Raw genomic sequence first — 55,819 nt, 5'->3', positions numbered from 1 at the left:
TTCGTATCGATGTAGCCGGTATGCCGCAGCCGGGCGATTCAGGTCCGGGCGGACCGGCGCGGAAGTAGGTGGCGACGCGGGCGTGGAGACCGCGCAGATGCGGCAGCAGGATCATGAAGGCGTGGGCCGGCCGGTAGCCAACGGCGGCGTCGCCGTAAAGGCACGGGCCGGTAATGAAAACGAACTCCTCGTCCGGGTCCAGCCACGGCACCGACCACAGCTCCGAACCGTCGTCGTCGCGGATGTCGGTGCGCAGGCAGGACGGTTGCTTCATCACCTCGACGAGCGCCGCGCGGAAGGACTCCAGTGCAGTGGCCGAGATAGCGAGGCCACGCCCCGGCCACACCCGAGGCAGGTGGTACGCGGCGTTCGGCTCCCCATCGTCAGCCGCGTAGCCGAACGTGACCGCCCCAGCTGACACGCCGGCGTGCCAGCGATCCATCTCCCAGGTGGTGATCGTGACCATGGCAGGCAGCAACCTCGATCCACATCACACGGGTCTATGGGTTCGTGGCGCACCATCGCGCCCGCGCGCATCGTGCAAAGCATCCGGCGAACACTGCCGCCGGAGAACGCGCAGTCTGTTTTTGACGAACCACAGCGTGCCGGAATCGGCACGGCGAGATCGAGTACCAGCAGTACTTTCTTTTGTCATTTTCAAGGCTTTCGTGGTGATCCCCTGGCCTGACAGGTCGGCGGCCCTGTGGGGCGCTTCGCAGTCGTACAACGCTGAGTCGCTTGTCCTGGCTAAGAAGAACCCGGCCAACAGGCAAGACGCCGCAGGTATGTCTTGAGGCAGCTGCCCCAGGCCCGGGTCACGCTATCTGTCACGTCGGAGACTCGAAGCTTTCGTGGTCGATGGCGTGTTCGAGTTGGGCTCGGTACGGAGCGAACGCGTCGAGCAGGTCGAAGGCATGCTTGTTGCGCTCCCTGCCCTTGCCGGTCAGGAACTCGAACATCAGTCGGTGTGTCAAGTTCTCGAACCGGGTCGTCCCGCGGCCTGATCTGGACCCGGTCGTAGAAACAGCGACGTCGAGCAGTGGTCGCCATTGGTGATCACGATCCACAGCACCAGCGAGGTGACGCGGCGTTGCCGAGGCCGAAGTCCTTCGCTGGGCGAGGCAGGCGCTGGACCTCATACCTCGAAGCTCGCCTACCCCACGGGCCCGGAATCTGAATCCTCACGCTCGGCCCGTGGCCATCGGGCTACGCGCCGAACGTCGACTCCAAGGCTCTCTGGCTGAGAGCTTCTGAGAACAACCTTGTCGTCTAAGGCGCGGGCGGTGGCTGTATTGGGCGGTTCGCCTGGCTTGGGGCGTTCATGGGGAAGGTCGTGGCGTCTCAGGGGGTGGTCTCGGCCTAGTGATCTTTGGGAGCAGGCAGTGCGCCGCGGGTGTCGACGACGTGGTGGGCGATCTCGCTGAGGCGGCGGCGGTGGTGGCGGGCGTGACCGCGCATCACTTCGAAGGCATGCTCCACAGTCGTGTTGCTTCGGGCGGCGAGGATTCCTTTCGCTTGCTCGATCGAGACCCTGCTTTGCAGGGCAGCGTGCAGCTGGGTCACGAGATCGACCTGCTGCCGCATGAGTCGTTCGTGCAGGATCCCGATGGTCGCGGCGTCGGCGAGTGCCTGCGCCACCCGGGCGTCGCCCGCCGACAGTTTTCCGGAGTGAATGTTCAGCAGGAGTAGTGCGCCCACGACATCCTCACGCAGACGCATCGGGACAGCGCACATCTCCCGGTAGCCCGCCTGCGCGGCGGCCTCGGCGAAATCTGGCCATCGTGAGCGCGCCTCGTCCAGATCGACCGGCCCGATGCCGGTCACGTCGCGGTGGCTTTGCCAGGCCGGGCCGTCGTGTCGGGCCACATCCAGCACATCGGCCAGGGCATAGCCCGAATCCGATGCCGCTATCGGACGGAGTGCGGTCCCCGGGGGCGCGAGCAGCAACGCCGCGGCCGAAACACCCAGCAACTCCGTACACCGGACAGCGAGGAGGTCCAGGAGTTCGACGAGATCGAAGTCACCCACCAGGGTGTCGGCGAGTTCGACGAAGGTAGCGGCCAAGCGTTCTTCCCGGTTCGCCATCTCAAGATCCTCACCCGGCCCGTTGGCCGTGTCTGTGTCCTGGTGCAGGTCAGGAACGCTGGAAGTCTCGTGGCAGCCTGAGGCGCCTGGTGACGATGTCGCGTGCCACCTCGCCGATCGGGCGTTCCTGGCTGAGCGCGTAGGCCCGCAGCCGGGAGAGTGCCTCGACCAGCGAAACGTCCAGGAACACGCTGATGAAGCCGCTGGCCTGGTGTACCTCGGCACGGTGAAGGTCCTGCGACCATACTTCCGCCGTCGAGCCGTCCGGATCGGTCAGCAACGCCGGAGTGAGGGAATCGGCCAGCGCCAGAGCGGTGGTCACCGCGGCTGTGTCCATCGACCCGGCCTCACGCCGATTACACATCAGCGCGCCGATGCTGACCGCGCCGAGCATCACCGGGAACGCGAAAACCGCGTGCACCTCCATTTTCAGTGCGGCCGCGGCGAAACCGGGCCAGCGCGCGGTCACGTCCAGCGCCGAGCACAGCACCGGCGCGCCGGTGTCGATGGCATCGATCGCGGGGCCTTCCCCGAAGGTGAATTGTTCGTCATCGAGCCGGGCGCTGACCTTGTCGGACGACCATGCCAGCTCCGCGGCCCCGCTCGTCGTCACCGACACCGTCATCCCGTCCACGCCCAGCAACGCGACGTGATCATCAGTCAGCCTCATCCCAACCTCCGTCGGCAACGGCGATCCGTTCAGCTTTGATAAGAATAGACTCAGAGGAATAGAGGTGAAATAGTCTACATGGACGTTTTTTCAACATTGTTTTTGCAATTTTCTGACATCGTGGAAGCTTCGTGCCGGACTGCCGCGTTGCCTAAGCAGCAGCCGGCCGGTTGCCGCCGCCCCGGATCGGGTGCGCCGACCTGGCCGTGAACACGCACTACGCCGTGTCTTCGGCGTCCAGCCTCCGCGACTTGCCGTCCTGGAGCAGGTGTATCCCTCCTACGGCAAGCCCGTTCGACATCCGAAGATGGGATACCATCCCGCTTGCTGACGGCTCACGCCGCAACAGGTCGCCAGATACACTGGTCCTCTGGGGTAGCGCTACTAGCGACCGCTTTCTCCCACCGTGTTTGGAGTGCGTCCAGCAGGCGTTGTTCGACGGCTGCGGCGACGTGGGAGTAGGTTTCTTGGACTTTGTCTTGGAGTACGTGGCCGAGGCGGAGTGCTTGGGCGATCTCGGGGATGCCGTCGTCGATCATCCAGGTTTTGTGGCTGTGCCGGAGTCCGTGGAACTTCAGGCCCGGCTTGACCGCGCAGAGTGAGACCTTGCGGTTGGGCCTCTGCTGGTTGCCGTCTGCTGCCGGTCTAAAGGCGCGGCGCGCGAAGTTGCTCCTGCGATGCAGTTCGCCTTGTGGCGTGACGAAGACATGTGGATGGTCGTGGGTTTCGAGGTGATGCCGGAGAAGCACGACAAGGAAGGGCGGCAGGGTGATGTCGCGGGCTGAGGCCTCGGTTTTGGGTGGTCCGAGGTATAGGCCGCCCGCAGTGGGTTCGTGGAGTGCACCGATATCGGGATCGACGACGATTCTTCCTGTGTTGTCGTCGTAGAGGTGGAGGTTATGCCGCTGGAGACCCACGAGTTCTCCCCAGCGTGCGCCGGTCCAGCCCGCCGTGGCGACGAGTACGGCTCCGGCGGGGCCGTACCAGAGGGCGGCTTGGTCGGCGACCGCGAGCGCTTCGGCTGGCTCGGCCCAGATCTGGCGGGGTCGGCGTTCGGTGCGGCGTCGGCGGCCGCGTCGGCGGTTCTGGATGGGGTTGGCGTCGATGAGTTTTTCGTCGACGGCGTCGGACAGGAGGAGAGCGAAGCATTTCAGGATGCTGTCGACGGTGCTTTTGGCGAGTCCGTCGTTACGCAGCTTTTTCTCCCAGGCGCGCACCTTGGAGTTGGTGAGGTCGGCCAGCGTGGTGGTGCCCCATTGAGGGATTATGTGCACTTTGAGGAAGCTGCGGTAGTTCTCCTCGGTGCGTTGGTCGACGTCAAGGGAGTCGATCCAGTCGTCGTAGGCCCAGGCGCTGACAGTGGTCTGGCCGCCTAAGGGGTCGATCCACTTTCCTCGGCGCTTGTCTGTGTCCATATCCGCGATGTAGTTGTTCGCGGAGGTTTCATCGGGGAAGCCGGGGACAGAGCCGATGGTTCCGTCGTCGCGTCGGTAGCGGACGCGCCAGCTGTCGTCCCCGGATTGTTCGGGCCAGGGCATATGAACTCCTTTGCTCTGGTGTGGGGGTCACAGTGATGGGCGACATCCATGGACGCTCCGATATGGACAGAGAGCCAGCCCCCGTGACGAAGAGCCTCTGTGCCGCAACAGGTCGCGTAGCGGGTGTGTCAGCGGTGACGTCTGGGACGTCGGCGTTGCGTTGTGGTCGCGCCGTTCATGACGATCGCGCGGAGGTCGGCATCGGAGAAGCGGAGGTGTTTACCGAGGAAGGTGCAGGGAATTTGGCGAAGGCCCGCCTTGCGGCGGAGCCAGGACTCTTTGATGATCAGGCGCTGGGCGGCCTGCGCGGGCGTATACAGGAGCTGCCCGTCGACCACCGGCAGCTCGACGTGTTCGGGCGGGCCATCAGGTGCCGGACGAGGGTTTTCAGCGGTGGTCATGTCGTTTCCCGCTGTGTGACGGCATGGCCGGAGCGGCAGGAGAATGGGCTGCAGCCGTCCGGATCGTCTTCGTCGGCGGTGGCGGCGCCGCGTGTGGCGTCAAGGTCGACTTGGTCGAGCGGGCGGAGCGAACGGTGGATGAAGAACTCCCCGCGCAGCGGTTTGCCGTTGGCGTTGGCGCGGGGGCTGCCGTGACGGATCGCTTTGTCGAACTCGACCAGGTCTGCCCACGCGTGAGGATCGGTGTCCCGGATGAACCGCAGTCGCGAGTTTCCCGAGTAGGGACAACCGATACACGAGCTTTTCACGACCGAGCCCATGCCGCGTTCACGCAGGAGCGTCAGGCAGTCCGTACGTGATAGTCCGAGGTCGAGGAGCGGGAAGATGTTGCGGGTGTAGTTGACGTCGGAGTCCTTGGCGCGGTGGAACTCGTCGGTGGAGATGCCGATGGCCTGGTCGACGAACACCCCGCGGGGTACTCGCGTGGGGTGCGGGTAGCCGAGGATCTGGCGGATGGCTTTCTTGAGCGGCTCGATCTTGTACTCGCCGGTGCATTGCCGGCGGGCCATCCCCCTTGTGCCGTCGGGGTTCTTCACGAACAGCGGCATGGTAACGAACCGGGACTCTGGTTTGAGGGCGTCGTGGCGGATGTTGCCGTTCGACACGGTCAGGACGGGGATCCCTGCCTGCGCGCCGATGCGGCGCGCGGTGTCGAGTTGCTGGTAGACCTGCCGCGGTTCCCAGCCGGTATCGGCGAAGAGGGCTGCGTCGAAGGGCGGGATCTCACCGTCGCAGGCGAGCAGAAACACGCACAGGCTTTGCACTCCTGCGCCGAGGCTCAGGTAACGGCCGCGTGGTCGGCCGGGGTACCGCTCGCGATGGGACCCGGTCGTGCGTCGAGCGCTGGTGCGGGGAGGGCGAGTCGCTGGGTGGGGCCGGGTGGCGCTGCGGGCGGGTGTCGACGCGCGGGGTGTTCGGGTCTGGCCGGGGCGTTTTGCGTCAGGTCGGGTGGTGGACATGGTGAGTGCTCCCAAGGGTGGTCAGGCGGAGAGGTCGTGCGGCTGGGCGAGCAGGCGGTGCCGCAGCGCGCGCCGGGTGTCGGTGGTGGGGTTCTGCGCGGCCCAGAACAGGGCTGTGGTGATCAGGGCGCGGTGAGCCGGGTGGTCGGAGAGCACCCACTGCTCGGCGGGGCGGAGGCGGTTGCTCTCGTCGCGGGTGCGCAAAGCCTGATAGCCGGTGTATTTGAGGTTCGTCAGGATTCTGGTGACGGCTTTGTCGTGCCAGGTGCCGGTGGTGCCCGGTGGTGGGTAGCGGTCGGGATTGTTGTTCAGCCGCTGGGTGATCTGGTCGACGTCGAGGCCGGTGACCGCGCGCCAGTAGAAGATGTGCTGCACGACCGGGGCGCGCAAAGGGTCGGGGGTGAGCCGGGTCCGGGGCTTGCCGCTGCCCGAGCGGGTCCCGGCGACGTCCATGGCGCGGTAGCCGTAGGGCGCGCGGTGCACGTTCCAGCCTTGGCGGACCAGTGCGGCGGTCGCCTCGCTCGCCCGGCGCAGCACAGGATGCTCGGCAGTGACGTCCACCTTGGACGACGTTTCCGGTAGAGGTCGTTCACGCGGCACGGGTAGGGCGCGCGGGACGTTCTGGCCGTGCCGGGTGCACAGCCAGTGTCGAAGGTGCTGGAGAAGCCTGTTGGGGCGGTTGGTGGGCATGGCGGTACCTGCTTTCGCTGTGCTGGAAGGGGCGGGGCACCCCGGGCCCCGGGCCGCTGGAGGCCGGGGTGCCTCGCGTGCCTGTTCAGCGGGTCGTGGTGCGTGCTCGGGCCGGGCGCGCTCGGCCCGAGGTATGGGTGGTGGCGGGCAAGGCTTTACTCGTGCCCTGCCCGCGCCGAGCCGAATGGGTGGCGCGGCGCTCGCGCGGGTGGAGTGGCGGCGCAGCCCAGTGGCACCTGGCCGGGATGTGGGCGAGTGCGGCCAGGTCGTCCAACAGGTGGCGTAGAGCGCGTGCGGCCTGCTGAGGCATGACCCCGTTGCCTAGGGCGCGAAGTTGCGCGGTGCGGGGCAGGTCGAGGTGTGTGGCGGTGACCCAGCCTGGGGGCAGGCCCATGAGCCACTCGACGAAGGGCGGTGCGAGAACGGGGCGTCCGTGCCGCCCCGGTTGAGTCGGGTACGGGGCGGGGCGGCCGGTGATGAGTTCCCATCGGCGGACGGCGGCGGCGTATTCGCCCCAGTTCACCGGTCCGGGTTCACCGCGTGCTGTGCGGCGGGCGCGCGGTGCGCGGGCGGTCGTCACGGTCCTTCACCTCCTTCCGCGCGCGGGGCTTCGGCGCGGGTGTGGTGACGGCGATGACGACCGAGGGCAGCATCAGATCGCCCTTCGAGCCGCGCTGCGCCGGGCAGCCTTTGGTTCCGTCGGTCGCGCGCGGGGTCGGCAGAAGTCGTGGAATGTCCATGAGGGCTATGCCTCCTTGTCATGGGTGTGGCGGAGATGTCGGTGGACGAACCGTCGTGCGCGGTCGGGTGCCGGAGGCAGCGCCCCACGCACCGGAGGAAAGGCAGCTATCGATCCCTTCGCTGTGGGCCGCGGCGCACCACGGTCCGTCCGCCGGTGGCGTCGGTGTGCTCAGGGCTCGGGCGCGGTCAGGAAGAGAAGGCCCGCCGCCGTGCGTGTCGTGGGTGCAGTTCTTCGCGTCCGAGGCGGTCGGGGTCGGCAACAGCCGCACCGAGTCAGTCAGCGTCACGCACCCGGCCGGGATCGGGCGGCCCGGTTTCCGCACGGTCTGGATCGTCGGCGACCGCGAGTCCGCCGCCGTCGGTGTCGGTGTCGGCAGGAGCTGCGCCGGCTTGACGACCGAGTCGACCGCGTCGTTGAGGTTGACCTGATGCCCGCCCGCGCGGCGCCGTGCTGGACCGACGGGGCCTCGTGGTTCGCCGTCGCGGGCCTGCGGGGTCGGCATCATCCGCATCCCGTCCCGGGGCGGGGACGGCACACAGGAACACGCGTTCGCGGCGGTGGGCGGCGCCGATGTCGCTGGCTCGTACGCAACGCCAGACCGCGTCATACCCCGCTTCGGCCAGCCCCGCGAGTACTCGGTCGAGGCCGCCGTTTTTCCAGCGGAGGGCGGCGACGTTCTCCACGACGACAAGCTGGGGTCGTAGTACGCGAATGGCGTCCAGGATGGTGTGCCACAGTCCACTACGAGCGCCTTTCTCAATACCCGCGCGCCGACCGGCGGCGGAGATGTCCTGACAGGGGAAGCCCGCCGTGAGCACCTCGACCGGCGCGACGGAGGCGAAATCGACCGCGCGCAGATCGCCCAGGTTCGGCACACCGGGCAGGCGCGCGGAGAGGATCGCGGTCGCGTGCGGGTCGTTCTCGGAGTACCAGGCGATGCGCCCGCCGAGCACGGCCGCGACGCCGAGGTCGAGCCCTGCCACGCCGGTGCACAGCGACCCGATCACCGGGCCCTCGGTCGCGACGAACCGCAGCGGATCCGCGGTGTCGGTGTGGTGCTCAGGCATGCTGTGCCTCCCGCGTGACGGGTCGCCGGTCCGGGTCGTCGTCCGGCGGCGGGCAGCGGTGTCGGGTGGCGGCGCGCCGGGCGGTGGCGGGATGCCGGAACTGCTCGTCCCAGCCGCAGTCCCGGCAGTGCACCCGCGTGCTCACGCCGCCCACCGCCCACGACTCACAGCCCTGTCGCTCGTAACGGCGGGCCCCTCGCCCGACGAGGCCGAGCTCGACGTGCCGCTGGGCACGAGCGGTTTGGCCAGGACGATGACGTCCTCGTGCGCGATCAGATGCAAGGGCAGGCCCTGCTCGCGCTGTTTGCGGATGAAGTCGCGCTGGAAGAAGCTTCCTCGGGCGACCAGCTCGCGGTCGGCGACGCGGGCGAGCAGGGCGACGCAGCGTTCGACCGGGACCAGCCCGGCCGCGTGGCCGCAGGCGATGATCTGCGACGGGAGGTCGATCAGTTCGGAGTGCTCGCGCCACGGCCGGACGGTGATCGCGATGTGCCCGCCGGGACGCAGCACGGCCGCGCAGCCGGTGAGGATGCGGGTGAAGCCGGCCAGCAGCCGGTGGTGGCCGACGTTGGCGAGGTTTCCCCGGTCCAGGGCGGAGCCGTAGCGGTGGTGGTACTTGTGCACCTTCCCGTCCCGCGAACCCGTGCCGCTGGTGACGACCTGCCCGTGCGTGGACGGCCCATAGGGCGGGGAAGTGACGATCAGCGCGACCTGCCCCCGGTACTTCTCCGGCAGCAGGAACGGCAGTTGCCGCGCGTCGCCGTGCACGATCTCGGCGTCGTGGTCGTGACCGCGTTCCCGGGCGAGCTCGAGGTTCGCCTGGGCGACGCTGACCCAGTGCGGTTCGTATTCGACGCCGACCGCGCGGCGCCCTGCGTCGATCGCCTCCACGAGCGTGGTGCCGGATCCGGCCATCGGGTCGAAGACGAGGTCCCCGGGCCGGGTGTAGGCGCGGATGGCGTGCGCCGCGACGGCCGGGAGCATCTTCGCCGGGTGAGCGGTCGACTCGGGTACATAGCGGCCTTTGCGCTGGGAGGCCGGGGAGGTCTGCGCGGTCGCCCACACCGACAACGGCAGCGCGGCGGCCTCGGTCACGCCGGTCGCGATGGTCGGGCCGGATGGGTCGTGTCCGGTCGTGGTGCCGGTCTGTGCGGGGCTGGTGTCGCCGGTGGTGTCGAGGGCGTCGATGAGCGTGCGGGAGATCGGCACGGTCGGGTCGTCGCTGCCGGGGGTGGTCGATGTCGCGGGGTGCTGGTGGGACATGAGGGCGCTGCCTTTCGCAGGTACAGGGGTGGCCGGGGAAGGCCCGGTCGGGCGTAGCGGGCGCGGGGTCACTGGCCACCTCCGGCGCCGGGCGCGGCGGGCACCGGACCGGTCCCGGCGGGCGGTGCGCCGGGGTCGGCCGGTTGCGCGAACGCGAGGACATCGCCATGCGCGCGCAAGTGCGGTGCGGGCAGTCCGCGGACCGTCGCGCGATGACGAGCTCGGTCGTACTCGGCGGCCCGCAGGCGCCCCTTCTCCACGGGGGTCTGCAGCACGACGATGTGCTGCAGATAGAGCAGATCGGCGTGCTGGGCGGCGGCCACGATCGCGCCGGTCGGGTCCGTCAGCCGCCCCCGCGTCCAGTCACTGTGCGTGTACACCGCGAGGATGCCGCCCTGACGCAGACGGGTCGCCGCCAGGAGCGCGAGCCGGTCCAGCGACACCGACTCGGCGACGTGGCCAGGCAGGGACACGATCACGAGATCCGCCCGCGCGCCGCGCTCGGACACCGGCCCTCCCACGCTGCCGGAGGCACCGGTACGCGCCGGGGCCGACGGTGTTCCGGCCAGCGCCGCAGACGCGTCGCTCGCGTCGGTGACGAGGTCGGCCCAGAACGGACGCGCCGACGCGGCGGAGCCGCCGTCGCTGTGGAAGGGGACGGTGTCGGCGGTGCGGCCGAGCGCGCGCACCGCCTCCCGTGCCGCGGCCGGTGACGCCTCGCCGGTCGTCGCCGAACCACCCGCACCGGAGCGCGGGACTGCGGCCGGTGCGGGGCCGAGGTCGACCAGGACGACGTGCGCACCGGGGTCGGTGAACGCCGCCGTGATGGACTCCACGATCGGTACCGGCCACACCTCGTGCGTGTCGATCGGGTCCGGTCCGCACGCCCACACCGTCGCCGGAGTCGGCGCGGTCGACGACGGCGCCGAGCGCCGGCGCGACGAGGCCGGCGTGCCCTCGGGACGCGAGGCGCTGTCGATCTCACCGGCACCTGCCGTGGTGCTGTGAACGCGGGCTCCGGGATAGGGAGCAAGGTCGCCACCGCGCCCGGTGCGCGGCGGGCGGTCCAGATGTGTCCGGCGACCGGCGCCGTTGTCCGGCGACTGTGCGCGCTGGGTCATGAGAAGCCTCCTGAAGCGAGTGCCGCCGGTGCGAGGCCGGCGACGGGATGCCGTCACCGGCTAACTCCGGAAAAAAGGCCATTTGGAGACACCCGATCCCAAAAAAACTCAAAAAATCTTCCGCCCCCAGAACGACCAACACATCCACGCCCTGCTCAGAGCAATAAAGAGCGCCGCGCGGCGGCCCGCAATTCCCAGCTCCCGTTGCCACCCGGGGATCCGATTCGCGATGAAATATTTCTCGCAGCATTCTTCCGCGTACGCCGCAGGGCCTGGGCTCTCACGATCAGCCCTTGAGGCGCCACGATCGCTTACCGCGAGCTTCGAGGCGTGTCACCGCAGCTCAAGGCGACGATTTGAAACGCCTCAAGCGTTGCGCTCGTGCCCTCGCAGGCATGCTCGCCCGACCGCACGCAACGCACCCGTCGCCGCCCTTTGAGGCGCCCTCTGAGGCGCTTTTGAATCGGTTGCGAGGCGCTTTTGAGGCGCTTTCGAGGCGGCGCGCCTGGCTTCCTGACGACTGTACTGATCCAGCGCTTATCAGGAGTTGTAGCCATGGATTTCCCTCTATCGGAAACCGGTCCCGACCCAGACTTTTTCGCTCTTCGCCGCAACGATGAATACGCCCACGACGGCGGGGTGTTCGATGCCGCCATCGCGACCTTCGGGTGGCTGGTGACCGGCCCGCATCCCGTGTGCGTGGACGGTGCGGCGATTTCCGGGCTGCCGCCGCGCCCGGTACCGCTGGACGAGCTCGGCACGCTGCTGCTGCGCCAGGACTGCGCCCAGGCGACCCGGGACGCGGCGTGGGCCTATCTGGTCGCCCGGGCGCGCGCGGAGGGCTGCACCTGGACGATGGCGTGCGTCGGGCTGGCGATGCCGGTGCTGCTGCCGGTCGCCGCGCAGCTGACCAACCGGTTCCGCGGGGACAAGCACGACATCCATTCCGCCGTCCTGACCGGATTCCTCGCCGGGCTCGGCGAGGTCGCGCTGGACCGGCCGGCGATCCTCGTGCGGCTGCGGTGGGCGGCCTACCGCGCCGGTTACGCCGCGCTGCGCGAGGCCCTCGGCGCCCCGCGCCCAGTGGACGAGGAAGAAGGCGACGCGCCCCCCACGGCCGAGGACGCCGGCTTCCGTTCCGCACCGCCGCCCCGCGCGAGCGGACACCACGACCTCGTGCTCGTGGCCGCTGTCCGAGCGGGCGTCATCACCACCGACGAGGCCGCGCTGATCTCGGCCACACACTTCGGAGAACTGGCCTTGGCGGAGGCGGCGCAGGCACGCGGGGAGCGGTACAAGACGACCCAGAAGGCCCGCCATCGCGCCGAGCAGCGCCTGGCCCGCTTCCTCACCGAACCGGCCGACGGCACCTCCGGCGCCGCACCGACCCCCAACCGGCGCGACCGCCCCGGCACACCCCGCCACCCCGCCCTGCGCCTATCACACACCCACCGCTTGCGACTACGCAGCGTGACACGTCTGAGCCCGGATCTGGCGAGGAAATTCGTGCGCCCAGCGCTCTCACACGACCCGGAATCCGGAGTCACCGCACGCGTGACCCGATCGGCGACGCACCCGCGCCACCACCAGCCGCCCGGCCCCGACCGCCGCACGGCGCTCACTCAGGAGGCCACCTCATGCGACTGACACCATCGCACCGCCACCGCCCGCACCCGACTCCCGCGCGACGGGGACACCATCGCCGAGCCGCGCTGACCGGGTGCCTGGTCGCCGCCGCGATGCTGCTGACGTCCTCGGCCGCCCGGGCGGACACGGTCCACTACGTCGCGCTCGCGGCGACCGTCGATCAGGTCCTCAACAACATCCGCAACTGGATCATGGGGATCCTGGCCGGGGTCGCGGTCGTGTTCATCACCATCGGCGGCCTGCGCTACCTGATGGCCTCGGGTGACCCCGGAGAGATCGAGAAGGCCAAGGGCGCGTTCAAGGCCGCCGGCATCGGCTTCGGGCTCGCCGCGCTCGCCCCGCTCGTGGTCGAGATCCTCAAGGGCATCGTGGGCGGGGTGTGAGCGATGACCACACCACGCCGCACACCTGCACCTGCCTCCCGCCCGCGCGACGACAGGCTCTTGGTCGGTCCGCCGACAGGCCCCATTCGGTGCCGTCACCGACGTGGTGGCCGGGGACGCCGCCTGCCCTGGCGGCGGTGGGCCCGCGCACTCGCGGTGCTGGTGCCGCTGCTGGTGGCCGTCACGGGAATCGCGCTGACCGCCTCGGCCGCGCCTGGGTCCACGCCCGCTCCGCTGGCTGCGGCGGTGCCGCTGGCGCCCGCGCAACAGCCGGTCCTGCCGCTGCCGCCCAACCCCAGCTGCACACCAGGTTCGACCGAACCCGCGTGCCTGTTGCCGACGCCGTCGTCTCCGCGGCCTGCGCCGCCGACGGGCCCGCCGAGCACACCGCTGATCCCTGGCCCGTCGGCGCCGCCGGTGTCGTGTTTCCCCGGATCGGTGCTGCCCGAGTGCGGCAATCTCCCCACCCAGCCACCCACGAGCCAGCCGTGCGAGGGACCGAACTGCATCCCACAACCGGTCCCCCGTGATCCCGGCGACGACGAGAGCGAGTGCGGCTTCACCGACCCGGTCGCGTGCGTCACCGAGGCCATCGACACCTTCTTCCGTGATCTGGTGATCGGCGCGCTGAACCCGCTGCTGGAACTGCTGGGCACGACGGTACTGTCCACACCGGACCCCGCCCTGCTGCCCGGCATCGGCAAGGCGTGGAACGAATCGTGGCAGCTGATGCTCGCCTTCTACGGCAGCATCGTCGTCATCGCGGGCCTGATCCTGATGGCCTACGAGACTCTGCAGACCCGGTACACGATCAAGGAGATCGCGCCCCGGCTCGCGGCCGGGTTCCTCGCCGGGACGCTGTCACTGTTCCTGGCGACGCAGGGCATCGAGATCTCCAACGCCGTCAGCTCGGCGCTGATGACCGGCGCGATCAACCCGGACACCGCCGCCAAAGCGATGACCGACATGATCCTCGGCTCGCTCAACGGCGGCACGGGCTGGCTGCTGTTCATCGGACTCGCACTCACCGCGCTGCTCGTCGTGCTCCTGCTGACGTTCATCGTGCGGGTCATCGTGACGGTCCTACTGATCGCGGCCGCGCCGATCGTGCTGATGTGGCACGCATTGCCGCACACCGAGGGCGTCGCCGTGTTCTGGTGGAAAACCTACGGCCTGCTTCTGATCATCCCGATCGGACAGGCCGGTGCGCTGAGTGCGTCGCTGCGAGTGTTCTTCACCCCCGGCGGGTTCACCGTGTTCGGGCCGACGCTGAACGGGGTGACCAATCTTCTGTTCTGTGTCGCGCTGATGTGGGTGCTGGTCAAGATCCCGTTCTGGTGCCTGCAACCCTTGCGCGGCAGCGGCGGCCGGTCGATGCTCGGGTCGCTGGTGCGCGGCGCGATCGCCTACAAGACGATGGGCCTGCTCGGCGGCGCCACTTCTCTCTTCGGCGGCAAGGGCCGCAAGCACGGCCGGCAACCTCGTGATCGGGTTCCGGCAGATCCGCCGTCCACACGCTCGGGCCAGTACCTGCTGCCGTTGCGGGTGCGGCGGGTGGCAAAGCCGTTCCGCACACCGCGCCGGGGTTTCGACGAAAATCCCCGGTCCAGCGTGCCCGCCGACCGCACCCCGGGACCCGGCCAGACGTCGCTGTTCACCGTGCGCCGTACCGGCGACGCCGTGGCCGCCAGCCCGAATCCGCGAGCGATGCCGCTCAAGGATCTGCCCAACGCGCTCCCGTCCGACCAGCTCGGGTTGCCGATCACCGTGCGCCACAGCTCCTCCCGGCTGCCGCGCCGCACCCTGGCCGACGACCTCGCCGCCGGCCGCTCCGCGCCACCACCGGTAGCGCAGCCCGGGCTGTTGCTCCCGGACGGACAGGTCAACCGCCGGGCCCGGCCACCTGTGCAACTCCGCGGCGCCCTGATCGCGCCGAGCACCGGGATGCTGCCGATCCACCTGCCACCGCAAACCCCGCGCCAGCCGCGTCGCACACTCGCCGACGACCTGGCCGATCCCGCCCGCACCAACCGGGCACCGCAGACCGGGCCCGCGCTGATCTCCACGTCCGGAGAGATCACCAAGACCGCCCGCGCGCACCGCCGCCCCGTCCGCGACGCCTACACCGGCAACCGGCCACTCACCTCCGGCCAGTACCCGCTCCCCCTCGGAGTCCGGCGCCAGCCCAAGCCGACACCGCCCCCTGCCAGCAGCGCAAGCAATTCCCCGCCGCCGACCCGGCGCGCCGGTACGCAGCTGCGCCTGCCCCTGGACCTACCCGCCCGGCGGGCACCGAAGACGAAGTGAGGACCGACTCGCCATGACTTCTCCCGTGCGTGTGCCCGCCGACGTCGACCGCCCCGACCGGGTGCTCGGCCCCTTGACCGCCCGGCAGCTCGCGATTCTCGGCGTCGCCGGACTCGGGCTGTATGGCCTGTACTCGGTGACGCGGGCGTTCGTGCCGCTGCCCGTGTTCCTCCTCGTCGCCGTCCCGATCGGGATCACGGTCACCGTGCTGGCTCTCGGGCAGCGCGATGGCCTGCCCATGGACAAGCTCGCGCTCGCCGCGATCCGCCAGCGCCTGTCGCCGCGGCATCGAGTCGCCGCTCCCGACGGCGTCCGCGCGGCACCGGCCTGGCTGACTGCGCAGCGCGCCGACACCCGCACGGGAGGTCGCCGGGGACGGCGCCCGGTGACCGCGGCGGCTGCCGAGGCGGTGTCCCCGGCACCGCTGGAGCTGCCCGCTCATGGCGTGGCCGAGACCGGCGCGCACGCCGGGATCGTCGACCTCGGCGCCGACGGGCTCGCGGTCATCACCGTGTGCGGCACGGTCAACTTCTCGCTGCGGACACCCGGCGAGCAGGAGGCGCTCGTCGCGTCTTTCGCCCGCTACCTGCACTCCCTGACCGCGCCGGTACAGATCCTCATCCGCGCCGAACGGCTCGACCTCGCCCCGCAGATCGCCGAACTCCGGGCACACGCCGGCGGGCTTCCGCACCCCGCCCTGGAGGCCGCCGCCCGCGATCACGCGGACTACCTCACCGAGCTCACCGAGCACGCGGACCTGCTGCGCCGCCAAGTGCTGCTCGTGTTGCGCGAACCGGTGCGCACCGGCCCGGCCCCTGCCGCCGCGTCGAGCATGGTGCCGTGGCGACACCACCGCCGCGACGACAAACGGCCGAGGGATGACGGGGCGTGGCAGGCGGCCGAGCAACGCCTGCTGCGGCGTCTTGGCGAGGCCATCGAACTGCTCACCCCGGCCGGGATCGTCGCCACCCCGCTCGACGCCGCCGCCGCGACCGGCGTGCTCGCGGCGGCCTGCAATCCCGACACCTTCCTCCCACCATCCGCTGGCCTGGCCGGCGCGGACGAGGTCATCACCGCCACCACCACCTTCACCGACCTCTACGGCTCCGCTGTCGCCGACAACGACGCCGACGTCGCAACGGCCCCTCAGTCCCCCCGGCCAGCGGGTGCATCCGCCGCTGCAGCTACATCGCCCGCGCCCACCCGTCACGAGCCGCAACGACCCCGGCCGTCGCGTTCCAGCCGCTCGCAGGCGTCGGGCCCATGGCTGTCCGAGGACGAGGACTGGGACTACGACGACGAGATCGAAAGCAGGTAGAGATCCCATGGCACGCACCAGAAACCACGGCACAGCCGCACGGTCCGGGTCAGCGGGAGCGTTCACCCCGGACGCGCTGTCGGTGTCCGCCCGGCACCTCGAGGTCGGCAACGAGTTCGTCGCGAGCTTCGGGGTCACGGGCTATCCACAGGAGGTCTACCCCGGCTGGCTCGCGCCCCTGCTGACCTACCCCGCCCGGCTGGACGTGTCGGTCCATGTTCAACCGGTCGACCCGGCGACGGCGGCCAGCGGCCTGCGCAAGCAACGAGCCAAACTGGAATCCAGCAGGCGGCACAACGCACGGCATGACCGGCTCGACGACCCGGACCTCGACGCCGCCGCTGAGGACGCCGCCGACCTCTCGCGCAGCGTCGCCCGCGGCGACGGGAAACTCTTCAAATTCGGGCTCTATCTCACCGTGCACGCCCCGGACGAAACCTCGCTCGCCGAAGAGGTGTCGGCGCTGCGGTCGCTGTGCGCGTCGTTGCTGCTGGACGCGAAACCCGCGACGTATCGGGCGTTGCAGGGCTGGGTGAGCACTCTGCCACTCGGGCTGGACCCGCTCGGTCTGACGAGGACGTTCGATACCGCTGCGGTCAGCGCCGCGTTTCCGTTCACCTCGCCGGACCTGCCCCCGACCGACCCTGCCACCTCCGTCCCGTCCGGTGTGCTCTACGGCTACAACGTCGGCTCCTCGGGGCTGGTGCACTGGGATCGGTTCGCGTGCGACAACTACAACATGGTCGTGCTGGGCCGCTCCGGCGCGGGCAAGTCCTATCTCGTCAAACTCGAGACCCTGCGCAGCCTCTACCGCACCCTCGGCGACACCGAGAACGGGTGGGCAGGGGACGGGGTACAGGCGTTCGTCGTCGACCCCGAGGACGAGTACGCCCGGCTGGCCTCCCAGGTCGGCGGCACCTACGTCCACCTCGGCGCGGGCGGGGTCCGGCTGAACCCGTTCGACCTGCCCGTGCACGTCGGCGCGAACGGACGCCGCACCGCACCACAGGACGCCCTCAAGCGGCGCAGCTTGTTCCTGCACACCGTCTTGGCGGTGCTCTTCGGTACAGAGAACACCGCCGCCGAACGAGCCGTGCTCGACACCGCGATCACCGCCACCTACGCCAGCGCGGGCATCACCGGCGACGCCCGCACCTGGACCCGCCCGGCGCCGCTGCTGCGCGACCTGCGCGACACCCTCGCCGCCACCGGTGACCGCGGCGACACGGTGGCCGCCGACCTCGCCGCCCGGCTGCACCCGTTCGTCGACGGCTCGTTCGCCGACCTCTTCGACGGGCCCACCACCGCCACCCCGGACGGGCACCTCGTCGTGTTCTCCCTGCGGGACCTGCCCGACGAGCTGCGCGCGATCGGCACCCTGCTCGTGCTCGACGCGGTCTGGCGGCGGGTCTCCAACCCCGCGCACCGGCGGCCACGGCTGGTCGTGGTCGACGAGGCGTGGCTGCTCATGCAACAGCCTGAAGGCGCACGCTTCCTGTTCCGCATGGCCAAGGCCGCCCGTAAGCACTGGTGCGGGCTCACCGTGGCCACCCAGGACACCGCCGACGTGCTCAGCAGCGACCTGGGCAAAGCCATCGTGTCCAACGCGGCCACCCAAGTGCTGTTACGCCAGGCACCCCAGGCCATCGACGAGATCGCCGACGCCTTCGACCTCTCCGCCGGAGAGCGGCAGTTCCTGCTGTCGGCCGACCGCGGCCAGGGCCTGTTGTCCTCGGGCACGCAGCGGGTGGCGTTCCAATCGCTGGCCTCACCCACGGAAAACTTCCTCGTCACCACCGACCCCGCCGAACTCGCCACGTTCGCCGACCAAGACCCCGATGCCACCGACAACGGCCTCGCCGACGCCTACATCGACCTCGGCCCCGCCGAGGCGGCCGTCGACGCCGGCGACGCGGGACCGGTCGACATCATTCCCGAGTAGTTCCGGCCTCGTGCCGCACTCGACTTTTGCCTCTTCTCACACGAGTTTCCGGAAGGAAGTTCCGTCATGCCCGTGCACACCTCTGCACTCCAGGTGCCCCAGACCTGGGTGAGTGACTATCTGCGGGACCCGGGCAGTGCCACCGGTCGCCTGCTCGCCGCCGCGGGCGACTGGGCGCTGACCTGGGGACCGGTCATCGTCCCGGGCCTGGCTTTGGCCCTGGTGAGCGCGGTCGTGGCGCGGCGCTGGTGGCGCACCCGCCACCACACCGCGCTGCTGGCCGATGCTCGGCGGATCACCGTGCTCGCCCCGCCGACCGTCGATCCCGCCGGAGGGGCCGCGGTCTGGTCCAACCTCGTCGGCCTGCTCCGCCCCGCCTGGCGGCGGCTCTGGACGGGGCAACCTCATCTGGCGATGGAGTACGTGTTCGGCGAGCACGGTGTCACCGTCCAATTCTGGGTCCCCGGCGTCATCCCCCCTTCACTGGTGGAACGGGCGATCGAGGCCGCCTGGCCCGGCTCCCACACCCGCACCCAGCCCGCCACCTCACCGTTCCCCATCGTGGAGACTGGGCGCCGGCGGATCACCGTCGGCGGCCAGCTGCGCCTCGCCCGCACCGAGGCCCTCCCGATCCGCACGGCGTTCGACGCCGACCCGATCCGAGGGCTGCTCGGCGCACCGGTCGGGCTAGGACGGGACGAGCGGGCCTGCGTGCAAATCCTGGCCCGCCCGGTCACCGGCCGCCGCGTCTCCCAGGCCCGCCGAGCCGCCCGCCGGGTCCACCACGGATCCTCGGGGCGCCTCGGGGGCCGGATCCTCGACGCGATCACCCCCGGCGTAAACGCCACCCGCACTCGCCGGACCTCGGACTCGCGCAGAATCAGCCAGGATCCACAGCTGTCGCTGGAATATTCGACGCAGAACAAAGCGATCGTCGGGAAACAGCGAGGATCCCAGTACGAGACGGTGATCCGGTACGCCGTGGCCACCGACCTCCCCACCGACGCGGCAGACGACCTGGTCCGCCAAGCCCGCGACACCGCACGCGGGCGGGCGCACGCGCTCGCGGCCGCGTTCGCCGCCTACACCGACCACAACCACTACACCCGGACCCGCCTGCGCCACCCTGCCCGCGCGCTCGCCGACCGGCGCCTCGGCCGCGGCGACCTGCTCTCCGTGCCGGAACTCGCGGCGCTGGCGCACCTGCCGACCGACGCCGAGATCCCCGGCGTGGAACGCGCGGGAGCCAAAGCCGTCGCCCCACCACCGGGCATCCCCGCCCCGGGCCCGGGTGTGATGCCGCTGGGGCAGTCCGACACCGGCCATGCCCGCCCGGTCGGGCTGCGGCTCGCCGACGCCCGCTACCACCTGCACCTCATCGGCCCGACCGGCTCCGGGAAATCCACCCTGCTCGGGCAGATCATCCTCGACGACGTCGACGCACACCGTGGTGTCGTGCTGATCGACCCGAAAGGCGACCTGGTCACCGACATCCTCAACCGGCTCCCCCGCAGTGCCGCCGACCGGGTGGTGCTGTTCGACGCCGACTCCCGCCACCGCCCACCCATCCTCAACCCCCTGGAGGGTGGGGAAACCGACCGCGAGGTCGACAACCTCGTCTCCGTCTTCCGCCGCGTGTACTCGGCGTTCTGGGGGCCGCGCACCGACGACCTCATGCGCGCCGCCTGCCTCACCCTGCGCGCCCAGGAAGCCGCACCCACCCTGGCCGACCTGCCGAAACTGCTCACCAGCGAAGCGTTCCGGTCCCGCATCACCAGCGGGCTGACCGACCCGGTGCTGCGCGGATTCTGGGAGTGGTACGACGAACTCACCGACTCCAGCCGCTCGCAGGTGATCTCGCCGCTGATGAACAAACTGCGCGCGTTCTTGCTGCGGCCCTTCGTGAAAGAAGCCATCGCCGGAGGACGGTCCACAGTGGACATGGCGCAGGTGCTCGACGAAGGCGGGATCTGCCTCGTACGCATCCCCAAAGGCTCCCTCGGGGAAGAGACCACGCGGCTGGTCGGATCGCTAGTGGTGGCGCGCACCTGGCAGGCCACCACCGCCCGTGCCCGCGTCCCGCAGCGCCTGCGCCCCGACGCGCACACCATCATCGACGAATGCCACAACTTCCTGAATCTCCCCTACCCCATGGAAGACATGCTCGCCGAATCCCGCGCGTTCCGGAACGGATTCATCCTCGCCCACCAGCACCTCGGCCAGCTATCCCGAGAACTCAAGGAAGGCCTCTCCACCAACGCCCGCAACAAAATCATCTACTCCTCCTCCCCCGAAGACGCCCGCGAACTCGCCCGCCACACCACACCCCGCCTCTCCGAACACGACCTGTCCCACCTCGGCGTCTACCACGCCGCCGCACGCCTGGTCGTGCACGGCGAGGAAACCGAGCCCTTCACCATGACCACCGCGCCCCTACCCGACCCCATCCCCGGGCGGGCCCGCGAAATCCGGGCCGCGCTCCGCGCCCAGCGCCGCACACACACGACCACGACCGGTGACAGCGGCACAACACCCCCAGCGGACACCAACGCAACACAGCCCGGACACGGGCTTCCGCCGCCCCGCCCACCCAGGACCGACCCACGCCGCACCCGACCCTAGACACCCACACCGCGAACTTCCCTCGCACGACAAGGAAACAGCCACTCGCACCCAGTCCTCGGCCGGCCTGCAGCGGTCCTGTCCACAGCACTTGTCCACAGCCTGTTCACAACCACGGGAGTGCCCGTTGATCACGACCACCACCCGCCAGCACACCTTGCGAGATCACCTGCCCGGACGTCACACCGCCCGCGCCGCCAGTTCCGTTGAGCACCAAGCCATGCTCGCCTCCCGCCTCACCGCCCGCGACAAATGGCTACTCGCTCTGCTGCACGAACACCGGGTCCTGACGAGCTTCCAGATCCAGGACACCGCCTTCCCGTCCGGCCGCTCGGCACGCCAGCGGATACGGGATCTCTACCTCTGGCGCGCGGTATCGCGGTTCCAGCCCTTCCAGCAACTCGGCTCCGCACCCATGCACTACGTCCTCGGCCCGGCCGGCGCCGCCGTGCTCGCCGCCGAACACGGACTCGAGGTTAAAGAACTCGGCTACCGGCACGACCGCGCCATGGCCATCGCCCACAACCAGCGCCTCGCCCACACCGTCGGCGTCAACGACTTCTTCACCTCCCTGATCGCCCGCCCCCGCCACAGCCGGGCAGATGAGGCGCTCGTGGCGTGGTGGTCGGAAGCCCGCTGCGCCCGCCACTTCGGCGACCTCGTCATCCCGGACGGCTACGGCCGCTGGCGCACCCGCCACCCCGGCTCCACACGCGAGGTGGAGTGGTTTCTCGAATTCGACACCGGCACCGAGTCCCTGACCAAGGTCGGACGCAAGCTGGCCGGATACGCGCGGCTGGCCGAGTCGACCGGGATCGCGACACCGGTGCTGGTGTGGCTCCCGACCACCCGGCGTGAAGCCGGAGCCCGCACCGCCTTAGCCCGGGTGCACGCCGGACTCGACGACCCTCACACGGTGCCCGTGGCCACCGCCGCGGCCGACCTGCTCGACCCCGCCGCACCGCATCCCAGCCCCGCCGAGGCGGTCTGGCTGCCACTGACCTCCGCGCGCGTCAGCCGCACCGGCCCGCGCTACAGCCTCGCCGACCTCGCCGACGCCTGGCCCGGCCTGGCGCCACCGGCCGGCCCCGGCACCGAAGACAGCGAGAGCGGCGACGCCGCGGCAGCGGCCTCGCCGTACCGGCTGCCACCACCGAGTCCGTTCCCGCCGCGGGCGACGCCGAACCGGATCGCGCGCGGCGAGCACTGACCCGGGAGCGCCAACTCGCCCGAAACAAGTCTTGTCGCTGTGAAAGGAGCGTGATCCAGCCATGGGAAGCAAACTCGGCGCCGCCGTCGCCGCAGTGGTCCTCGCCATCCCGTTGCTCATCGGCACCGGAATAGCCGGCATCGTCAGCACGTTGACCGGCGGCAACGGCACGAGTTCGCTGATCTGCACGCCCGACGGGACACCGACCGGCACCGTTGCGGGCCTGACCGCCGAGCAGATGGGCAACGCCGCCACCATCGTCGCGGTCGGCACACAGATGCGCGTGCCCGAACCGGGCTGGGTGGTCGCGATCGCCGCCGCGATGCAGGAATCCAAGCTCCGCAACCTGCGCTACGGCGACCGCGACTCCCTCGGACTTTTCCAGCAACGCCCCTCGATGGGCTGGGGCAGCCCGCAACAGATCACCACCCCGACTTACGCCGCGACCAAGTTCTTCGAACGCCTCACCGCCACACCGGACTGGCAGTCCATGACCGTCAACGACGCCGCACAAACCGTGCAGGGCTCAGGATTTCCCAACACCTACGCCCAACACGAGGACACGGCGCGCGCGATCGTCGTCGCGGTCTCCGGGGTCCGCTGTCAGCCCTCGTCCGCGATGGCCGGAACTGGTGACTGCGACAACATCCAGGCGCCGAACGCCGCCGCGATGACCGCGATCAACTACGCGTGCGGGCAACGCGGGCTGCCGTACGTGTGGGGCGGCAACGGTCCGTTGAACGGCGACAGCGGATTCGACTGCTCAGGCCTGACCAAAGCCGCCTACAACGCGGCCGGAATCTCCCTTCCCCGAACCGCGCACACCCAATACCACGCCGGACCACGAGTACCCGACAGGGCTCTGCTGCCAGGCGACCTCGTCTTCTACGGCCAACCTTCGAAAATCCGGCACGTAGGGATCTATATCGGGCAGGGAAAGATGGTGAACGCCCCAACCTTCGGCCAGCCTGTTCAAATCGACGAATATCGCCGTCCCCACGACGACTACGCCGGTGCCACACGACCCGCACCATGAAGGAAAATTCATTGTACTTTCCGGAGGAACATGACATGTTCCACACCTAAATGATATGTGTCTTATCTCTTGATCAGATGTCGTGGAAAGTTTCCCAGGCTACTTCGCTACAGTGCGCGTTCTTACACGCCGTGCAGTCGAAGGGCCGTGCCCGTTGTCTGTGTCGCAGTTGAAGTTCCCGGAGGTCAGGGAGCGACAGTGGGGTCGGTCCAGTCCAGTGACGGCAAATCTTCTCCGTGGCGTAGTTCCGTTCGCATCACGGGCGGCGTCACTACTCGGGTTTCCCTCCGCGTCTGGATGCTGTTGCTGCAGGTAGCCCAGTCGTTCCGTGGGCTGGCCACGTAACGGGTGTTTCTGACCCAACACGGCGGGCTGAGGAAGAGCACTGTGAGTGGCGCATGGATACCGTGAGTCCACATAGGAGGAGAGTCGGTTCGACTTCCCTGGGTGTGGTCGGCGAGCACGTTCGGGTCGCGTTCACCGGCGATCAACGCGTCAATGATCGACCGGCCCGAGACCGACAGGATGTGGCAGCGGCGGTGGGCAGCTTGATCCCGGCATCAGGAATTTCCGGTCGTTCTCCGGAACTGCTGGGAGTTGTTGCGGTGAAGGCCTTGTCGACCCCGGGGACGAGTAGCACGATCGGGCTACCCCCACCAGAAAGGCAAGACGAACATTCGTATTCGATTTAGAACTCAGGAACCTCCTATGTGGAACTCAGGCACCTGAGTGATCCCTTCCCTGCAACCCGAAGGAGTCCCATGTCTCCCCGAAAGTTCTTGCGCGCCCTCGCAGTAAGTGTTCCGCTCCTGTTCGGCCTGGTCGCAGTGCCGACGGCGACCGCGGCGGTGCCGACGGCGACCGCACCAGCGCCTGCCGCCGCCGCGGCCAGGACCGTGTACTACAGCGCGTCGGCCTATGGCGGCGAAGCGGACCAGGCAGCCGCGATCTGGAATCGCAGCGTGCCCAACCTGCGGCTGGTCCGCAGCGGCAACGGGTCGATCAGGATCTCGGGCACGTCCGGCGGCGGCTCGCGCGCGTACATGTGCGGCCTCGGGTGCGCCACGATCTACATCGACCGCCAGGACATCGCCCGCGGCAACTCCTCGTTGCGGATCGTGTCCCACGAGATGGGCCACGGACTCGGCCTCCGCGACAACTACAACGGCGTCTGCTCGCAGCTGATGTCCGGCGGCAGCGCGGGTACGGGCTGCCGCAACCCCTACCCTGACTCGCGGGAGGCTGGGCTGGTGAACCAGTGGTTCGGTGGATACGCCGGATCGATGGCCGCCACCCCGCAGAACTCCTCCGGAGTGTCCTCGGTCTACTCGCGGTAGGCGAGCTGACTGAAGTCCCGGCGGGATGACGCAACTCCCGCCGGGACTTCTCCACACCGATCACCGAATAGTGGGCCCCTGCGACCCGGATTACGGTTCAAGGTGACGGCAACACAGCGCGCATATCTTCTCCGGTCAGGTGTCGGTGCTGGACGGGGCGGTGACGTTCGTGCCCAGATGTTCAGGCACGGACTGCAGTTCGGCTGAACGGTGGTGGCGCGGGGAGTCCTGATCGTTTGGGAGTCCCCGACGGTCTCGGCGGCCTCGCCGACCTGGATTGCCGCTGCTGCTGATCACTGTTGAACACATGACGGCCCGGAACGGGTGCGGGGATCGCTGTGGCGGACCGGGTCCGTTGGTGTCGGCGCGCACGCCCGTCGCCAGGAACGACGGGCATCGCGGCCGGACTTATCGAACCTCGACGGCGATCTCGGGCAGCGCGGAGGCCAGGTCGGCGCGCAGGCGGATCACTGCGGCATCGGCTCGGCCGGGGTCGGTGCCGCGCCCGCACACCCGCTCCACTTCGGCCAGCGCTTCACGCGCGTGCAACTCGAACACGGGTGACCCGGCTACCTCGGTGATGCCCAGCGCCTCGTCGACCAGCGACCGCGACCGGGCGTGGGCACCCCGGTGCGCGTCCACCACGGCCGCGACGCGCAGCGCGTCCACCAGTCCGGGTACGTGCACCGCAGCCCGGGACCGCAGAACGGCGGAGGACGCGACGGCGCTGGCGCGGTTCAGGTCACCCGCGGCCAGGTGGGCTGCGGCGACGGTCGGCAGCATCTCGGTGACATACCACTCCGGGACGGGGTCGCGGTCGAGCAGCGGTCCCAGATACCGCAGAGCGTTCTGCGGGCGGCCCGCCCGGACCTCCAGCACCGCACGTGCGGTGGTCGCGCGCCGGACGATGTCGAGTTCCTGGGGGAGGGCGACGACGAGGCGCAGGTCAGCCCGCGCCTCGTCGAAGCGATGGGCGAGGATCAGCATCTCGACGCGGTTGAGCCGGGCCCATGCCTCCGCCCACCGCGACGTCGCCGAGCCCACCTCGATGGCCCGCGCGTACTGGTCCAGCGCGGGGCCCCAGTCCCCGAAGCAGTACGCACAGACCGCCAGGTTGCCCTCGGTGCGGGCGACGAGGGCGCGGTCACCAGCACGACGGGCCTCGTCGAGCACCTGCCGGAAGTACCGGTCCGCCTGCCGCAAGCGTCCCGCGTAGAAGTGTGAGATGGCCAGCCCGGTGCGAGCGTGCCCGGCCAGCGAGTCGTCGGCCTGGCGCACGGCGAGCGACTCGGCGGCGTGCAGGTCGGCGATCGCCGCGGAGCCTCGCCCGATCATGCGCCCCGCCAGCCCCCGCCACAGATAGGCAGATGCCAGCACGGAGAGGTCGTCGGAGGCCGCGGCCGGGCCGACCGCGAGATCAGCCTCGCGCGCCGACTCCGCGAACCGGCCCAAGCCGTACAGGTCGGACGCGGTGGACGTGCGCACCTGAGCCAGGCTCTTGGCGTCGCGCCGCTCGTGCACCACCGCCGGGACCAGCCCCCGGTCCACCTCACACCGGCGTCCGGTGGCCAGCCCGTCCCGCAGCACGCGGGCGACCACCTCGTCGACGAGGCGTGCCCCGTCGCCGTCGTCACGGACGAGCCCGGCGGCGATCGCCGGAGCGAGGTCGTCGTCACCGGGGAGGGTGACGGGGTCCACGGAGGTCCCGGCGGCGAGCACGTCGAGCGCGGCGACCGTCTGTGCGGGCAGGGCCATGATCCGGTCCCGCACGACGTGGACGAGCTCCCACGGCAGCTCGTCGGACCATGCGTCGGACATGCTCGCCAGCGCTCGGCCCAGGTGCTCCAGGTACAGCGGGACACCCCCGGCGACGCGCAGCGCGCGGATCCGGCCGGGCGCGAGCACCTCAGCGCCACCGGTCGCGCGGTCCAGCACAGCCTCGGCGGCCGAGGGAGTGAGCGGACCGACGCCGACGTGGGTGACCGCGTCCGCGCCCACCAGTTCGGACACGAAGCCGGACAACGGGTGACCGACCCCGACCTCGGTCCCCCGGTACGCGGCGAGCACCCGCACTCTCCGGCTCTCCCGGACGACGGACGCGAGCGTGGCCAGCCCCTCATCGGTGATCCACTGCAGGTCATCGAGGACCAGCAGCACGTGGCCGCGGCGAGCTAGCCGGTCCACCCTGACGGCCGCAGTGTCGGCGTCGGACCCCCCCTGGTCGGCAGCGGCCAGCGTGGGGAACAGCGGAGCGCCGGCGTGTCCGCCGAAGCGGTGGCATGCCCCGGAGAGGACCGGCACGTCGGACATCCGGGCCAGCCGGGTTGCCTCCTGGAGCAGCTGGGTCTTCCCGATCCCCGGTGGGCCGGTAAGCAGGAGCACTTGGCGGACCGTCTTCCCTGCCAAGTGCGCAAGGATCGACCGGAGTTCCGCGTCGCGCCCGAGCGGCATGCCTCGATCGGGATCCGGGCCTTCGTGCAAGCCTGGGCGCCGGACGCGGCCTGCAGCGCCGATCATCCGATCCCGGTCCTGGGTGGACAGTTCGAGTGCCTCGACGAGGCTGCGCAGGGTGAACGCGCGGGGTGGCCGCCCGCCGCGCTCCAGCGCGCGGATGCCTCTGGCGCTGAGGCCCGCCCGGTCGGCCAGTTCCTCCTGCGTCAGCCCGGCCTGGCGCCGGAGGCGATTGAGTATCCACCCGAACTCCTCCGGCGCGGTGTCCTCCGAACCAGTCACGACGGTTACCTCCTCACCAAATGCCGGGGTGTCATCGTGCGCGCCAGGAGCCGCGATGTCGAGCTAGTGCCGCCCGGAGTTCCGGAAGTTCCGGTTCCGGACCAAGGCGGGCCACAGCTCCCCTCACCGGCTTCCCGCCGAAGCGGCAGGAACGGTGCTGCCACGATCGAAACGAAACTCCATCCTGCTGAGATCAGCGCGGCGATCGGCCAGGTTGTGAGTAACGACCTCAGCGACCCCGGGTACCGGCTCACGATCCAAGCGTCAACCAAGCCACCCTCGTCCGGCAGCTGCAACGCCTCGAAACCAACATCGGCGCAGCGCTCTACCACCGCGCCACCACCCGCACAACCCATGCGTCCCACCCGACGCGGCACAGCACTACTACACGCACTCGAACGCCCCGACGCCCAACGGCACCTCGCCACCGTAATCACCCACGGCACCAAAGCCAGCGATCAACAACAACGGAAGCCGCAGGAAGGGCAACCAAATGATCACCTCAATCAGGAAAGGACAAAAGGTACAGCGGCATGGAAGGCGCTGCCCACGTCGCGAGTACGCGAACGTAGGCAACACCAATCTCTAGCAACGGCTAGCCGCAAGGAAGCGCCTGTCGTCCAGGCACGCACCGGACGACAGGCGCCGCCGAGATTTCTCCAGATTGCAGACTAGTTGTTGGTGACGATGTACAGCTCGTCGCCGGTCGCGCATTCCAGAACGCCTCGCCCTATCCCGGGGTTGCCGAGGCAAAACCTATACAACGCTTGACATACCGACATGCATGGAGCGTCCCTGGACATGTCATAGCGCGAATTAAGCGCAGGCGCTACCAAAGGGGATGTCTCATCCATGGGGTTAAACCACGCTGCCGTTCATAGCCACAGCAAAGCATTTCCGGGGTTGCCGGACAAAGAAGTGTGGGTCGCGATGCCCTATAAACCGGCATTCCCCGGCATCATCCCCGCCGACGAGTCGCCACCTGGCGTCATTGGCGATCGTGCCCGCTTCCCCACCCTGCACAACCTGACGTGCGACGCCGAAATCGGCTTGCGATGCCGCCCTGCCGTCGCGCGCTGGATCGGGATTTATCTGGAGTCGTACTACGGCCCCGCCCAGTACCGCTTCACCTGGTCCGGGGACGTCCTGGAAATCCACGACGCCCTGGGAGGCGGGGACGACGAATCCCCTTCGCGCGTGATCCGTCCCGGGAACGACGGCCGTTACGAGATCCGCGATCTCTGGTACCCCCTGGCACCGACGGCGATCGGCGAACTGCACCAACGGCATCCCGACGCCCTGGCCTCGCTGGCACTCGACGCCGCCCCTGCTCCGGTTCCGCACATGCTGGTGTACCTGACCGATCATCCCGGCGCCCCGTCGAGCCTGCGGCGGAACATCGAGACCGCGCTGGCGGCATCAGCCACCGAACCGGGGCGGTGACCTCCGATGGCTTCGGTGGTCACCGCGTACGACGTTCCCGAGATCCGGGCCCGGATGACCGAATGGGCCCGGGACCCCGGAACGGACGGTGCGGGCAACTGGTTCCGGTTCTTCGTCGGCCCCCGGCCCGAGGACTCGGCGGGAGAGCCCGCGTTCCCGCCGCTGGACGACGTCGGCGCCACGATCACGGACACGCTCCGCGCCCAGATTCCCGCCGCCGAGCTGTTCTACGTCTCCGCCAACCTGACCGACCTCGCGAGCCACGCCGCAAGCACCCTGGCCGACTATCGCCTCCATCCCGAAGACCTGCCCGCACCGGTGGGCTTCCTGGTCTATGAGCACCCGCCCGTCGCCCAGACCGCGAGCGCCCGGCACGACGCCGTCTCTGTTGTCTCGTGGGGCCCGGGCCGTGGCGGCTTGTGGGTCCAAGCCTGGGGCACTGTGCCCGACCCGGAGCCACCAGCGGTCGAGGTGGGACGCGGACTCGCCCGCCTGCCCCGCGACTACGCCCTGTCGCAGATGCGGAAAGCCGCCGCGATGAACCTGCCGCTACCCGCATCGGACAACAAGCCCGCCAGCCACGACGACGCCGTCGACCAGGGCGCCAAACACATCCTGGCCACGTTCCTGCGTAACGCCGAACGCGCACCGATTCCGCCGTCGTTCGCCCCACCGCACGGCTACGAGTGGTGCGGCCTGACCCCCATGCTGTTCACCGACATGAAGGGCTGGCCCAGCTCGCTGACCGAAGGAACCTCCGCCGTCGACATCGACGCGCAGATCGCCCTCCAGCGCACCATCCTCACCACCTGGCTACTGCTGGGCCAGACCCTCGTGCGATCCGAACACACCCGCGCGCCCCGCGCCGCCCGCCGCCGCATCGAACGCTACGACCCCGCCCTCGGCACAGCCGTGCGCCTCGTCGACCTCCGGCGCGCCCGCACCACGCCCGCCGACCGAGCCAAGGGCGATGTCGGCGCAGGCACCCGCGAATACCACCACAGCTGGGTCGTGCGCGGCCACTGGCGCAACCAGTACTACCCGAGCCGACAAGATCACCGCCCCGTCTGGATCGCCGACCACTTCGCCGGACCAGAAGACAAACCCCTCATCGGCGGCGAACGCGTCAACGTCCTGCGCCGCTAACCCCGGAGAGACACCGCCCGCTACCCACACACCCACGTGGCGCGAGCTGGGCCATGACTGTCCACAACAGACGACCTGCACCCGTAGGTGACCGGAAAACAAGGAAGGGAAACAGAACATGACCACCACAGAAGGCACCAGCGCCCCGGTGACCGAACCAGCACCCGCCCCCGTGGCGATCATCGGCGACCTCTACGGCGACACCGCCGAGCTGCCGCTTCGGGACATCGCCGCCCGCATCCGCGAAGACCTCGTCGCCGTCCAGGACGACGACATGATCCACGCCGACGCGGAATTCGCGATCACGGTCGACGAATCCGGCCCGCAGAACCAGATCCACATCACGATCTCGGGCCTGCCCCACAGCGATCACGGCACCGCCGACGCACCGACCATGGACATCACCCAGGACGTGTTCCGGGTGGCGTTCGCACTGGCTGGCCACTACAACCGGTTCACCAGCAGCCCCTATCAGCTGCGGTACCTCGTAGTCATCCACGCCGTCCACGACAGCGGCACCGTGTATGCCGAAGGCGTCGGCGCCATCGGGCTCTGGGGAACACTGCCCCAGCCCGAACCCGCGGAAGCACCCTCCGGCAACAGGTAAGAGGTGCCCGAGGCGACAACAAGCCCACTACGGGGCGCGGCAGTCATGAGGCCGTGCCCCGTATTGGGCTTACGGCGACGGGTCAATGACGGACTTGACTTCGCGCATTGACGGAAGCATCAATGGTGGCAACTCCGAGCCCTATCCTGCGCACCGCGAGCCTCTGGGCGAAGGCGTCACGCGGGCAGAGCGTCGCCTCAACTGAGAGGGGAAAGACAATGCCGGGTATGAGCGCCTGTCGCCGTCACCGTGGCGTTCACAAGGTGGACAACGACCATTTCGATGACGGTCACTACCGGGCCTACGGGTTCAAGCGCGGATACGGCCGCGCCCATAACGGCAAGAGCGGAGGGCGTATCAGGCGTCGTCTTGTCCGCCGCCGGGAAAACCTCGCGTGGCGTCGCGACCACAACTAGTGACAGCCTTCTTTGGCTGGTTGCCGTTGCCATGTGACACGTCACCGGTTAGCCAACAAGCAAGCGCTGTCCACAGGAGACACGTGTCTTGTTTGACGGATCGCTTGACAATAGCGCGGTAACGAAGCGTCCATAGACGTGTAGCCCGAACAACCGGATGCGCACCGGCGGGCCAAACGCCCCGGCCGGGGCATGACCATTCCCATTCCACACCTAACGCATGGAGTCCGTCATGTCCCGCAAGAACCACACCACCCCGACACCCGACGCCACCGACAGCAACCGCCACCTGCATGCCGTGTCCGATGCGCCCGGCACGCAGAACGCGCCCACCACGGAAGACAAAGTGCGGGCGGCGCTGACCGCCAATCCCGCCTCCACGACCGCCGCACTGGCGATGGCCGCCGGGGTCGGCCGTTCGACCGCCGCGAAAATCCTGGCCCGCTGGGGACGCGACGGCACCGCGATCCGGACAGCCGGAGACGGCCCGCGCAATCCCGACACCTGGGTGCTCGCCCCGTCGACCCGCGATGCCGCACCCGGCACCGAGGACACGCGATCGGACACCACAGCGAGCGACGCCACCGACGGCACCGAGGCGGCAGAGGAGACCACCGCCGACACCGACGGCGCGACCATCGCGGACACCACGGCAGCGCAGGACACCACCACCGGGTCCGACGCCGCCGACGACGACACGGAGTCCCCCGCCCCGGACACCACCAACGACACGGGCGGCTCGGCAGCCGACGTCGAGAACGACACCAGCCCGGTACCCGACACCGCGCCGGAGGATCCGGCCGACAGCACGACCGGGACCGAGCCGTCTTCGGCGGAACCGCCTGCGGTCGCCGACCCCACGGACACCGCCCACCCGGACAAGGACCGACTGCCCAAGGGCGGACTGCGAGCCATGGTGGAGGAGTACCTGACCGAACACCCGGGCGAGGACTTCGGGCCCGCCAAAATCGGCAAGGACCTCAGCCGTTCGGGCGGCGCGGTCAACAACGCCCTGGAGAAGCTCGTCGCCGACGGGTACGCGCGCAAAACCTGCGAGGCGCCGAAGCGGTTCGCCATCAACCCGGACAAGACCGATGTCCCGAACACGAATAACGACGCCGAACCCGCGCTGAAAGCCTGACGGCTCGCCCGCCTGGATCCGCGCGCAGGACCGCCGCCCCGCCCCAGGGGCAACCGGTCCTGCGCGCGGATCTTTCCTGCCTCCGGCGCGTAAGTCGAGGCCTCGATAGAACTGTGGATAACCTGCGACGCCGGGTGTTAACCGGTGGGGCTTTCCCAAGCGGATGGAACCTTCGCCGCGCCCCATTCGGCACGGGCGGTGACACCTATTCCCGCCGCCGTAGGCCGCGTCGTGCCCTGCCCCGAACGCAGGGCGATTGTTCCTTTCGTTGCTTACAACGTCTCGTCGCTATACAACGTCGATGAGCCGTATCCATGGGACGGGTGGCAGCGGCGGACCTGTCGGCTACGTATCGATCAGGTCGTGCAGCAGGGCGCGGGTGTCGGCATCGGTGGAGTAGAGCACGGTGCCCGCCCTGGCGCGGGTGAGCAGCACGCGGTAGGTGCGGCGCACCCACAGGTCGACGTCGGCCGCTGGCGCGCCGTCGAGGGTGTCGTCGCGGGTGGCGGCGGGATCGGTGACCCACCGGTTGTCGCGCCACAGGAGGTCGGGGCCGAGGATGACGCCGCCGTAGTCGTACTCGAAGCCTTGCGCGCTGTAGACGTTGCCGACCTGGCCGGCGCCCGCGGGGTCGATCGCCCATAACGGCGAGGGCGGGAGCCCGTTGACCGCGCGCTGGCCCTGCACACTCCACGGGCGGCGCCAGTCGCCGATCACGATGTCGTCGACCAGCGGATTTCCTGGCCTCGCCTCGCTCCACGGCCAGCACAACCCGGCCGTCATCCGGGTGCTCGCGCCGAGGTCGGTCCTCGCGCGCAGCAGCTGCTGCTCCATCTCGCCGGGACTGTCGGCGACCTGTAGCTCGAACCGGGGCACGGGTTCTTCATCCGCGTTCCATGAGGTCGGCAGGCAGGGTGTGTCGTCGAGGCCGAGGAACCGGCGGACCCAGCTGTCGTAGCGGACACTGCGGTGGCGGTGCTGGCTCGTCAGTTCGATGGTGTGCACGGCCGCGCCGCAAGCGCTGGCGGCGGTCGCGAGGTATTGGCGGGTACCGAGCTGGCCGGGGCGGATCGCCTGGTCCTCGTCCAGGAGGAACACCACCACACGGGCAGCCTCGAGCAACTGTGCGGCCTGAGTACGGTCGCTGCGGCGCGAGGCGGGCGTGTAGCGGGTGTTCGAGGTAGCCCGCATCCGGTGCGCGTCATCACAGACCAGCAGGTCCAGGCTGTCCGGGTCGGTGTCGGCGGCGGTGCCGAAGTACTGGAAGAGCTTCTGATTCTGGCGGGAGCCGTGTCCGGCGGTCTTGCGCAGCGCGGTGGTGAACGCCTGCGAGCCCGTCGCGTGCCGGGCGCGGTAGCCGGCGCGCACGGCCTCGCCGAGCAAAGTCAGCGCGAGGGCGCTCTTACCCGTGCCCGCGGCGCCGGCGACCACCACCGCGGCCCTCACCCCGTCCTTATCGGCGAGGCACCGCCGCACGCGGTCGAGGACGGCCTGCTGATCGTCGGCCAGGGCGAACACGCCGGCGTGGGTGAGCGAGCGGGCCGCGAGATCGAAGAGGGTGGGCGTCGCGGAGCGTGAGGGGAATCCGGCGGTCGGCATGACGAGTGCGTCCTCCTCGTTGCAGCGTTGAACGTGTGCCAGAGTCTCAGGACCCGGCCTAGCCTGTGCGGAGGTGTGCTTCCGGGACGTCACCCTCGGATTTCTCCGAGACGCCCTGCGAGGTCCGTTCCTGGCAGCCGATCCGATCGTTGCCATCCTGATCAGAGGCGAACCGCCACGGCACGTAGCCGCCGTGAGTGCGCTCGACGCTGGTGGACATGGACGAGGGTGTCGCGGTCGAAGTACAACCACCGGGTGGTCGCCCGGAGACGTGTCGTGGTTCGTCGCGCACCACACCGCCACGGCCTCGGCTGTTCGTCGGCCGGAACACCAGGAGCCCCTCTTGCCGGGGCGAGGTGTTGATCCGGGGCGGAAACCCGCTCAGGGGCAGGTTTGGGGGAATCCGTAGGTAGATCGCGGTTTCTGTCAGGGCGCGGGTGGTGCCGCTCGGCGTCGCGCAGCAGTTCGCGTCCGATGCCCTCGGACGAGTCTGGGCTGTTTGCGAGTGTGATCATTGCGACGCTCCGTCGGCAGTCGTCTCCTGCTCGGTCGAGGTCCGGTGGATGGGGCGGATCCAGCGGTGCGCGACCGGATCCCAGGTGGCGGTCGCCGTCAGGCGGTTGAGGTCGGGGAGCCCGTCGCCGTAGGTCCAGCCGAACTCGAAGCACTCGGCCGCGCCGGGCCACCGCCCAGACCAGGTGTCTCTCGGGCACGGGCACGCTTCGTGGTGGCCTGTGCGTTGCAGCCCGGTGGCCAGACAACGAGCCACGGGACACCGCTCGTGGTGGACACGGCCGATCTTGGCGTGGCAGCGCGGGCAGGACCGCTGCAACCGCCCACGACGACGCAACCAACGCGGAGTCTTCACGCGTTCCTCCCGGTCGGGTTGTGCTGGCTTTCGAAGTAGTCGTCCCAGCGCCGACTCTCGGCACCGACGTAGATGGCGTGCATGCGCACGTCGGGGTTGGCGAGCAGGTGGCGGTGGGTGAGGACCAGTCCGGCACCGGCGGTGATGGCCTCGGCGAGACGTAGGTGCATGCGCGCCCAGTCGAGGCAACGCCGGTACTCATCCTGGTCGTACGCGCGGCTGCTCAACGTCGGGTAGATCTCTCGGGCGCGGGTGAAGAGGGCCTCGGCGGCGGCGCAGTGCTCGGCGGCGCTGCGCGGCGCGGTGGCCGGGTCGGCGGGTGCGGTGTTCGGTGACATGGGATGGCATCTCCTTCACGGTTGCGGCTTGAACGTGGGTGTCAGTGGGCGGTGAGCACCGCGCGGGCGCGCGGATCACCCAGAACCGGGGTGCGTGGTGTGCCGGCCGTCGTCGGCGAGGATGACGCGTACGCCGAAGCGGGGTGGCCCGCCAAGGGGATCGGTCCATCCGTAGAGGGCGGGCAGCATCGCCAAGGCCTGTGCGGCGGTCTCGGCGGCGGGGTCGCCGTCGCGGTAGCCGAAGACCTCGAATCCCAGCTCCACCGCCGTCTCGTCGGCAGTGACGGCGTAGCGCAGGTGCGGTGGCAGCTGTGTCCGGAGCTCGGTGAGGGCGCTGGGAGCACCGGGTACCGGTGGCCCGGTGAGGTCGGCCAGGATCCGCAGCCCGAGCTGGGGCAGGTCGTGGCGGTAGGTGTCGCCCAGCAACGGGCCGTAGCGGCGGGCGGTGGTGTCGGCGGTGTCGATCCCGGTGTAGCCGCAGTACTCGCGCATGGCCGGGAACACCAGCGGTGTCTCGTCCGGTCCGGGCGGGATGTACTCGCCCGCGCGCAGCGACCACCGGTCACCCCGTCTCGCGGTCCACACCGCGCCGGTGTCGAACACGTGGACATAGTCGGTGCCGTGGCTGGTGGGCCACGGCCACGGCCACGCACGGTTGCCGAGGGTCACCTCGCCGGCCTCATGAATCTCGGCGGTGCGCAGAAAGAGCGCCACGAGCATGCTGAACCCGCCCACGGACCGGGCCCGCATGAACTCGTCGAGCCAGCGGCCGTCCCAGCCGGCCAGACGGACCGAGCCGAGCCAATCTGCTTCCTCGCCGCGCCCGACGTAGAAGTCGTGCGTCGTGCTGCTCATCGGGTCTCACCGCCGATGATCGGCATCTCGGCGGGTTTCTCCCGCATCAGCGGCATCGGCACCGACGGCGGCGCGGCCGGATCACGCAACCACGCGTACAGGTCCGGTGGGCCAAGCGGGTCGTCCCCGCTTTCGGGGAACCAGGGATCGTGCGGGTCGATGCGGTGCCAGCGGACACCGCCGCCCACCGTGGCGAACACCGCGCTGTCGCCGGGGTCGAAGGTGATGATCCAGGTGCTGTTGTGGCTGGAGTACCACGGCCACGGCCAGCCGCCCTCGCTCCGGTACGCGCGGCCGAGCCGTTCCTCCTCCCACACGTCGAGGGTGTCGGCGATGGCCGCGCGGAACGTCGCCTCGTCGGTCGTGGTCACCGCCAGCCGCAAGGGTGCGACGGCGAGGAAGTTTTCGGGATAGCACTCCCCGTGCAGGGAGCCGATCCACTCGGCGGCCTCGCCGCGGCCGAGGTAGAAGTCAGTGCTGCTCGACATCACCAGGTCCTCCTTACCGTGACGGCGCAATGCGGGTCCGGCACTCTGGCGCCGGGACACAGGCGTACGGATCGGGCGGCGGGGCCTCGTCGTGGCGCGGGGTCTCCCGGTCGCGGTCGGCTACACGGTCGAGGACATAGGCGAGCACGACCACCGGGGTCCACGGTCCCGGCAGGACCACGGCCAGCACTGTCCACAAGAGACGCTTCTTCCTGTCTTGCATCAGTTCTCCTCCGATTCGTTTAGGTGGCGCGGAAATGAGACGGTCTTCCACGGGGGTTGGCGGCTCAGGGCTGCTGCCAGCTGGACGCGGGGTCGGTCACGCCGGGAGTGCGGAAGGTCGGGAGCCGGAGCGCGGGTGGCGCGCCCGGGTCGCACAGCCATCTCGCGACGTCAGGCGGGCCGCACCGCAACGGCGGGCACGGGTCGTCGGGGTCGAGGCGGTGCCAGCGGTCGCCGCCGCCCGCCGTCATGTGCGCGGCGCCGTCGTAGTGGGTGATGATCCAGTCGTTGCGGTGGCTGGTGTCCCAGTCCCAGGGCCACCCGTTGCGGGGCTCGTGCGCCGCGCCGAGTCCTCCGACCGCCCACATCAGCAGCAGGTCCCGCACCGCCTCCCGGTAGGCAGTGGGTTGGCGCGCGGTCAGCGCGGCGCGGCCGTGGGGGTCTTTGAGGAGGTTGTCGGGGTGACAGGCGAACTGCAGGGAACCGAGCCATATCGCCGTCGGCCCGGTGCCGAGGTAGAAGTCGGTGCGCGTGACCATCACGAAGTCCTCTCCTGGGGGGTGCGCGGGGTGGGCCTGGTCAGAGGTCCTCGCGGACCGGGCAGGCGGGTGTGTGGCCGACGCCGGAGGTCAGTCCGGGCGGGCAGGGCACGGGAGTGCCTGTGGCCCGTGCGTCGAGATAGCGGCCGAGTGCCGCAGGGTCGTTGGCCGAGATCAGCGGCACGTCGCCGCCGCACTCCGGGCACGGGCCGAGGACGCGTAGCTCGTCGACCGTGCCGCCGAAACAGGTCAGCCGGTAGTCGGTTCCGTCGTCGGTGATGGTCACCCGGAACCACTGCCAGCCACCGTGTTCACGGTCGGGATCGTCGGTCACCGTCACCGCTGTCCTCGCGACACCGAACACCTCGGACACGTCGTGGACCAGGGTTCGGCGAAGGGTGGCGCGCTCGACGTACGCGGGATGGACGCCGGGATCGGGGTCCAGGTCCTGTCGTCGGGCCCGGTGGAAGGCCTCGCGGGCGCGCCCGTCCAGCGTGACGTCAGGGGCCGAGGGCTGTCCGCTAGCGAGGGTGATGCTCTGCCAGCGGTTCTCGGCGTCGTCGGTCTTGGGGCGGCCGACGGGCAGATACAGGACCCGGCCGCCGTCGAAGGTGTACGAGCTGCCCACGCGAAGGTTCGAACGCCACCACGTGTCCAGCGTCGCGAGTTCGTCAGCGTAGCCGGAATCCGCCAGTCCGAATCCGGCCAGCGTCCACGCCTCGGCCAGGTTGTCCAGCGCGGTCAGGAAGTCGGTCTCGGTGGTGGCCGTCAGGAACTCGCGCCCGACAGGGAGCGCCGCGACGGTGGCGGGGTCGGCGATCCTGTCCGGCCATGCGGATCCGAGGTAGCCGTTCAACTCGGCTTCCGGGCCCGTGCCGATGAAGACCTCGACACGGGAGGAGTCGTAGAAATTTTCGGGACACAAGCGTGCGACGGCGGTGGTCATCGCGGTCATTTCTTCTCCCGGGTTTCCGTCGGCATGGACGATGCGGTGGTGGCGTCATCGGCACGGAGTGCGTGTGCGAGCGTGGGAATGCGGGCGAGTGCGTCGTCGACATCCATGGTCAGCGTGATGCTCACGAGGTCGTCGCTCATGAAGAAGATGCGGGCGGGTCGAGGTGCCTGCGGGAACGCCTTTTCCAGTTGGTCGGCGATCGCGCGCTGAGCTTTGTGCAGGCGGGTTTGGATTTGGAGGCGTTCTCGTCGGGCGGTCTGGGCGCGATCGAGCCACTGGTGGAAGGCCGGGATCAGCCGCTTGTGGATGTCGGTCGCGACCTCGGCGGCTGGAGCACCGACGGCGAACGTGGCAACGGGAAACGGGTCGTCTCGGCGGTACCAGAGGAAAACGTCGTCAAGTTCTCGCGGCAGGTCCCCCGGAACGAGCCGGTAGCGCCACTCGCCCGGTCCTGATACCGGCTCGAAGCCGACACGGACCCCGGTGGCCAAGCACGCGACGTCGGCGACCTCGTTTAGGCCTCGGCCACGGCCGACCGTCCACTTGCCCGGTAGCGCGATCGCGACGTCGATCGCGGCGAGGGCCACTCGGTCGCCTTTGCTGATGCGTGCGGGTTTGTCAGCCGCCGCGACTGTGGTCGTTGTCATGACAGGGGCTCCTTTCGCTGTCCCGCACGGAGTTCCGACGCGTGTGCGGAGTAGACGCAGTGCGGGTGGTGGGCGGGGTCGCCGTGGAATTCGATGGGCGCGGTGTCGAAGAAGTGGTGCTCGGGCCCGGGGTCGAGGTGCGCGCCGAGGTCGGCGAGGCCGGCGACTCGCGTGACCGGGACCCGCGGCGCCTCGCAGGCTGGGCACGGGCCGAGCAACAGCCAGGACCACATCACGAACCCGGTCACGTCGGGAATGAAGTACCAGGGGCGGCCGTCGCTGGTGACCTCGATGAGGTCGCCCGGGCTGGTACTGGTCCCGATGCCGTAGCGGCGGTCGGGGTCGTCCCGCACGATCACGCACTCGACACCGACGCCGAGCGCGACCGCGAGATGGGTGGTGGTGATCGCGCGGCGGTTCCACGAGGACGGGATGGTGTCGCGGTCGGCGAAGGCGCTCGGGTCGATGGCGCGCTGACGACGGGCGACGGTGATGGCGCGGTCTGCCAGCGAGGCGGGTGCGTCGTCGTGTGTTTCGTTGGTGGCCATCACGACCACCCCAACGCGTCGGCGGCGGGCGCGGGCACATATCCGACCTGTTCGCCCGCACCGAGCCACACCACGGGCTGGCCTGTGTCGGCGGGACTGTCGCCGTCGGCGCGGCCCGGGGTGCACGCGGCCCGCGCGAGAAGGTGTTCCAGGGGGTAGTCGGGTTGGGTCGCGAGCCGTATTGGGGCGGTCGGGTCGTAGTGGTCGAGGGCGGCGATCAGCTCGCCCACGGTGGCGATGGTGGTGTCGGTCATCGGTGGTCATCTCCGAAGTCGTGGTGTGGGCCCGGGCGGTGCGGACGTGAGGGGGGAGGGTGTCCACCCCGCCCGGGGTCTGGGGGGGTGGTTAGCGTGTGGCGCGTAGTGCGGCGGTGGCGGCTTGCCCGATGGCGCGGGCGGTGGCGGCGGGGTCGGTGAGGGTGTGGTTCGTGACGCCGTCCATCGGTCGAAGCCACGGGCTACCGCCGGGAAGCAGCCACAGCACCGCGCATCCTGTGGCGCGTAAGCGATCGAGGAGAAGCTGGCCCGGGTCGCGGGTCTCGTCTTCGAAGTCGCCGTCGGAGATGACCACTAGGAGCCGGGCGGCGTCCGGGCGGGACAGGTCGAGGGCGCCGTCGAGGGCTTCGATGGCGTCATCGATGACGTGACCGGCGTAGCCTGTGCCGAATTCCGTGACCCTCGCGGGGGTGGCTCCGGGGCGGGTGATCGGGGTGACCAGGCCCGAGCCGAAGGTCACGGTCGCGGTGGTGGCGGGCACGTCGGTGTGGTGGGCGGCGTGGGCGAGAATCCACGCAGCCGAGGCGACCGGTGCCGTGTAGTCCTTCATGGAATCGGTGACGTCACAGGCGATGCCGAGCCGTAGTGGCGGTGCGGGAACGGTTTTGCGGGTGGTGCGGGTGAACGGTTCGGCGGTGGGGATGGTTCCCGCCGCGCGTTGCGCGGCGGCGGTCATGGCGCCGCGCACCCGGAGCCGTCCGGGTGGGATGGCCGAGGTGGTTTTGGTGGTGGTGCGGTCACGGACTCCGGCGGTGGTCAGTGCGCGAGCCAGGTGCCGCGCGGCGGTGCGTTCGGCCGTGGCAGGCGGGCGGGTGCCCGTGATGTGGGTGGCGTGCGGGCTGGTCTTGGTTCCGAAGGTCTTGCCCGCCGCGCGGACCGCGCGGGTGCGGGCGGTGTCCTCGGCGGCACGGGCCTCTATGGCCTCGGTGACGGGGTCGGTGGGCGCGGGGTCGGCGGCGGCCGCGCTGGTGATGGCGGCTGCGGCGGCGATGATCGCCTGCGCCAACGGTGACGGCGCGCCGTTCCCGCTACCGGGCTGCGCGCCCGGGTCGGCGGCACCGCGTTCGGGCGGCGGCTGGTCGGGGTCCTCACCGAGGACCTCGCACCAGCGGCGCCCGAGTTCGATCATGGTGGTGGCGTTGTCGTCGGCGACTCGGTGCGCCGTACGCCAGATCGCGCGCAACTGGGCGAGGGTGTCGTCGCCGAGGATGCCGCGCACGACCCGCTCGACCCGGGCGACTTCCCTACCGTTGAGGACACCGCCGTCCACGCGTGCCAGCAGCAGCGCGGCGGATTGCGCGGCATCCTGTTTCGTCATGGTCGGTGCGGCGGCGGGGTCATTCGCCCGGGTATCGGCGAGGATGAGGTTCGTGGCGCTGCCACGCAGCCAGTACCGGTCCTGCGGGCGGCGGCGTAGCTGTGCCGCTTCGATCCGGGACTCTTCCAGCAAGAGCGCGGCCGCCGCCGCACCGGGTGGCGCGCCCGGGGGTACACGCCACACCGAGTGTTTCGCGTGGGCGCTCTCGTGGGTCAGCAGCCCCCACAGGGTGCGGTAACGCTTGCGGTCCCCGACCCGGTGCGGTTCGACGGTGGCGGGGTCGACCCCACTGGGGAGATAGGTTCCGTCGACTTCGATAGCGGCGAGGTCGAGGAAGAAACACGCGGGGGCGTCGTGTCCCGCCCCGGGGGCGACGGTGACCACGAGGTCGTCGCGGTCGGCGATAGCGGGAACCTCGTCCCCGAACCGGGCCGACAGGGTCAGCCATCCCGGGGCGGCGGGGAATACGGCGGTCGGTGTGGCGGCGGGTGCGGCGATGTGCGCGGTCATCGTGTGTCCTTTCCGGACGGTCGTGGTCGGGCGGGACCGGTGGGGCGGGGGCTAGAACTGTTCGCCGACGGTGAGCGGGGTGACGTGGGCGCCGAAGGTGTTGCGGACCACGTCGGCGACGATGTCCTGGTCTTCTTCCGGGGCGGCGGCGATCAGGTTTCCGGCGGCGGTGATTGGGTCGAGTGCGGCGGCGGTGTCTTTGAACGCCAGGAGTTCGCGCATCTGGGGCGCCCACCCGATCTCGCCCTTCTTGTGCCGGGCGGCGAGGTTCTTCGCGACCCGTACCGCTTTCGGGTCGACCCCGATCCGGGTGGCGAGGTCGTAGTCCGTGGTCACCTCGATCTTGACCCGGAACCTCGACGCCAACGCGGGACTGAGTACCGCGCCGTGCACCCCGGGGTTGTGCCCGCCCACCACGTAGAACCCGGGTGCGGCGTCGACACGTTCCCAGTTGTTGGTCTTGATCGTGATGTGCCCGCGTCCGTCCATGACGGGGTACACCACCGCGAGTACGGGTGCCGGGATCAGGGTGAAGTCGTCGATGAAGAACGCGCGCCCCTCACGCATCGCGGTCACCAGCGGCCCGTGCGCGAACTCGTAGGTTCCGCCCGGGGTGGGCACGTACCCGCCCACGATGTCATCGACCGTGGTGTCACTGTCGCCCGGCAACGTCACCGCGTCACCGAACGCGGCCTCGACCAGCGACGTCTTACCCGTCCCCGGGGGCCCGTACAGAAGCGAGGGAATCTTGTTCTGCCGCAACCGCCGCAACACCGTCACGTCCGAACTTCCCGCCAGTTTGCGCGGGTGGTAGAGCTGCCCGTTCGGGCGCCGTACCGGTGCGGTCACCAGCGCGGGCGCGGGCGCTTTTTTCGGCCCGGGGCAGCGTTTCGGGGTGACGGGCGCGGGCGGCGTGGTGGCGTCGCCTGTCGCGGGGTCGGTGGTGCGCGTGCTGATCACGGCGGCAGCGGCGGCGGCGGGAGTGTTGGCGTTCGCGCGGTAGGCCCGGGACGGCTGCCCCATGTAGGCGGCTTCCCCCCTTGCCACAAGGGTTTCCAAAGCGTTGAGCACGGCGCCCGATGATCGGTTCAGGAGCCGGGCGGCGGCGCCCGAGGTCAGTCCGGCGTTGCCGGGTTGCTGGGTGAGCAGTTCGGCCACCATGCGGCGGAGTTCGCCGTTGGGCAACCGTGCCGCGCCCGGGGCGGCGGGCGCGGTGCCCGTGGCCGGAGTCGTGGCGTTCGTGGTCATCGTGCTGGTTTCCCTTCACAGCAATGGGTTTCGTCGGTCATGTGCGGCGGGACCGGGGCGGGTGGCGCGGGTTTTTACGCGCGGCGCAACGTGGTGGTGAGCGCGAGCACGGCGTGCCCTTCACTGGGGGCGGGGTATTCCGCGCCGTCGGCGGTCACCACCCGCCATTCCGACTGCCGCACGATATCGGCGGGAAAGTAGCTACCGACAAACACGCCGTCGGGCCCGGTTACGGTGCCGTACAACAGTTGTTGCTGGTCGGCGGGGTCGATCACCACACCCGTGACCGTGCACTCGTTTTCGGTGTTGGTGCGGGTCACCACTTCGGGTTGCACGTCGCGGCCCATGGTCGGATCGACCACGTACACCACGCGTTCCGGTGCGTCGTCGGTGTTGTCGTTCACGGTGTTGCCCTTCCGGTGTCGGGTGCGGCGGTTGCGTGGTCAGTGGGTGGCGGCGAATTCGGCTTCCGCCGCTTCGGCTTCCCGTGCGTGGTTTTCGGCGGCGGCGTCGGCGGTGTCGTGGTCGGGGTAGGTGTTGGACCAACCGCAATAGCAGTGCGCGGTGGCGGTGCCGTCGGGGTTGTCGGTGGTGTCGGCGTAGCACATAGGAATCCCCAATCGCGAATTTGCCGGTTTCCGCTTTCCGGGGCCATTCGCGCCCGGTGCGGTGGTTTGTTGTGATTTCCGGTTTCCCGGTGACACAACAAACGTAACTCGACCCCGGGCGCCGCGCAATAGTTTTTCCGGGTTAATTCCGGGGAATTTTGCCTATCTTTTCGCGTGAATGCACGCACTTTCACGGGAATGTTTGCGCAGGTCAGGCGATTGCGCATCGCCAGAGAAAGGGGAGGCCGGCCACGGGTGAAACCGCGGATGAATGTAGTCCTTTTCAATAAATAATACGGGAATGGGGGAAGAGGAGAAGGCGAGCGAGGTACCGGGGTGAGCACTGGTGAACAGATGACGGAGCCGCGTGACATCGCCGCCGGGCCTGATGTGTTCACCTGCTTGGTGTCAAGCGAGTCTGGGATACCGGTGGATCCCCCTGGAGGGGGTGTGACCTGCGAGAACGTCTGACACGGGGGGATCCACCTTAGGCGGATACCGGAGGACGAGGCTGATAGGCCGGGTCGGCGGCCCCACGGTTGGCAGTCACGCTCCGCGTCGCCGGAGCCGACGGGGACGGCACTGAGTGACCGCGCCGACGATACGGGCCCACCGTGCGAGGCGGTGTCCGCGCGCCGGATATGCGGATCGCCACGGCGGCGGAGTATCTTTGTGGCGCGCGAGAGTCGCCGATAACACTCGGCGAGAGCCGATGTCACATATGCCGGGGAATGCGTGTGTGCGCCCACGAAGTTCTTTTTCTCTGGCCTCGATGGTTGTGCTTCCACTGTCGACGCTAGCATCGGCGCGGACGGAATCGCGGCGGGAAATCGAGGCATTTCGCTGTTCCGCGCAAATACCTTTACCGCCCGGTAATCGCACCTCGGTTCCCGCCGCGGCGAGGTGTGTCCGAGAATCGGCGGTGTGCCATTCATGGCGCCGTGGATCGGGAGAAGTCCTCGACCGGGATCCCGGTGGAGCGTGCGCGTAACCGCTCGGCGAGGTCGGCAGTGTCCGCGGTGGGCGTGGTGTCGATTTCGGCGAGGCGGGTTCGCAGGAGGTGAAGCGTGCGGGAGATGGCGTCGTGCCGGCCGAGGGTGTGCTGCAGGCGCATGATGTCGCGGTACAGCAACTCGTTGTGCGGATCGAACGCCCGCGCGGTCTCCAGCAGGTCGAGGGTGTAGTCGGGGTCAGCCTCGACCCGGGTGCGGGCGAGCGCGGCCACGGCGTCGAGCGCGTCGCGCCGTGTCGCCTCCCGGGCGGCGGTGAGCCAGTCGGCGTCCAGGCCGTCGGCCAGGATGCCGCCGTAGTGCGCCACGATCGCCTCGTAGCCCTCGACGCGCCGCGCGGCGGTGCCGGCGGTCCGCCGGCGGGTCACCGCGTCGGCGAAGTCCCAGTAGTCCGCCTCCACCACGGCGGGGTCGAGCCGGTACTGGCCGTGCCCGGCCATAACCAGCTCGCCGACGGTGCCGCGGGTCGCGTTATCGAGAGCGCGGCGGATTCGGGACAGGACGGTGCGCAGCACGCTGGCGGGATTGCGGGGCGGGTCGTTCGGCCATAGGGCGTCGACGACCACGTCCCGCGACACTCCGCCGGGATGCACCGCGAGGAAGACCAGGAGTTCGAGCGGGCGGCTGCTCAGCTCGCCGGTCAGGTCACGCGGCTCCCCCGCGGCCTGGCCAGGGTCGGGTCGCCAGTGCAGGGCAGGGGCGCCGAAGACCGTCAGCGCCAGCGGCGCGGGTGGCCTCGGCTCCACGGTGGCCGCCAGCGGGCGGGGTGTTTCGCCAGGGGCGCCGGCCGGGGACTGTTCCGGCGCGGGCGGTCCCGCGGTGATCTCCAGTCGCCGCGGATCGCCTGCGGCGTTCCCCGGCGAGGCCAGGAAAGTCGTGTCCGGTGGTGTCGCTTCCTGCCAGGGTTCGGGGCCGTCCCGGGGCGGGTCGACGTCGGCGGTGTCGGTGCTTTCTCGGGGTGCGGTGGTGCGGAGGAAGGCCAGGAGGTCGCGGGTCGCGGTCTCGGGCAGGGTGAAAGCACGGGTCCCGCGCAGGGGTTCGCCGAGGCCGGGATCGGTCGCCGAAATGATCCCGCCGCTGGTGACGTAGGCGGTCACCCCGGCGCGCCATTGGCCCAGCAGCAGCGCGGTGAGCCCGTGCTGGCCGTGGTTGTCGAGTAGGTGCTGCAGCCGCGCCTGCCGGCCAGGATCACCGGATGAGGATGCGATCAGGACGGCCGGCCGCGGCGGCACCTGGGCCTCGATGGAGGCCAGCGCGGTGTCCAGGTCGGCCACCACGGTGATCGACGCCGGCAGGTCGGTGCTAGCACCTGGCACACCGAGCAGGCGGGCCACATCGGCGCTGGGCACATAGACGCTGCGCGTGGGCGCGTTCTCGGACGCGATGGTCAGGAGCGTGAGCAGCAGGGCGCGGGCCGCGGCGTAACCGCCCGGCCCGACCAGGCCGAGGCCATGGACACACGCAAGGTCGAGGGCGACCTGGGTCCCCTCGCCGGCTGTAGCGGCCTCACCAGCGGCGTGCGAGGGCGTGGTGTCGAACGCGATGTCGACCACGGATGGCAGCGTCGCCGGTCCGGCGGGTGCGGCGGCGCCGATCACACGGCGGCCACGAGATACGAACACCGTCGGCCAGGCCTCGCCGCCCGTTCCTTCCGCCGCGATGCCCGAGCACAGCGCCGGGTCTTCATCGCCGAGTTCACAGCGCTCGTGCCTGCCGGGGTCGCCGGTCGCGATGCCGGTCTCGGCGGCCAGTTCGAGGTCTTCGTCGTGGTGCTGGGCACGCAGATGAGCCAGGCGCAGCTGATACACGACCGGCGCGACAGGCAGGTCATCGTCACGCCGTCCGCTGCCCGGCCGGTATCGGGCGTGACGCCGCCGTCGCGTGAGCACGAGCAGGGCGCTGACCGCCGCGGCCAGGCCGAGGCTGACGAACACCTCACCGCTCCCCCAGCTCGCCGCGCCGCCGGTGGGCCGGTCTACCTCATGGTCGGCGGCAGGTGTGGCACTGGGCATCGCGGCCGGGGCAGGCCCGGAGGGAGCTGGCGTGCCTGTGCTCGGCGCCGGGGGCGGTGATTCGGGGGCGGGCGCAGAAAGCGTGTACTCCGGCGTAAGCGGGGCAGGGCTGGTGTTGGGGAGGTGGAGGGTGTCGCCGGGGTGGATCCGGTTCGGGTTGGTCAGGGTCCGTCCGCCGGGCTGGGCGCTGCCGTGGTTGAGCGCCCAGATCTCCGGCCAGCGATCACCGGTGCCCAGGCAGCGTTGGGCGATCCGCCACAGCGAGTCGTGCACCCCGTTCTCCGGCGGGCGGACCCGCTCGGTCCCGGGCGCAGCCGGAAGCCGCTCCCGTTCCTGGTTACCCGGAGCCGTGGCGCCGGGCGTGGTACCAGTCACCTGGGCGTGACCGGCGGAGGGCGCCGCGTCGACGAAGGTGAGGGGCGCGGCGGTGGCGGTACGGCCCAGCACGGCCACGAGCAGGGCGCCGACGAGCACGGCCGCGACGCGCCGCACCGGGCCCGTCTGCCGCTTCAGGTCTGATAGCCGGGCGCCGCGGGCGACGTCGGCCACGCACGCGGCGAGGTCGCGGACGAACACCAGCCACAGCAGCCAGGCCAGGCAGGCGAGTGTGTCGAGCAGGAACCGTGCGGACATCGGCGTCATCAGCCGCGAGCCGATCTCGTCCAGGCCTGGCAGGTGATCCGGCAGCGGCCAACCCACGCCGTGGATCAGCGCCCACGGCAGGCCCGCCACCAGCCCTGTCAGCACGAGGACGGCGAACAGTCCCCGCGTCACCCGGCCCAGCAGCCGCGCGGTGCGCATGAACGGCACGCGGCCAGGCATCAGGTACTCGCCGCGGCGAGGGCTACCCCGCCGTTCCCGCCGGCTTCCGGTGCGGGCCCGGTGGGCGAGGTGGCGCGCGGCGGGCTGTCCTTAGTGGGAGAGCCGCTCTTCCTCGCGATGCCGGGACGTTTGCGTTTGCCGGTGCGGGTGGTCTTGGTCGCCTGGTCGCGCCAGTGGGTGAGGTCGGCGGCGGGGACGTCGGTGACCGCGGCGAGCTCGCGCACGTCGATGACGTCGCCGGCCGCGGTGAGGACCTCGCCGAGCTCGCGTTCGAGGTCGGCGAGCTGCCCGGCCAGGTCGGTGTGCCGGCGCGCCAGCTCCCCGACGGTGGACGCCGCTCGCTGACGGCGGGCGCTGCGCGCCGAATCGGTTTCCTCCAGACGGCGGGCGATCTCTTCGTCCGTGGTGACCATCCCCGTGTTCTCCCTTCCGTTGGCAGGCCGTGGGTCAGGGCTCGATACCGGTGACCCCGCGCTGCGGATGGGCGGCACCCCGCCCGTGGGTATGGACGTCGTCGATCCCGGCCAGCGACAGCAGCTGAGTGCGATAGACGGCGGTGACCTCGACGGTCACCGTGTCCCCGGCCACCACGACGGTGCCGGTGGCGCCGACGCTGGCCAGATACCGGCGCGCGAGGTCACGCGCCCGGGCCGGATCGATCCGAACGACGCCGTTGGCGCGATACGCGGCGAGGTCGAGCGCCTGGGCGCCGGCGCGGGCGGCGGACTCGGCCTGCCCGCCGGCGCGGACCTTGCTCGCCAGGGCGAGGCCGCCGTCCAGGCTCAGCCCGGTCAGCGCGAGCAGCCCGATCAGGAGAGCGAGCACGAACGCCGTCACCCGGCCTTCCTCAGCCCGCCACCACCACCTCAAGCAGTACACGGACGTGCCGGACACGCGGGTGCGCGGCGGGTGGGGAGAATGAGCGAGGTGACCGCGACGCAGGAATCGCCTGCGGTGACCGAGGACCATGTGACCGCGTGGCACGAGGCCGGCCACGCGGTCGTCTACCTGTTGCAGGGCTGGTCGCTGCGCTACGTCACGCTGCGGCCCCGTACGGCTGGGCGCGCGGGTTTCACCGCGGTCCGTCCCCGCCGTGTCGATCTGTCGTCGGTGGCGGTCGTCGCGCACGCCGGGCCACTCGCCCAGGCTCGCTACGTCCTCGAGGCGGCCAGGGCGGCCGACCGGCTCGACGAGGACGTGACCGCCGACGATGTCCGTCTCGGCGCCTACCTGCTCGGCGGGCATGACGACCTCGCTCTGATCTCCCAGGCCCGCCTCGCCTACGGGATTTCCGACCGGCAGCCCGATCTGTGGGCCGAGATCGCGCAGGACCTCGTCGACCGGCACTGGACCGACATCGGCCGTGTCGCCGAAGCGTTGCTCGAGCACCGGACGCTGACCGGCGCCCAGCTCCGCGCCTGCGCTCCCGTTCTCGCGCGCTGACAACGCCATCAGGCACCACCCCGCCGGGCCTGCGACCGGTAGGTGTCGACGACTTCGCTGGCGGACGAGACCAGGATCTTCCCGCCAGGAACACCGAGCAGGACCGCTTGGCCGAAGTCCACGGTGCACCGCACCTGCACGGTCACCGCGCTGGCAGGCGCCAGCGTGCCCGACAACGTGGTGGTCACGTCGCGGCACACCACACCCGCCTGGGCCAGCGCGGCGCCGGCGGTGTCCCGGGCGGCCGTGGCAGCTGCCGTGCTGGTGCGGTGCAGGGTGGCGACGCGGGCGGCCTGGTGTGCGGCGTCGTCCAGCCGAAGCCGCGCGGCAACACCGCGGTGCACCACCACGGCCAGCAACACCAGCAGCATGACCAGCACCGGCGTCAGCAGCACGGCCTCGGCGGTCACCGAGCCACGCTCGGCACGCCACCAGGCCCGTGCCCCTGCGAGCAGCCGGTTTCCGTGCCGCGTCACGACTGCCTCTCCCCTGCCGGGCCGCCGGCCTTAGGCGTGGTAGTCGCACGATGCGGTGGAAGAAGCGTGAGCCGGGGCCACTGCGACGGCGGTTGCTCCCAAGGGAATTCCCCGGCCTGCGTGAGATCACGGGCCGCGGTGACGTGCGCGAACACGTTCCGCGGCAGCACTTCTGCGGCGCCGGCCAGGCCACGAAGCTCCTCGCGGCCGGGCAGCGCGACCAGGACACGATCGGCGCGGCGAGCCAGGTCGGTGCGCCGCAGTTTCGCCTCCCATGCTCGGGTCAGCAGCAGGCAGCCGCGCAGATGCCGGGCGACCTCGTCCAGGTCGTGGTCGATCGTGGTGACCGCCTGGCGTGCCGCGGTGGCCAGGTCCTCGCCGGCGTCGGGATCGGTGGCGAGTTCCTCGGCGAGGGCTCGCGCGTCGCGGCTACGGTCCAGACAGCACAGGGCCTCCCACACCACCCGGTGCGCCTCGCCCGGGAGCGCGGGGTCGATCCAGGCGCGGGCCGGTGTCCGGTGCAGCTCGTCGACACCGGCCAGCAGTTCGCGCACCAAGCTCGCGGTATCGGCCCCGAGGTCGGCGAAATCCCTGCTGCGCCAACCCTCGCCGCGGCGCAACCGGGCCCCAGGAGCCGGCTCGTGCAGCCTCCGGAAATCGCCGGGCCCGCACGCGGCCCGCCAGCCGGCGAGCACGACGATCAGGACCACGGCGGCGACAATGAACTTCCCGGCGAATCCGTTTCCCGCCACCAGCGCGAATCCCGCCACGAACACAACGGACAGTCCTTTCAGGACTGTTCCCGGTCGCACTGCGGCGAGGACCTGCCGGCGCCGCCAGCGGCGCGCGGTGACGGCGGGATGGAGCAGTATGGTGTCCGGCCCGTCCGGGAACACGCCGTCGAGCATCGGCGAATGACTGAGGTTACCCATCAGGAAACTCCTGTCGTCTCACACCAGAAACTGGCTCTGTATAAGGAAAAGTCAGGGTGTGCTGCCCGTGTCGGGCACGAAGCGCTCGACCTCGCCGACGGTTTCGGCGTGCACGTGCAGCTGCACACCGGGCAGGACCGTGGCGGCCTCGCCACGGACGCTCACCGACACCGAGGTCGCGTCCCGGGTCACCGTGAGCCGGGGCTCGCGCAGCGGGCCAGCGGCGAGTTCGTCGAGCAGCCGCTGTCCCGCGGCGTGCCCGGCGCCGGCGGTGCCGTGCTGGACACGGGCCGCGGCGAGGGCTTGCGAGGCGGCGGTCTGGGCGACGTGGGTCGCGTGAGACCACACCGCGAACTGGATGATCGCCAGCAACGCCAGCAGCAACAACGGTGTCGCGATGACCAGCTCGACGGTGACCTCGCCCCGATCCCCGGACAACGCTCGCCGGACACGGCGAGCCAGCGGACCACTAGGACGCCGCGGTGAGGCGTTCCGGGCCGACATGGTCAACCGATCCCGAGGTTGATCGACGAGGCCTTCTCGGTCAGCTTCGCGACGATGATCGCGATGATCGCGATCGCGGCAATAGCCATCAGCGCGGTGACGATGACAGTGGTGGTGATCTCACCACGCTCCGGCTCTGCTCGCAGCACGGCGATCCTCGCCGCGATCACTGTCCATATCGTACGGACATAGTGCTTCATGGCTCCTTCTTTCTTTCCATGCAAGGCTTCTCACCGTGACTCCGCGCGGGCTAAAGCCCGTTGAGGACTTGGATGACTGCGGGATAGGCGATGAATCCCAGGAATCCGAGGAACAGCAACGTCACTGGCAGGGCCATGCGTTCGGTGGCGGCCTGGGCATCGGTTTCGGCGTCGGTGACCTGGTGAGTCCGCAGTGCTTGGGCTTTCGCCGCCAGGGACGCGCGGACGCGAGCACCTTCGGTCCCGGCCAGGGAGATCGACGCGGCGAGTTCGGCGAGCTCGGTGATGCCGAGTTCCTCGCCGAGCCGGCGCAGCGTGGCCCAGGGGGTGGTGCGGGTCAGCTGGGCGGCATGCAGGGCGCGGCGAATCTTGTCGAACGCCGGCCCTGTCCCGACGGCCGCGGCGTCGCCGAGAGCGGCCTCGACCCCGGCTCCCCCGGCGAGGGTGATCCAGACGAGGTCGAGGAAGGCCGAGAGCGCGTCGCGGAACTCGCGCCGCGACCGGACGGCCTTGGCGCGGACCTCGAGGTCCGGTGCCAGGAAGCCGAGCGCGGCGAGCACGAGCCCACCAAGCAGCGGCACCTCTACACCCAGCGACAGCCCGCCCAGGGCCAGCAAGGCTTGCAGGAGCCACGGCGCCAGCAGTCCGGACGTGGCGAGCACGGCTTTGGACGCCAAGTGGGTGTCGGTGCCGCGGCCGGTGACTCGCAGATCGGCCTCGATCTTCGTACCGGGCAGCCCGAGCATCCGCAGGCCGGGCACGAACGCGCGGCCCCAGGCGCGCACCCAAGCGGCGTCTCCGGTGAGGACGATCGGCGGTGCCGTCCGCCCGGTGGTGACCTGCGCGAGCCGGTCGCTCAGCGCCGGGCGACGTGGCATGGCCCAGGCCAGCAGCAGCCACAGCCCGGCGCCGGCTCCTGTGCCGAGCACGAGGGCGGGGATCATGAGCGCTCACCTCCCGCGGCGGTCGCTGCGGCGTCTCGCGCGCCGGTGGCGTCCAGGGCGAGTACCCGTGGTTGCCGTCCGCCGGTCGCGATCCGGGCGAGCCAGGCGAACCCGGCCGCGAACAGGCTCGCGATGAGCAGCAGGACGAGCTGGCCGGTGGCGGTGTTGTAGACGTCGAGGTAGGCCCGGTTGAACACCACGACCCCGGCAGCGAAGGCGAGGGTGGTGGCGACGATGACCCGAACCGAGGTCCGGGTCCGGGCACGACCGGTCTCCACGCGCATCCGCATCGCGGCCTGCTCGCGGGCGGTGGTGGCCAGAGAGCCGAGCAGGTCGCCGAGCTGGCGGGCCTGGTGCTCGGCCGCAAGGACGAGGGCGGCGAGGATGAGGTCCGCGGTCAGGTCGTCCAGCTCGCGCGCGAGAGCCCGCAACGCGGGCGCCAGGCGCTGCCCGCTTTCCAGCCTCCCGGCGAGCGTGGCGACCTCGCCGTGGATCGCCGCGGGCGCGAGCGGGGCGGTGGCGAGGATGGCTTGCTCGAGCCCCGCCGCGGCAGACAGGACGTCGCGCAGCATCTCCGTCCACGACGCGATCGCCTCGATCCGCGCGACCCGGCGGGTATGGGCGCGGTCTGGGCCGACCAGGCGGGGCAGGAACCACGCCGCCGCAGCGGCCAGTACCGCGCCGACAATCCACGCGGTCGCGGCCCCGGTCAGTACACCCACGCCGATAGCCACAGCCAGGCGCAGCAGCACCCGCCGGTCGCCGGCCCGGTCACGTGCGGAGCGCAGCAGTGGGTGAGGACGCGAGGACGGCGGTACCGCCGCGGGCCGGCGCCAGGCTGTCACGATCAGCAGCAGGCCGACGGCGGCACCCAAGCCGAGCGCGGCGGCGATCATGGTCGTGGTGCCGACGCTCATGGCGTCCACCACCCCTCCGGACGGGACAGCAAGTCCGGATCGAATCCGGCCGCGACAAGGTCGTCGAGAGTGTCGGCACGCAGGGCCCCCGCTACCGGGACGGCGCGGCGGTCCGGGCCGCGGCGGTAGACCTCATTGGAGATCACCGCCCCGTCCTCGGCATCGATCACCTCCCGAATCGAAGCGATCACCCGCGTCGTCCGATCGACGGCCCGGTCGAGGTGCACCACGAAATGCACCGCGCTCGCCACGAGCAGCGCAGTGGCCTCCAGCGGTAGCCGCTCCGGACCTTGAGCGGCATAGGAGGCGAGGCGGGTGAACGCGATCTTCGAACTACTGGCGTGCAGGGTGGCCATGGAGCCGTCATTGCCCTGCGACATCGCGTTGCACATCGGAATGACCTCAGACCCGCGGATCTCGCCGACGATGACCCGGTCCGGCGACATCCGCAGGCCCCAGCGGACCAGCTCCGCCTGATCGATGGCGCCCTCGCCCTCAACGTTGGGTTCGCGGGCCTGCAAGGCGGTGACGTCGGCGTGCAGCTCGGAATCCCGGTCGAGACCGAGTTCGAAGGCGTCCTCGACCGTGACGATCCGCTCCAGCGGGTCCATCTCCGCGGCCAGCCCCCGCAGCAGCGTGGTCTTACCGGCGCCGGTGCCGCCGGTAATCAGTACGTTCTTCCGCGCCCGCACCATCGCGCGCAGAAACCGCTCCAGCCCGACATCGAGCGTGCCGCGGCGACGTAACTGCGGAAGGGTGGCGGTGAGGTAGCCGTGCCGGCGGATCGTGCACGCCGTCACCCCACCCGCCGTCAGGCCGAGGACCGCGAAGAGCCGCTCGCCGCCGGGGAGCTGGAGGTTCAGCGCCGGACTGCCACGATCGAACCTGCGCTCTTCCGACGACGCCCGCCCGGCGAGGGTGCGGATCAGGTCGGTGAGTTCGAGGTTTGACGCCGCCACCGGTGCTACCTGGGCGCGGCGGCCGTCGTTGTACTGCACGAACACCCTGTCGTAGCGGTTGACCGCGATCGTCTCCACCGAGCGATCCGCAAGCAGGGGCTGCAGACCGCCCAAGCCGAACACCTCGTCCAGAACTTGGTCGACGACCCGCTGCTCGGTCGCTGAATCCACCAGGGCACGTCCGGCCAGAAGCTCGGCCTCGCTGTGCCGGGCTACCGCGGTGTCGAGGACTTCGCGGCCTACCTCGCGGCGCCGCGCCACGCTCGACGCACCGCCGCTCGTACGGGACAGGTCCTCGACGCGGCCGGGCAGGTCCGTGGTCAGCGCCTGCCGGAGCCGGGCGCGCAGCCGCTGTTCGGCGTCCTTCGGGCCGGTCGCGGCGGATAGTGCGGCTGGGTGATGGGTCTGAGTCATGCCAGTGGCTCCTTCCCGGCGATGCTGGGCTGATGGCCGTTGTGCCGCGGATCAATCACCCGCGGCGGCGCGGACGCCGGAAGTGGACCGGGCGGGGTGATGAGCACGCCACCGGGCCGGCGCACCTGCTGGCCTGGGACTCCGGTCGGCGTGGTCGCCGGTGGTGAGGCTGTGGGACCGGCGGGTTCGGCCAGGGTGCGGGCGAGAGCAGCGGCGTGGCGGGCAAGGCCACCGTTGTTGCCGCGGCGGCGGGCCGGTGGCGGCCGGTGGCCGGTCAGCGTGGCGGCAGCGACCGGGTCGTGCGGTAGACGCCCGATCGCCGGTACACCCAGCTCACGTTCCACATCCACCGTCGGATAGCCGTCTCCCGTGAGCAGAAGAGCCGGCCGCGGTGTCCAACGGGCCAGCTCGCCCAGGCGTGCCGCGGTGTGGGCGAGGTCGTCGCTCTGAGCGCCGGATACGAGGACCAGGGCGTCGGCGTGGCGTGCGATCGCCTCGGCGGGTGAACCGGGATCGACGCGCCCGCAATCGGCCAGCACCACCACCCCTGGCTCGCGGGCCACGGCGAGCGCCAGCGGTGGCGCGTCAGGGGCGGCGATCAGGGTGGACAGTGCGGCACGCGCGTGCGTGCCACCTGGCGGAGCCACCAGCGCGCGGGCGCCACCGGGCAGGGCCTGGGTGTGCTCCCACGCCACGGCGGGATCACGGGTGCGGCGTGCCGCAGCAGCTAGGCTCACCAGCCCCGGCGTGGCCGGAAGGCCGAACCGCATCGCCAGATCGCCCCCGGACGGGTCGACCTCGGCGACCAGACGGCGCGTGCTCTCGGCGTGCGGCCACGTCATGGCCAGCGCGACGGCCAGAGTGGTCACGCCCGGCGAACCTTTCACCGAACACAAGGCGATCAGCATCACCGCTCACCGCCCGCCGGTTGCATCACCAACGCCAGCTGCCCGGCCGGGACCTGAGCCAGTTGCGACGCACCGACGGTGTCGAGATCCAGGGACACCACGGTCGTCTGGTCTGTGCCCGCCGGGGCGGTCCCGACAACCGTGGCACGCCAGGACATTCCCGGTGTCTGTCCGGTGGCCAAGGTTCCTGCCGCCGTGGCGGCGGTGACGACGACGGTCACCGGGGCCCCGGCAGCCAGCTCGGGCGGGGCCTGCCCCGGTTTCACGACGACCGCGACCACCGCCCGGCCCACCGCGGGGAGCGCGGCAGCGCCCACCGCGTCCGGCGTCAGCAGCGTTCCCGCGCCGAGGCTGGTCGCCATCGGCCTCCCCAGCACACTCGCCGCCCGATTCGCCGGAATCAGAGCCACGCCCGGCGCGGCGGACACATCGATGCTGCGCAGGTCCGCAGGCGTCAGTACGTGCCCGAGCGGGACCGGCTTCGCCAGCGCCAGCACCGAAACCCGGTCCTGGGTGCTGGTCGTCCACCACACCGCGCCACCGACACACAGCACCACCAGCAGCAACCCCGCCACCAGATGCGGCAACCGGCGCCGCCGACCGCGACGCACAGCCGACCTCGACGGCGAACCTGAGGAATCCAGCCACGACACCGGCCGGGCCTCACCGGTCGCGCTGGCGCCGCGCGCGGGACTGTCAGTACTGGTCACGAGAAACCCTCCAGGCATAGCTCGCCCGCACCATGTATTCACCCGGCCAGCAAATGACGCCGCGAATACACGGTCAGGAAAAGGAAAGAGGAAACTGCTGATTCAGTTGGGAACGTCGTCCGGGTTATCCGGTGCCCAAGGCTTGAGCTTCGGCGACCCGGAAAGACGCCGCCGCACTGGTAGTCATGTCCGGGAACGTGCCCGACGCCCCGGCACCCGACCACGTGATCTGCCACGACACCGTCGCCACGGCCGGAAACCGCTCGCCCGGCGCACCGGCCGACGAACGCAGGTAGGTGTGGCCGCAATCGGGGGACGCCGCCCGCGGATTCCCGTGGGCGGGGAACGGTGTGCCCGGTCCAGCGCAGGACACAGTGCTGCCATCGCCCATGGCCCAGGACACCCCGGTCGGGGTCGCGGTCGCGGTGACCGACACCCCGGGTACCGCAGCCGTCGCCGACTGCGGCTGCCACATTGCCCGGTCCAACCACAGCCACGTCGGCAGCTGCACGAGCTGAGTTCCGGCTGGGCTCGACGCGATCGCCGGACTCGGCAACTGCAGCTGCGACCGCGCCTGCGCGGCCAACTCTTCTGGTGAGGGCAGCGAAGCGCCACCCGGTGCCTGACCCTCGGGAATCCACACCGGCGCCCGGTAGAGCGCGTCCC

57 protein-coding genes (2 of these 57 running past the window's edge) are annotated in these 55,819 nt (G+C 70.2%); 14 read left to right on the top strand and 43 right to left on the bottom strand.

The window, feature by feature from the left end:
• The 13 genes from ACFWMR_RS04850 to ACFWMR_RS04790 form a co-directional block, all read right to left on the bottom strand.
• Positions 1-466 carry the 5' portion of a hypothetical protein gene (locus tag ACFWMR_RS04850; RefSeq protein ID WP_378377071.1) on the bottom strand. It extends 137 nt beyond the left edge of the window, so 466 of the gene's 603 nt are visible here — the first part of the coding sequence; its start codon is at positions 464-466; the stop codon falls past the left edge of the window.
• A gap of 361 nt (positions 467-827) precedes the next feature.
• Positions 828-959: a hypothetical protein gene (locus tag ACFWMR_RS04845; RefSeq protein ID WP_378377070.1), complete on the bottom strand. Its 132-nt coding sequence runs from the start codon at positions 957-959 to the stop codon at positions 828-830.
• 400 nt (positions 960-1,359) lie between these two features.
• The gene (locus ACFWMR_RS04840) at positions 1,360-2,085 is read right to left on the bottom strand and encodes an ANTAR domain-containing protein (RefSeq protein WP_378377068.1); all 726 of its coding nucleotides are present in this window, start codon (positions 2,083-2,085) and stop codon (positions 1,360-1,362) included.
• A gap of 49 nt (positions 2,086-2,134) precedes the next feature.
• A complete protein-coding gene (locus ACFWMR_RS04835) occupies positions 2,135-2,755 on the bottom strand; it encodes an ANTAR domain-containing protein (RefSeq protein ID WP_378377066.1) in 621 nt (206 codons plus the stop codon).
• 335 nt (positions 2,756-3,090) lie between these two features.
• Complete coding sequence (locus ACFWMR_RS04830) at positions 3,091-4,293, bottom strand: tyrosine-type recombinase/integrase (RefSeq protein ID WP_378377064.1); 1,203 nt, start codon at positions 4,291-4,293, stop codon at positions 3,091-3,093.
• A 128-nt stretch (positions 4,294-4,421) separates the two neighbouring features.
• On the bottom strand, positions 4,422-4,694 hold the full coding sequence (locus tag ACFWMR_RS04825) for a DNA-binding protein (protein WP_378377062.1): 273 nt from the start codon (positions 4,692-4,694) through the stop codon (positions 4,422-4,424).
• Positions 4,691-5,503: a hypothetical protein gene (locus ACFWMR_RS04820; RefSeq protein WP_378377061.1), complete on the bottom strand. Its 813-nt coding sequence runs from the start codon at positions 5,501-5,503 to the stop codon at positions 4,691-4,693. The genes ACFWMR_RS04825 and ACFWMR_RS04820 overlap by 4 nt, the downstream gene beginning before the upstream one ends.
• Before the next feature lie 231 nt (positions 5,504-5,734).
• Entirely contained in the window at positions 5,735-6,403 is a 669-nt protein-coding gene (locus ACFWMR_RS04815) for a recombinase family protein (RefSeq protein ID WP_378377059.1), read from the bottom strand.
• A gap of 533 nt (positions 6,404-6,936) precedes the next feature.
• Positions 6,937-7,143 carry a hypothetical protein gene (locus tag ACFWMR_RS04810; protein ID WP_378377057.1) on the bottom strand — a complete coding sequence of 69 codons (207 nt, stop codon included), beginning with the start codon at positions 7,141-7,143 and terminating at the stop codon, positions 6,937-6,939.
• A 274-nt stretch (positions 7,144-7,417) separates the two neighbouring features.
• The gene (locus ACFWMR_RS04805; protein ID WP_378377055.1) at positions 7,418-8,212 is read right to left on the bottom strand and encodes a DNA cytosine methyltransferase; all 795 of its coding nucleotides are present in this window, start codon (positions 8,210-8,212) and stop codon (positions 7,418-7,420) included.
• Complete coding sequence (locus ACFWMR_RS04800; protein ID WP_378377053.1) at positions 8,205-8,357, bottom strand: hypothetical protein; 153 nt, start codon at positions 8,355-8,357, stop codon at positions 8,205-8,207. The genes ACFWMR_RS04805 and ACFWMR_RS04800 overlap by 8 nt, the downstream gene beginning before the upstream one ends.
• Entirely contained in the window at positions 8,354-9,475 is a 1,122-nt protein-coding gene (locus ACFWMR_RS04795) for a TRM11 family SAM-dependent methyltransferase (RefSeq protein ID WP_378377051.1), read from the bottom strand. Before ACFWMR_RS04795 ends, ACFWMR_RS04800 begins: the two co-directional genes overlap by 4 nt.
• Before the next feature lie 68 nt (positions 9,476-9,543).
• On the bottom strand, positions 9,544-10,596 hold the full coding sequence (locus tag ACFWMR_RS04790; protein ID WP_378377050.1) for a hypothetical protein: 1,053 nt from the start codon (positions 10,594-10,596) through the stop codon (positions 9,544-9,546).
• A 639-nt stretch (positions 10,597-11,235) separates the two neighbouring features.
• Between ACFWMR_RS04790 and ACFWMR_RS04785 the strand changes: the two genes are divergently transcribed.
• The 9 genes from ACFWMR_RS04785 to ACFWMR_RS04745 all read left to right on the top strand — a co-directional run bounded on the left by ACFWMR_RS04785 (position 11,236) and on the right by ACFWMR_RS04745 (position 24,398).
• Entirely contained in the window at positions 11,236-12,243 is a 1,008-nt protein-coding gene (locus ACFWMR_RS04785; RefSeq protein ID WP_378377049.1) for a sigma-70 family RNA polymerase sigma factor, read from the top strand.
• Between the two features lie 92 nt (positions 12,244-12,335).
• Positions 12,336-12,626, top strand: a complete 291-nt coding sequence (locus ACFWMR_RS04780; RefSeq protein WP_378377109.1) for an Mbov_0395 family pilin-like conjugal transfer protein — start codon at positions 12,336-12,338, stop codon at positions 12,624-12,626.
• 3 nt (positions 12,627-12,629) lie between these two features.
• The gene (locus tag ACFWMR_RS04775; protein WP_378377047.1) at positions 12,630-14,933 is read left to right on the top strand and encodes a hypothetical protein; all 2,304 of its coding nucleotides are present in this window, start codon (positions 12,630-12,632) and stop codon (positions 14,931-14,933) included.
• 13 nt (positions 14,934-14,946) lie between these two features.
• Positions 14,947-16,251 (top strand): PrgI family protein, encoded by a 1,305-nt coding sequence (locus ACFWMR_RS04770; RefSeq protein ID WP_378377045.1) that lies wholly within the window; start codon positions 14,947-14,949, stop codon positions 16,249-16,251.
• 7 nt (positions 16,252-16,258) lie between these two features.
• Complete coding sequence (locus ACFWMR_RS04765) at positions 16,259-18,193, top strand: VirB4 family type IV secretion system protein (RefSeq protein ID WP_378377044.1); 1,935 nt, start codon at positions 16,259-16,261, stop codon at positions 18,191-18,193.
• A 66-nt stretch (positions 18,194-18,259) separates the two neighbouring features.
• The gene (locus ACFWMR_RS04760) at positions 18,260-20,815 is read left to right on the top strand and encodes a type IV secretory system conjugative DNA transfer family protein (protein ID WP_378377042.1); all 2,556 of its coding nucleotides are present in this window, start codon (positions 18,260-18,262) and stop codon (positions 20,813-20,815) included.
• Positions 20,816-20,942: 127 nt separating this feature from the next.
• Positions 20,943-22,025, top strand: a complete 1,083-nt coding sequence (locus tag ACFWMR_RS04755) for a replication-relaxation family protein (protein WP_378377040.1) — start codon at positions 20,943-20,945, stop codon at positions 22,023-22,025.
• Between the two features lie 61 nt (positions 22,026-22,086).
• Positions 22,087-23,061, top strand: coding sequence for a C40 family peptidase (locus ACFWMR_RS04750; RefSeq protein WP_378377038.1), 975 nt, complete (start codon positions 22,087-22,089; stop codon positions 23,059-23,061).
• Between the two features lie 761 nt (positions 23,062-23,822).
• Positions 23,823-24,398, top strand: a complete 576-nt coding sequence (locus ACFWMR_RS04745) for a snapalysin family zinc-dependent metalloprotease (protein ID WP_378377036.1) — start codon at positions 23,823-23,825, stop codon at positions 24,396-24,398.
• A gap of 408 nt (positions 24,399-24,806) precedes the next feature.
• Here the strand turns inward: ACFWMR_RS04745 and ACFWMR_RS04740 are convergent, their stop codons facing one another.
• On the bottom strand, positions 24,807-27,131 hold the full coding sequence (locus tag ACFWMR_RS04740; protein WP_378377034.1) for an AAA family ATPase: 2,325 nt from the start codon (positions 27,129-27,131) through the stop codon (positions 24,807-24,809).
• Between the two features lie 930 nt (positions 27,132-28,061).
• Here ACFWMR_RS04740 and ACFWMR_RS04735 point away from each other — a divergent pair.
• The 4 genes from ACFWMR_RS04735 (at position 28,062) to ACFWMR_RS04720 (ending at position 31,884) form a co-directional block, all read left to right on the top strand.
• On the top strand, positions 28,062-28,574 hold the full coding sequence (locus tag ACFWMR_RS04735) for a hypothetical protein (protein ID WP_378377032.1): 513 nt from the start codon (positions 28,062-28,064) through the stop codon (positions 28,572-28,574).
• Between the two features lie 6 nt (positions 28,575-28,580).
• Positions 28,581-29,720 carry a hypothetical protein gene (locus ACFWMR_RS04730; protein ID WP_378377031.1) on the top strand — a complete coding sequence of 380 codons (1,140 nt, stop codon included), beginning with the start codon at positions 28,581-28,583 and terminating at the stop codon, positions 29,718-29,720.
• A gap of 118 nt (positions 29,721-29,838) precedes the next feature.
• Positions 29,839-30,327: a hypothetical protein gene (locus ACFWMR_RS04725; protein WP_378377029.1), complete on the top strand. Its 489-nt coding sequence runs from the start codon at positions 29,839-29,841 to the stop codon at positions 30,325-30,327.
• Positions 30,328-30,975: 648 nt separating this feature from the next.
• Positions 30,976-31,884 carry a hypothetical protein gene (locus ACFWMR_RS04720; protein ID WP_378377027.1) on the top strand — a complete coding sequence of 303 codons (909 nt, stop codon included), beginning with the start codon at positions 30,976-30,978 and terminating at the stop codon, positions 31,882-31,884.
• A gap of 345 nt (positions 31,885-32,229) precedes the next feature.
• Here ACFWMR_RS04720 and ACFWMR_RS04715 read toward each other — a convergent pair whose 3' ends face one another.
• From ACFWMR_RS04715 to ACFWMR_RS04625, 19 genes are all read right to left on the bottom strand, one after another.
• Positions 32,230-33,483 carry a DNA/RNA helicase domain-containing protein gene (locus tag ACFWMR_RS04715; protein WP_378377025.1) on the bottom strand — a complete coding sequence of 418 codons (1,254 nt, stop codon included), beginning with the start codon at positions 33,481-33,483 and terminating at the stop codon, positions 32,230-32,232.
• Positions 33,484-33,541: 58 nt separating this feature from the next.
• Complete coding sequence (locus ACFWMR_RS04710) at positions 33,542-33,703, bottom strand: hypothetical protein (RefSeq protein ID WP_378377023.1); 162 nt, start codon at positions 33,701-33,703, stop codon at positions 33,542-33,544.
• Between the two features lie 291 nt (positions 33,704-33,994).
• Positions 33,995-34,351: a hypothetical protein gene (locus ACFWMR_RS04705; RefSeq protein WP_378377021.1), complete on the bottom strand. Its 357-nt coding sequence runs from the start codon at positions 34,349-34,351 to the stop codon at positions 33,995-33,997.
• On the bottom strand, positions 34,348-34,689 hold the full coding sequence (locus tag ACFWMR_RS04700) for a hypothetical protein (protein WP_378377019.1): 342 nt from the start codon (positions 34,687-34,689) through the stop codon (positions 34,348-34,350). The genes ACFWMR_RS04705 and ACFWMR_RS04700 overlap by 4 nt, the downstream gene beginning before the upstream one ends.
• A 75-nt stretch (positions 34,690-34,764) precedes the next feature.
• On the bottom strand, positions 34,765-35,544 hold the full coding sequence (locus tag ACFWMR_RS04695; protein WP_378377017.1) for a hypothetical protein: 780 nt from the start codon (positions 35,542-35,544) through the stop codon (positions 34,765-34,767).
• Entirely contained in the window at positions 35,541-36,032 is a 492-nt protein-coding gene (locus ACFWMR_RS04690) for a hypothetical protein (protein ID WP_378377015.1), read from the bottom strand. The genes ACFWMR_RS04695 and ACFWMR_RS04690 overlap by 4 nt, the downstream gene beginning before the upstream one ends.
• Positions 36,033-36,045: 13 nt before the next feature.
• A complete protein-coding gene (locus ACFWMR_RS04685) occupies positions 36,046-36,255 on the bottom strand; it encodes a hypothetical protein (RefSeq protein ID WP_378377013.1) in 210 nt (69 codons plus the stop codon).
• Between the two features lie 64 nt (positions 36,256-36,319).
• Positions 36,320-36,793: a hypothetical protein gene (locus ACFWMR_RS04680; RefSeq protein ID WP_378377011.1), complete on the bottom strand. Its 474-nt coding sequence runs from the start codon at positions 36,791-36,793 to the stop codon at positions 36,320-36,322.
• Positions 36,794-36,833: 40 nt separating this feature from the next.
• On the bottom strand, positions 36,834-37,748 hold the full coding sequence (locus ACFWMR_RS04675) for a hypothetical protein (RefSeq protein WP_378377009.1): 915 nt from the start codon (positions 37,746-37,748) through the stop codon (positions 36,834-36,836).
• Entirely contained in the window at positions 37,745-38,395 is a 651-nt protein-coding gene (locus ACFWMR_RS04670) for a hypothetical protein (RefSeq protein WP_378377008.1), read from the bottom strand. The genes ACFWMR_RS04675 and ACFWMR_RS04670 overlap by 4 nt, the downstream gene beginning before the upstream one ends.
• Positions 38,392-38,943, bottom strand: a complete 552-nt coding sequence (locus ACFWMR_RS04665; protein WP_378377006.1) for a hypothetical protein — start codon at positions 38,941-38,943, stop codon at positions 38,392-38,394. Before ACFWMR_RS04665 ends, ACFWMR_RS04670 begins: the two co-directional genes overlap by 4 nt.
• Positions 38,943-39,197, bottom strand: coding sequence for a hypothetical protein (locus ACFWMR_RS04660; RefSeq protein WP_378377004.1), 255 nt, complete (start codon positions 39,195-39,197; stop codon positions 38,943-38,945). Before ACFWMR_RS04660 ends, ACFWMR_RS04665 begins: the two co-directional genes overlap by 1 nt.
• 91 nt (positions 39,198-39,288) lie before the next feature.
• The gene (locus tag ACFWMR_RS04655) at positions 39,289-41,046 is read right to left on the bottom strand and encodes a hypothetical protein (RefSeq protein ID WP_378377002.1); all 1,758 of its coding nucleotides are present in this window, start codon (positions 41,044-41,046) and stop codon (positions 39,289-39,291) included.
• Between the two features lie 51 nt (positions 41,047-41,097).
• Positions 41,098-42,294 carry an AAA family ATPase gene (locus ACFWMR_RS04650; RefSeq protein ID WP_378377000.1) on the bottom strand — a complete coding sequence of 399 codons (1,197 nt, stop codon included), beginning with the start codon at positions 42,292-42,294 and terminating at the stop codon, positions 41,098-41,100.
• 74 nt (positions 42,295-42,368) lie between these two features.
• Positions 42,369-42,698: a hypothetical protein gene (locus ACFWMR_RS04645; RefSeq protein ID WP_378376998.1), complete on the bottom strand. Its 330-nt coding sequence runs from the start codon at positions 42,696-42,698 to the stop codon at positions 42,369-42,371.
• A 39-nt stretch (positions 42,699-42,737) separates the two neighbouring features.
• The gene (locus tag ACFWMR_RS04640; protein WP_378376996.1) at positions 42,738-42,902 is read right to left on the bottom strand and encodes a hypothetical protein; all 165 of its coding nucleotides are present in this window, start codon (positions 42,900-42,902) and stop codon (positions 42,738-42,740) included.
• Positions 42,903-43,833: 931 nt separating this feature from the next.
• Positions 43,834-46,746: a BTAD domain-containing putative transcriptional regulator gene (locus ACFWMR_RS04635; RefSeq protein WP_378376994.1), complete on the bottom strand. Its 2,913-nt coding sequence runs from the start codon at positions 46,744-46,746 to the stop codon at positions 43,834-43,836.
• Entirely contained in the window at positions 46,746-47,159 is a 414-nt protein-coding gene (locus ACFWMR_RS04630) for a hypothetical protein (protein WP_378376992.1), read from the bottom strand. Before ACFWMR_RS04630 ends, ACFWMR_RS04635 begins: the two co-directional genes overlap by 1 nt.
• A 34-nt stretch (positions 47,160-47,193) precedes the next feature.
• The gene (locus ACFWMR_RS04625) at positions 47,194-47,583 is read right to left on the bottom strand and encodes a hypothetical protein (RefSeq protein WP_378376991.1); all 390 of its coding nucleotides are present in this window, start codon (positions 47,581-47,583) and stop codon (positions 47,194-47,196) included.
• Between the two features lie 81 nt (positions 47,584-47,664).
• On the opposite strand from ACFWMR_RS04625, the gene ACFWMR_RS04620 reads away from it, so the two are divergent.
• Positions 47,665-48,189, top strand: coding sequence for a hypothetical protein (locus ACFWMR_RS04620; protein WP_378376989.1), 525 nt, complete (start codon positions 47,665-47,667; stop codon positions 48,187-48,189).
• A gap of 8 nt (positions 48,190-48,197) precedes the next feature.
• On the opposite strand, the gene ACFWMR_RS04615 is transcribed toward ACFWMR_RS04620, so the two are convergent.
• The 10 genes from ACFWMR_RS04615 to ACFWMR_RS04570 all read right to left on the bottom strand — a co-directional run.
• Positions 48,198-48,665 (bottom strand): TadE/TadG family type IV pilus assembly protein, encoded by a 468-nt coding sequence (locus tag ACFWMR_RS04615; RefSeq protein WP_378376987.1) that lies wholly within the window; start codon positions 48,663-48,665, stop codon positions 48,198-48,200.
• Positions 48,662-49,597, bottom strand: coding sequence for a hypothetical protein (locus tag ACFWMR_RS04610; protein WP_378376985.1), 936 nt, complete (start codon positions 49,595-49,597; stop codon positions 48,662-48,664). Before ACFWMR_RS04610 ends, ACFWMR_RS04615 begins: the two co-directional genes overlap by 4 nt.
• A gap of 51 nt (positions 49,598-49,648) precedes the next feature.
• Positions 49,649-50,101, bottom strand: a complete 453-nt coding sequence (locus ACFWMR_RS04605; protein ID WP_378376983.1) for a TadE/TadG family type IV pilus assembly protein — start codon at positions 50,099-50,101, stop codon at positions 49,649-49,651.
• Between the two features lie 2 nt (positions 50,102-50,103).
• Positions 50,104-50,301: a hypothetical protein gene (locus tag ACFWMR_RS04600; protein WP_378376981.1), complete on the bottom strand. Its 198-nt coding sequence runs from the start codon at positions 50,299-50,301 to the stop codon at positions 50,104-50,106.
• A gap of 50 nt (positions 50,302-50,351) precedes the next feature.
• The gene (locus tag ACFWMR_RS04595) at positions 50,352-51,245 is read right to left on the bottom strand and encodes a type II secretion system F family protein (protein ID WP_378376980.1); all 894 of its coding nucleotides are present in this window, start codon (positions 51,243-51,245) and stop codon (positions 50,352-50,354) included.
• Positions 51,242-52,162 carry a type II secretion system F family protein gene (locus tag ACFWMR_RS04590; RefSeq protein ID WP_378376978.1) on the bottom strand — a complete coding sequence of 307 codons (921 nt, stop codon included), beginning with the start codon at positions 52,160-52,162 and terminating at the stop codon, positions 51,242-51,244. The genes ACFWMR_RS04595 and ACFWMR_RS04590 overlap by 4 nt, the downstream gene beginning before the upstream one ends.
• Positions 52,159-53,535: a CpaF family protein gene (locus ACFWMR_RS04585; protein WP_378376976.1), complete on the bottom strand. Its 1,377-nt coding sequence runs from the start codon at positions 53,533-53,535 to the stop codon at positions 52,159-52,161. Before ACFWMR_RS04585 ends, ACFWMR_RS04590 begins: the two co-directional genes overlap by 4 nt.
• Positions 53,532-54,404 carry a carbon monoxide dehydrogenase maturation protein gene (locus ACFWMR_RS04580; protein WP_378376974.1) on the bottom strand — a complete coding sequence of 291 codons (873 nt, stop codon included), beginning with the start codon at positions 54,402-54,404 and terminating at the stop codon, positions 53,532-53,534. The genes ACFWMR_RS04585 and ACFWMR_RS04580 overlap by 4 nt, the downstream gene beginning before the upstream one ends.
• 38 nt (positions 54,405-54,442) lie before the next feature.
• Positions 54,443-55,153, bottom strand: a complete 711-nt coding sequence (locus ACFWMR_RS04575) for an SAF domain-containing protein (protein ID WP_378376972.1) — start codon at positions 55,151-55,153, stop codon at positions 54,443-54,445.
• 124 nt (positions 55,154-55,277) lie between these two features.
• A protein-coding gene (locus tag ACFWMR_RS04570) for a hypothetical protein (RefSeq protein ID WP_378376970.1) crosses the window boundary here: on the bottom strand, positions 55,278-55,819 show its 3' portion. The gene runs 94 nt beyond the window's last position; the window shows 542 of its 636 coding nt (coding positions 95-636); its start codon lies beyond the right edge, outside the window; the stop codon is at positions 55,278-55,280.

It is taken from the genome of Amycolatopsis thailandensis, assembly GCF_042723255.1.
GTDB lineage: Bacteria > Actinomycetota > Actinomycetes > Mycobacteriales > Pseudonocardiaceae > Amycolatopsis > Amycolatopsis thailandensis.
The sequence above is the reverse complement of the archived record's forward strand: the minus strand, read 5'-3'. Positions and strand labels throughout refer to the sequence as shown.

Bases quoted from the DNA above. Each gene is read 5' to 3' on its own strand.
- ACFWMR_RS04845 (WP_378377070.1), bottom strand. From the start codon at position 959: ATGTTCGAGTTCCTGACCGGCAAGGGCAGGGAGCGCAACAAGCATGCC.
- ACFWMR_RS04840 (WP_378377068.1), bottom strand. From the start codon at position 2,085: ATGGCGAACCGGGAAGAACGCTTGGCCGCTACCTTCGTCGAACTCGCC.
- ACFWMR_RS04835 (WP_378377066.1), bottom strand. From the start codon at position 2,755: ATGAGGCTGACTGATGATCACGTCGCGTTGCTGGGCGTGGACGGGATG.
- ACFWMR_RS04830 (WP_378377064.1), bottom strand. From the start codon at position 4,293: ATGCCCTGGCCCGAACAATCCGGGGACGACAGCTGGCGCGTCCGCTAC.
- ACFWMR_RS04825 (WP_378377062.1), bottom strand. From the start codon at position 4,694: ATGACCACCGCTGAAAACCCTCGTCCGGCACCTGATGGCCCGCCCGAA.
- ACFWMR_RS04815 (WP_378377059.1), bottom strand. From the start codon at position 6,403: ATGCCCACCAACCGCCCCAACAGGCTTCTCCAGCACCTTCGACACTGG.
- ACFWMR_RS04810 (WP_378377057.1), bottom strand. From the start codon at position 7,143: ATGGACATTCCACGACTTCTGCCGACCCCGCGCGCGACCGACGGAACC.
- ACFWMR_RS04805 (WP_378377055.1), bottom strand. From the start codon at position 8,212: ATGCCTGAGCACCACACCGACACCGCGGATCCGCTGCGGTTCGTCGCG.
- ACFWMR_RS04795 (WP_378377051.1), bottom strand. From the start codon at position 9,475: ATGTCCCACCAGCACCCCGCGACATCGACCACCCCCGGCAGCGACGAC.
- ACFWMR_RS04790 (WP_378377050.1), bottom strand. From the start codon at position 10,596: ATGACCCAGCGCGCACAGTCGCCGGACAACGGCGCCGGTCGCCGGACA.
- ACFWMR_RS04780 (WP_378377109.1), top strand. From the start codon at position 12,336: ATGCTGCTGACGTCCTCGGCCGCCCGGGCGGACACGGTCCACTACGTC.
- ACFWMR_RS04775 (WP_378377047.1), top strand. From the start codon at position 12,630: ATGACCACACCACGCCGCACACCTGCACCTGCCTCCCGCCCGCGCGAC.
- ACFWMR_RS04770 (WP_378377045.1), top strand. From the start codon at position 14,947: ATGACTTCTCCCGTGCGTGTGCCCGCCGACGTCGACCGCCCCGACCGG.
- ACFWMR_RS04765 (WP_378377044.1), top strand. From the start codon at position 16,259: ATGGCACGCACCAGAAACCACGGCACAGCCGCACGGTCCGGGTCAGCG.
- ACFWMR_RS04760 (WP_378377042.1), top strand. From the start codon at position 18,260: ATGCCCGTGCACACCTCTGCACTCCAGGTGCCCCAGACCTGGGTGAGT.
- ACFWMR_RS04750 (WP_378377038.1), top strand. From the start codon at position 22,087: ATGGGAAGCAAACTCGGCGCCGCCGTCGCCGCAGTGGTCCTCGCCATC.
- ACFWMR_RS04745 (WP_378377036.1), top strand. From the start codon at position 23,823: ATGTCTCCCCGAAAGTTCTTGCGCGCCCTCGCAGTAAGTGTTCCGCTC.
- ACFWMR_RS04735 (WP_378377032.1), top strand. From the start codon at position 28,062: ATGCCCTATAAACCGGCATTCCCCGGCATCATCCCCGCCGACGAGTCG.
- ACFWMR_RS04730 (WP_378377031.1), top strand. From the start codon at position 28,581: ATGGCTTCGGTGGTCACCGCGTACGACGTTCCCGAGATCCGGGCCCGG.
- ACFWMR_RS04725 (WP_378377029.1), top strand. From the start codon at position 29,839: ATGACCACCACAGAAGGCACCAGCGCCCCGGTGACCGAACCAGCACCC.
- ACFWMR_RS04720 (WP_378377027.1), top strand. From the start codon at position 30,976: ATGTCCCGCAAGAACCACACCACCCCGACACCCGACGCCACCGACAGC.
- ACFWMR_RS04715 (WP_378377025.1), bottom strand. From the start codon at position 33,483: ATGCCGACCGCCGGATTCCCCTCACGCTCCGCGACGCCCACCCTCTTC.
- ACFWMR_RS04710 (WP_378377023.1), bottom strand. From the start codon at position 33,703: ATGTCCACCAGCGTCGAGCGCACTCACGGCGGCTACGTGCCGTGGCGG.
- ACFWMR_RS04700 (WP_378377019.1), bottom strand. From the start codon at position 34,689: ATGTCACCGAACACCGCACCCGCCGACCCGGCCACCGCGCCGCGCAGC.
- ACFWMR_RS04695 (WP_378377017.1), bottom strand. From the start codon at position 35,544: ATGAGCAGCACGACGCACGACTTCTACGTCGGGCGCGGCGAGGAAGCA.
- ACFWMR_RS04690 (WP_378377015.1), bottom strand. From the start codon at position 36,032: ATGTCGAGCAGCACTGACTTCTACCTCGGCCGCGGCGAGGCCGCCGAG.
- ACFWMR_RS04685 (WP_378377013.1), bottom strand. From the start codon at position 36,255: ATGCAAGACAGGAAGAAGCGTCTCTTGTGGACAGTGCTGGCCGTGGTC.
- ACFWMR_RS04680 (WP_378377011.1), bottom strand. From the start codon at position 36,793: ATGGTCACGCGCACCGACTTCTACCTCGGCACCGGGCCGACGGCGATA.
- ACFWMR_RS04675 (WP_378377009.1), bottom strand. From the start codon at position 37,748: ATGACCGCGATGACCACCGCCGTCGCACGCTTGTGTCCCGAAAATTTC.
- ACFWMR_RS04670 (WP_378377008.1), bottom strand. From the start codon at position 38,395: ATGACAACGACCACAGTCGCGGCGGCTGACAAACCCGCACGCATCAGC.
- ACFWMR_RS04665 (WP_378377006.1), bottom strand. From the start codon at position 38,943: ATGGCCACCAACGAAACACACGACGACGCACCCGCCTCGCTGGCAGAC.
- ACFWMR_RS04660 (WP_378377004.1), bottom strand. From the start codon at position 39,197: ATGACCGACACCACCATCGCCACCGTGGGCGAGCTGATCGCCGCCCTC.
- ACFWMR_RS04655 (WP_378377002.1), bottom strand. From the start codon at position 41,046: ATGACCGCGCACATCGCCGCACCCGCCGCCACACCGACCGCCGTATTC.
- ACFWMR_RS04650 (WP_378377000.1), bottom strand. From the start codon at position 42,294: ATGACCACGAACGCCACGACTCCGGCCACGGGCACCGCGCCCGCCGCC.
- ACFWMR_RS04640 (WP_378376996.1), bottom strand. From the start codon at position 42,902: ATGTGCTACGCCGACACCACCGACAACCCCGACGGCACCGCCACCGCG.
- ACFWMR_RS04635 (WP_378376994.1), bottom strand. From the start codon at position 46,746: ATGCCTGGCCGCGTGCCGTTCATGCGCACCGCGCGGCTGCTGGGCCGG.
- ACFWMR_RS04630 (WP_378376992.1), bottom strand. From the start codon at position 47,159: ATGGTCACCACGGACGAAGAGATCGCCCGCCGTCTGGAGGAAACCGAT.
- ACFWMR_RS04620 (WP_378376989.1), top strand. From the start codon at position 47,665: ATGAGCGAGGTGACCGCGACGCAGGAATCGCCTGCGGTGACCGAGGAC.
- ACFWMR_RS04610 (WP_378376985.1), bottom strand. From the start codon at position 49,597: ATGGGTAACCTCAGTCATTCGCCGATGCTCGACGGCGTGTTCCCGGAC.
- ACFWMR_RS04605 (WP_378376983.1), bottom strand. From the start codon at position 50,101: ATGTCGGCCCGGAACGCCTCACCGCGGCGTCCTAGTGGTCCGCTGGCT.
- ACFWMR_RS04600 (WP_378376981.1), bottom strand. From the start codon at position 50,301: ATGAAGCACTATGTCCGTACGATATGGACAGTGATCGCGGCGAGGATC.
- ACFWMR_RS04595 (WP_378376980.1), bottom strand. From the start codon at position 51,245: ATGATCCCCGCCCTCGTGCTCGGCACAGGAGCCGGCGCCGGGCTGTGG.
- ACFWMR_RS04590 (WP_378376978.1), bottom strand. From the start codon at position 52,162: ATGAGCGTCGGCACCACGACCATGATCGCCGCCGCGCTCGGCTTGGGT.
- ACFWMR_RS04585 (WP_378376976.1), bottom strand. From the start codon at position 53,535: ATGACTCAGACCCATCACCCAGCCGCACTATCCGCCGCGACCGGCCCG.